This is a genomic window from Pseudomonas sp. NPDC099000, from assembly GCF_044759925.1.
Classification (GTDB): Bacteria; Pseudomonadota; Gammaproteobacteria; order Pseudomonadales; family Pseudomonadaceae; genus Aquipseudomonas.
Genome location: NZ_JBIWAF010000001.1, coordinates 1 through 57671, shown reverse-complemented (window position 1 = coordinate 57671; position 57671 = coordinate 1). Strand labels below are relative to the sequence as shown.

The following is a 57671-nucleotide window of genomic DNA, read 5'->3' as shown; positions in this document are numbered from 1 at the left end:
CCTTTTCAAGCGCCCTTCCCCAGCGTCGATTTACCGCCAATCGTCAATGCCTGCGAGGTGATTCAAGGCGGCCGTCATCCCACCATCAGCCTCGACAACCGCGCGGCCGCCAAGGCCATGACCGAACATTTGATCGAACTGGGCCACCGCCGGATCGGCCTGATCAAAGGCCCGAAAAGCAGCCCGCTGACCCGCGATCGCGTGGCCGGTTATCAGGACGCCTTGCATCAGGCCGGTATCGCGTCGGATCCCGCGCTGATCTGCCATGGCGATTTCAGTCTGAAAGCCGGTCATGACGGCGCCGCCGTAATGCTGGAATTACCCGACTGCCCCACGGCGCTGTTTTGCGAAAACGATGAAATGGCCATCGGCGCGTTGAAACGCATCAAGCAACAAGGCTTGCGCGTCCCCGAGGACATTTCATTGGTGGGTTTCGACGACATCCCCTTTGCGGCGTACTGCGACCCGCCCCTGACGACCATCTCGCAACCGGCCGAAACCTTCGGCCAGAAAGCCGTCGAGATGTTGATTGCGCTGATCGAGAAGAAACCGCTCGAACAGCGGCATGTGGTGTTGCCGTTTGAATTGACGTTGCGTAATAGCACGGCGGTTGTCATGGAGCTCTGACGGATTACCCAAGTGACCGCGCCCCGATTGCAGCGTTAAAATCCGACGGGTTTGGTCCACCTGTTTGAGGAACCCCCGTTATGTCCAGTCTCGACACCTCCCTGCAAGACACCGCCGCGCCTGAAGGCGTTTGTTATGGCTGCGGCAGCAGCAATCCGCACGGGCTTCACATCAAGAGTTTCTGGGATGAAGACGGCGTGCATGTCATGGCCGAACACATGCCTGATCCCATGTATTGCGGCTGGCCGGATCTGGTGTACGGCGGATTGATCGCGATGCTGGTGGACTGTCATTCAAACTGGACGGCGATGGCCTGGCACTACCGGACGGAAAACCGCGAAGTCGCCAGCCTCCCCCGCATCAATTGCGTCACCGGCAACCTTGGCATCAAGTTCATCAAACCGACACCCATGGGTGTACCGCTGACCCTGCGTGCCCGAGTGGAAGGTGATGTCGGGCGCAAAACACGCGTCATCTGCGAGGTCTACGCCGGGGACGTGCTTACGGCGGTTGGAGACTCCGTTTTTGTTCGCGTGGATACCGAACAATTGGCGGCGGTTGCCCATAGTCGGTAAGTTGTTTCCATGCTCCAGAGACAGTCTGTTTGGGCGCAGGTCTTTTATTCCCTCAGGGCTAAAATCGACTCATAACGGTCAGTCATGACTAATTGCAATCGGACAATAGCGCTCATTGGTGTCTTGGAAATTAGCAGCGATTCAAGTAAATCGTAATATCCTTAAATACCGAAGTTAAAGGCTATGGATATTCGCGGCCTCCTCCCTTCAAAACGTCGCACTGAATGCATTAGCCACGACGGAAACATGATGAATGTTCCACTTCTGGCGGCACAAGTACTACTAAAGCCGGCAGTAAGGCAATCTTCGACTCTCATGCGCAGAGCAGGATTGTATGTCGATGCAACCATACCGCGCGGGTCTATAAACTCCAGATCACCTCCAACGGCTGGATCGTCCTCTCGGCCGCCGGCGTCGACCCAGTAAACCCCTGACCAAAACGCGCCAGGGTGCCCATGAAGTGAATTGCTGTGGCCTGCCTCATTCACATTCGCCCACGCGTTGAGTTTCCATTCGAAATTGGGCTCAGTTAATCCATATTGCTCGCTATGAACCGCAGTCAGTTGAACAGCAAATTCTGTGGCAAACCTCACCAAAGCATCGCAGGCTTCCCCTCCCCACTTAGGGAAATCGTTCGCGGACTGCCAGCCGCCGTCATTGCTATGACACGTGCCATTGCGATCTAGCGCCATACGACGTGTGACGATAGTTTTCAGCTCGGCATTTAGTCTTTCTGCGTCGGGGTACTGGATACTGGCGAGGGGGGTTGCGAACAGCCGTCGAATCTTTATCAGTTCAGGATTTATTAGAGTGTTGCTCGACTGCATTGCGTTTTTCCAAGTTACGCGAGTTGCAAAAAACTATACCGATTGAAATAGAGGACTGATGTAAACCTTTGTTAAAAACCTTGTAGTTATGCGTCGCCGTAAAGCCGAGCGTTCTCGTGCGTGACCATTAGAAATTGGCCAGAAGTCGTCAATCAAAGCCACGAAACTTTGTTGCTGCAAGGGCGTTCCTGAACATGCTCCATGACGGATCCACGCCCCTCCAATAAGTCCCGTCTCGTACCCACCGTCTGACTTCAGACTGTATGGCATAAGCCGGTGCCTCCACCGCATTGAAATCTTGTGTATACCGCAGGGCAAACCCTTCTACCCCCCATTCCTGATACTGCTGCACATGCTTGAGTTCGTGAGCCCACAGCGCGTTGTTCTCTTCAGCAGTTTGAGCATCCCGTCCTGGGCTGGCACGTCAAGGGTCAGGCACAGAACAAACAGCGCCACCAGACGCGTGGTGATGGGCGGCATTGGGCGCTCCAGGGACGGACGCTGCTCGGCATAGTTTCAGCGTAGTCCCGAGCAGCCCCTCCGTGTTGCGGCACGCCTTATCGCAGCTTAAAAGCACCATTGGCCCGCGGCGTTGAACTCACACATCATTCGCATCGTCTAGCGCTTAGGGAGGGCCAATGCGTCGCCCCTCACACCCGGTTCGTTTCAAGGACATTGCCATGACTGCTACGCCCGCACATTTGAATTACTTGCATGACACCCTGCTGGGCCCTATCGCAAAAAGCGTTGATTGCGACATTGTCATCACGCCTATCACCCCTGGAGCTTTTCAGGTGCGGGTGTTAGCGCCCGTGCCAGATGACCTGCACAAGGCACATTCCGTAAGCATTACCCTCTCCCCACAGCGGCAGATGACAGGCACGGTGTTACACGCGCGCACATTAGATAACGGGGATCTGGAATTGCAGATCGATGTCTGAAATCCATTGGCATAGCCAGGCCTCGGAGAGCGTTTATGAACAACACGCAAGCTGTGACAGGTGCCGTGCAAACCCTGATGTTTGAACGCAACGAATGGGTCCCCAACAACCCGCGCCTGCCGGTACTCATTTACCCCAACGCGATTGCACTTCAAGGCGATGACCCGGCTGCGCTGTTCGAGCAAACCTTCAGTGCCAATGGCTGGCCACCTCAATGGCGATACGGAGTTTATAGCTACCACCACTACCATACCGAAGGTCATGAAGTGCTTGGCATCGCCAGCGGTCGCGCCCGGTTGATGCTGGGCGGCCCGGAGGGTCATGTACTTGAAGTCAGTCCAGGCGACGTGTTGCTACTTCCGGCGGGGACCGGCCACTGTAATCTGGACTCCAGCGAAGACTTTCTGGTCGTCGGTGCTTATCCGCCGGGTCAACATGCCGATATCTGCCGCGAGGCTCCTACCAAGGCTCAACTGGCGAGCATCGACACGCTGCCGTTTCCCGACCAGGACCCGGTGCAAGGTTTAAAGGGCGCCGTACACCAGTTTTGGATTGGCCAGCGTTGAACGGCTGCGATCAATCACGAACGGCACGCACCTTTCCGCTGAAGACTTTGAAGCCGTAGGTGTTGTAGATGAGCGTGACCGGGATCAGCACGGCGAAACCGACCAGCATGAACATCTGACTGTTGGGACTTGAGGCGGCCGCTTGCAAGGTCAGGTGCGGCGGGACAATCAATGGATAGAGCGCTGCAATCATCAATGCGAACGCCAGGATGAAGATTCCCAAAGCGGCGAACAGCGGCTGGTAATGCCGGCGGGTGCGAAAACCCAAGGTGAAACCGATCAGCAGAACGCCGAGCAGTATGGCGGCTGGCAGCCAGACAAGACGATCAGAAAGTCGATGGGCATATTGGACGTCGAGTGTCGCTGTCCAGACCACCAACACGGCCAACAGCACCAAGGTCACGACGGCCAGCCCCCTCGCCTGTCGACCTGATCGCCGTTGCAGGTCTTCGACAGTGCGCCAATACAGCCAACAGGCGCCCAACCACGTGTAGCCCACGACAAGCACCGCGCCGCAAAACAGCGGAAACAGACCTGACCACTCCCAGCCGTCCCCGCTGTACTGCCCGTCCTGATTCGGCACGCCTTGTACCAGCGTGCCTAACACAATCCCCTGAGTGGCCCCGGCCAGCAGCGAACCGACCAGCAGCAGACCATCGACCCCGCGCTTGATGCGATTGCCGGGCGAGTAGTCTCGAAACTCCAGCGCTACCGCGCGAAGAATCAAGGCCAGGAACATGGTGATAAACGGCAGATATAACGCAGGCAGCAGGATCGCGTATGCCAGCGGAAACAAGGCCAGCAGACCACCGCCTCCCAGCACGAGCCAGGTTTCATTAGCGTCCCAGATCGGCAGGATGGTCACGGCCATGGTACGGCGGTGCTGACTGCTTCGGGTAAGGCCGAGCAGTACGCCCACCCCCAGATCAGTGCCGTCCAGCAGCACGTAGTTCAACACCGAGAAGGCCAGGGCCGCAGCGGACAGCAGGGTTATCCAGTCATTGTCCAACATGGATGCAGGCCCTCAGGGTTTACCCGTTTCGTCAGCCAACGTAGGTTGCGGCCCGGGCTCGTCCTCGTGAGGTGGCTCACGCAGCAGTCGCAGCAGCACCCATAGACCCACGCCGAAGATCGCCACATAAAACACCAGGATCGTCCACGTCGCTCCGACCACCTGCTGTCGAGACACCGATGACAGACTGTCAGCCGTGCGCAACAAACCATAGACGGTGAAGGGTTGGCGTCCGACTTCGGTCACCACCCAGCCACTCAGCATCGCCAGAAATCCGGCCGGGGCCATCAGCACACACCCTCGAAGCATCCAGCGCGCGGCGTATAACCGTTGTCGCCAGCGCAATACCAGGCTGGCCAGGCCCTGCCCCAACATCAACAGGCCCAGGCCGACCATGAATCGAAAAGCAAAGAAGACTGCTGGCACCGGCGGAATGTCCTGAGGCGGGAACTCGTCCAGTGCGGCGATGGTGCCACTCAGGTCGTGCCGCAGGTAGAGCGACCCTATGCGCGGAATCGCCACCTCCCAATGGTTGCGTCGCTCAGTCATGTCTGGAAGGGCGAACAAGCGTAAGGGTTCGCCCGCCCCCTCAGGCGGTCGAGTCCAGGAACCTTCGATGGCGGCGACCTTCTGTGGCTGAACGACGAGGCTGTGTTGGCCATGAAGATCTCCGACCACGATCTGCACCGGCATGAGCAAGGCAATCGTCCACAGCGCCATGGAATAGGCAAGCCGTGCCCGCGGATTCTCAGGTGCACGCAACAACTGCCAGGCGCTAACGCCGGCCACCAGCGTGGCGCTGCCGAGGAACGCAGCCAAGGTCATGTGCGCAAGCCGATAAGGAAACGAGGGATTGAAAATAATCGCCCACCAATCCTCGGCAATAAAACGACCCTCGGCGCCAATCGAGTAACCGCTGGGTGTCTGCATCCAGGAATTGGCTGACAGGATCCAGAACGCGCTCATCAGCGAGCCGACGGCTACCGCGCAGGTGGCGAAGAAATGAATTCGTGGCCCGACCTTCTTCATTCCGAAGAGCATGATGCCGAGAAAACCCGCCTCCAGGAAAAAGGCGGCCAGCACCTCGTAAAACATCAAGGGGCCGAGGATGTCCCCCGCCTGTGTCGAAAGCCGCGACCAATTGAGTCCGAATTGATACTCCAGAATCAGGCCAGAGGCGGTACCCACTGCCACCGTGAGGGCAAAGACCTTTAGCCAGTAACGATAGACGTCCAGGTAGATCTGTCGCCCACGCCACAGCCACTGTGCTTCGAGCACCATCAAAAAGTTGGACAAGCCGATGGTGAGTGCAGCCAGCACAATGTGAAAACTGATGGTGATCGCAAACTGGGCACGCGCCGCCATCAGCGCCGAATCAATCGCGTCCATGCCGTCCACTCACCGCTCGCCACGTCGTACAAAATTGCGCTGTCGGCTGCAACAATCGAGGGTTACCAGAACGCAGTTGGCGAGAGTCAGCATGGCACCTGTCCAATGCAGCACAAGCGAAAATCAAGGGGCAGCGAATGGCCAAAAGTGTCCACCTCGCCAGCCGCCTCAGGGACGAGCTGGTTGGGCGGCAACTGGCGAGGCGAACACATAGACAATAGCTGCCCCTGCTGAACCTGCCTCACTCCGTTCATCAAATATCCCTGCTCGACCGCGTCGTTTATACGCTGGCTCTACTACGGTTATTCCACGACCGCTTTCCAACCGAGGAGCGCAGTGCATGTCCAGAATCTTCTCTCTGATGTTCGCCGTCCTGATCCTCTGCTCCAGCCACGCAATGGCGGACACCCTCAAGATCGGCGTGATCGGGGCCGGCAAGGTCGGCGGTACGCTTGGCACGCTATGGGTAAAGGCCGGGCATTCGGTGATGTTTTCATCACGCCACCCCGAAGAGCTGGCGGACCTGGTCAAGACGGCTGGCCCCAACGCTCGGGCCGGCACGGTCGGCGATGCCGCGACATGGGGCGATGTGATCGTGTTGAGTGTTCCCTACGGCGCAATGCCGGTGCTGTCCGAGCAGTTGAAGGGCAAGCTGGACGGCAAAGTGCTGTTCAGCACCAGCAACCCCTTCAGTGGCCGCGACGGAGACGTCGGGCGCAAGGCGCTGGATCTGGGTGTCGCCTCGGCGGACCGGCAATATCTGCCCGGAGTGCACCTGGCGCGGGCGTTCAACGCCATTGGCTTCGCCTCAATGAAAGACCTGTCGGGCAAAGACAAGGCGATTCCTGTTTTCGCCGACGATGCCCAGGCCCGGGATGTCGGTGCGCGGCTGGTCCGCGACGCCGGATTTGTACCGGTGCTGTTCCCGCTGTCGCGAGCCAATGAAGGTTTGCCGGGCGGCCCGCTCAGCGGCGTGTGGAGTGAGGCCGAACTCAAGCAAAAGCTGGGGAATTAACGTTATGAAACTCGCTGCATTTTGAAACCGATACAAGCCCAGGCCCAACACCGTCTAATCTGAATAGAGCACGACCGCAATCACGCCTGCAGCCTCTTGATACAGGGGAAATGGGATGACCGTTGAAACAGCGCGCCAATACTCGTCATGGGTCATACCCTCCCTGCTCGCCATCAGCCTGGCGCTGACCCCGGGATGTTCTGGCAAAGCTTCCACCGCTCGCTATGCAACCTCAAGCGCAGGCTCGGCCTGCTATGCCAAAGCGCTCCCCACCGCCGGCGAGGGTGGTCTGGCCTGGGGCACCACCTTGAGCATGGCGCGCAAAAAATCCCTGGATAATTGCATCCGCTATGCCGGCCGGTCCGGTGGCACGCCGAACACCTGCCAGGTGGTGTTGGCGGAGTGCAGGCATTGAAACCTATGCAAAGCCGAGGAACGACAGGATAACCACGACGACCACCACAAAACCGACGATGTAGATGATGTTGTTCATAAAACCTACCTCTCAACCAGAACAGGACTGCGGCACGAAGGCTTACAACTACACGTTAGTGCAGCTTTGCCCGCAATGCCATTCAACAAGAGGCGATTGGGCCAGACAGTTTCCCTTGCTCACCGACTAAAGCCGATGGGCCAGGCTGCGGCGAACGTCAGCAGGATGTCGCGGATCACATGGGCGGCGTATTCGTCGGGGACACCGAGGGTAATGTGTCCCGCCAAATGGGTGCCATGCAGGTCGGTGTCCGGGGTCGGAATCTGGATGGTGGTTCGGTCGGAGGCCCGGCAAGCCAATCAATTCGTAGTGGAGATGCTCTGAGTCAGGCCGATTAGTACCGATAGGTTGCCTGCACTGAAACTCCATTCGCACTATTGTCGTAATTGGCGCTGTATTCCGGTTGAACACCGGAGTTGTTCGACTGCTTTACTGAGACTTTGGAATCCCAGAGGTAACCGTAAGCAAAGTCTATCGTCAGATCGGAATTCGGCGAATACGCACCACCCAGGGTCACGGCTTGGCGATTCCCGACCGGAATGCGCACGCTGCGATCGGCATTCCTGATTGGCGAAGGATCATAGGCGTAGCCTGCGCGCAGCAGCCATTGTTGATTCAATTGATAAGAAGCGCCCACTGCAGTACTCCAAGTGTCGCGCCAGTTCATTTCTTCGATCACATGTCCCATACCAGCTGCCTGGCCCACGGGGGAAAGACCACTGTTGACTGCCTCGACCTTCTGGATCCGGCTCCAACGTTTCCAGGTGGTCCCCAGGTAGCCCGTCCAGCGACTATTGAAATGATGGGTGATAGACGTGTCCACGGATTCGGGCATCGTAAGGTCTATCTTGTTGTCATACTTTCCGTCCAGCGGAATAACGCTCGGGGAGCCGGAAACCTCAGTATGCCCTTCGAGTTCGTAGTCCACCTTCGAGTGATAGTTAATCCCCCAACTGGTAGCCTCAGTAAAGTCAACCAAGATGCCGACGTTGTAGCCAAGTGCAGTGTCATCGCCTTTGATGGTGACCAGTGTGTCCTCGCCGTTGTTCAGGGCGCCAGTGGCCAGGTAATTTTGAAGCTTTGCATTAAAACGGTTTATGGTCGGTCCGCCACCAATGGACACGTAATCATTGATCCGCCAGGCAATGGTGGGCTGAAGGGTTATTTCCTTGGTCGTGCTATAGGAGCCATGGTAGCGACCCTGAAAAGAGCTCTCGTAATCATTGATCAGACCACTCGGCGCATAGAGGCCAAGACCAATCGAAAAACGATCATCAAGTGGCGTCGACATATAAGCGAAGGGCACGACTCCCAAAGGTACCGAGTCCCCTTTATTAGTGCCTGCGACACTGCTCTGCGCATCACTGATGTCGTCGCTCACCGAGACGACCGCGGCCCCGCCGGAAATCTCAGTACGTTTCAGTTTGGTCAAGCCTGCGGGATTTCCAAAGATAGTGCTGGCGTCCAGTGCAGAAGACGACCTCCCCGCATAAGCAGTACCCGCACTACTCGCACTTTGCTCGTTCAAGGCAATGCCATTGGCGCCCGCGTTTGTTGAAACGCTAAGTATTGCCGCGACACCTGTGAATTTAATCCAGGAAGACATTTCTCGCACAGCTGAGAGACACGGGGTTGCACGGTTGCTCAGTTTCATTTCCCACCTCGTATTGTTTTTATTGATTGGTGCGCAGGCAAAGCTTCGCCTTCCGGTGCACTTGGCAGTGCCGGTTGAAGTTGATCGAAGTTGTGAAAGGCCCTGGCTGACGACTACCAGGGCTGAGCTGCCAAACTTACGAAACCAGGATCATTTGAGCCACTCCACCTGAAAGCTATAGAGACCAAGAAGGAGGGCCAGGGACTCTTGATCTCTACCGGCCCGGATGCACGCGACTAATCCACGTTGTTCATGCTGTATAACCTCGACCTCGATACCCTTCAGACACATACGTTCCACTTCCTGCCAAACTGCTCGGGTCACCTCGCGCTGCTGCAAGGCGGGCTTGAAGATTTTGCCAACCGCCGTCAATGGCAGTGCTTCGAGGATTTCGATCCGCTTGGGAATAGCCGCCCGCTCACTGATGTGTCGCTGAGCAAACTGCTCAAGTTCTTCGACAGTACAGTCGTGGCCTGGTCGCAGTTGTACGTAGGCGACCGGCACTTCACCCGAATAGGCGTCCGGGCTGCCGATGGCAGCCGCCAACGCCACCGCTGGGTGGGCCTGAAAAGCCTCCTCGATTTGTTTGGGATCGATATTGTGGCCGCCGCGGATGATCAGCTCCTTTTTGCGCCCGGTCAGCCAGAAGTAGCCATTTTCATCCCGGCGACCCAGATCGCCCGTATTCAGCCAGCGCTGACCATCGATCTCGATCCACAGGCCCCGGTTATGGCTTTCCTCAACGTAGCCCTCGAACAGGTTAGGACCCGTGATGGTGATCAGGCCAATTTCGTCGATGTCGGCTTCGCGCAAATACTCTCCAGCGTCATCGAGCATGACTGCGCGCATGTCCTGGTAGGCAATCCGTATACCGATGGAGCCGATGTAGCGCTCGCCATGGGGTGGATTAACCGAGGAGACGCACGCGCCTTCCGTGAGTCCATAGCCTTCGAGGATCTTTACCCCGGTCCGGCCTTCAAACTCCCGGAAAAGCTCGACCGGCATCGGCGCGGCACCACACATGGCATAACGAAGGCTGGACAGGTCGCGGCCTTCCAGCTCGTTTTGCAACAGTGCGGAATAGACGGTTGGAACGCCGGAGAAGAAGTTGATGCCGAAGTGCTCAACCATCTCCCAGAAGCGAGGGATCACACCCTCACCGCGATAACCGTGCGGCGTGCCGAGGATGACATGATCACCTTGGGTCCAAGGCATCAGGCCTGTCACCAGCTGTGCATTTACGTGGAACAGCGGTAATCCACAAAAAATGACCTGGCGACTCCCCTGTGGTTGCATGTGCGTAGCCATGGCCCATGCATTGAAGACCTCCGCCCCATGGGTACGCATCGCAATCTTGGGCAGCCCGGTGGTACCGCCGGTGCAGAAGTAAGAAGAACGATCCTCAGGGCGGAATTGCCGGTCGCTTTTCAGGTGCGTGCCTGGCTGAGCGTCCATCAGCGCTCGTAATTCGTGGATTGTGGCACCTCTGTGCAACTCACGTTCTTGCTTTGCGAGGGACTGGAGGGATTCACGCTGAACTACATCAACATAGGGGCCCATGCCGACCCAAACGACGTGCTTGATCTCGGAAAGTTGATCCAACTGCGAGGCCAACTTAGGCCACAGATCACTGCCTGGCGTCGGTGCGAGCGTTACCACCACGCTGGCCTTGGCGGCCCGTAGCAATGCCGCCATTTGTTTGGCCTCTTGCAGCGGATTGATCGCCATGACGACACCGGCCGCTTCCCCACCCCAGATGGTGAAGTGGGTTTCCGGCAGGTTGGGCAGGATGAAGGCCAGCACTTCACCCGGGGTAATGCCCAGGTCGTGGAAGGCATTCGCCGTGCGAGTGATATCTTCGACGAGTTCGGCATAGCTCCAGTGGTGGGTGTTCCTGAAGCTGGTAGCGTCGGCGAAGAAACTCAGTGCAGGCGCGTTGGGGCTAAGCTCAGCTGTGCGTGTCAGGGCTTCATAGGTGCTTGAAGCCAAGCCACGCTCCGCCAAAGGGACCTGCTCGATACTTTCAATGTCGTTCAGAGTTCGCACTATCATCGTCAGGCTTCCTCTACGACTCGGTTACGTTGCACGCCCAGGTCGATCACACCATCCGCGCTGCGAATACGCGCCTCGACCACGTCACCGGCCTTGAGGTACTGCGTCCGGCCCTCTTGTGCCTTGAGGAAAAGCTTCCACTTGGTGGCTTCGGGCAGCAGGGCTGCAATGCGCATTTTGCCGGGCGAAGGGATCGTTAGTGCGCAGCCGGCAGGCGTACCAGTGGCGATCAAGTCTCCAACAGCGAGATCTTGCAAGGCGGAGAGTTCGGTCAGGGTTTCAGCGGGGCCGTAAACCAGATTGGCCGTGCTGTCGTTTTGTCGCACCTGATCGTTCACCGTCAGGCGCAGCTGCAGTTCTTTCAGGTAATGAATGTTCGAGGCATCCAGAAGGCAGAGGTACGGGCCGACCGGGCCGAAAGTGCGATAGCTCTTGCCCTTGTAGAACTGCATCTGGGGAATTTGAATGTCACGAGCCGAGTAGTCGTTGACGATGACGACGCCGGCGATGAACTCATGCAGATTGGCATCGGTGACAGCAACAGCGCCGGTGATCGAGCGCTTCATCACAAGGCCCAGTTCGATCTCGTAGTCAAGGAAGCGCACGTGGCGCGGCTTGATGAGGTCGCTGTCAGCCGCCACCAGGCAACTCGTCGCCTTGGTGAAGATCATGTTGAATTTCTTCGCATCCGGGTCCATGCCCGACTCGATCATGTGCTGACGGTAATTGGCACCCTGGCAGACGAACTGCTGGTTACGGGTTACCGGCGACAGCAGTTTTACCTCGCCCACTTCCAACTCCGAACCTTTCAGTTGAGCGAGGTCATCGAGACTGTTCTGGCTAATGAAGTCACCGGTAGTTTCAAAAACACCGGGGACAACCGTGATACGGCCCTGGCGAAGCACGCCCCAGTGGATACCGTTCTCAAATTCAAAGCGGACTACGTGTACAGCAGACATTGAAGGTACTCCTGGAGCGGCGTTTGTCCCGCGTTCGGTGGCGAGGGAACTGTGGTGTTGTTCTGAAACGGGGCTGGCAACGGTGAAGACCCACGCACCGCCAGCGATCAAAGCGCCGGCTTTAAGCACGTCCCGCCGGCCAAACCGGGTTGAGTTGTTCGACATGGCGGCAGCTCTAGCCAAACATCCGCATCAGCGTGATCAACTTGCGAATCGTTAAATCCGGGCTGCGTCGCAGGTTGCGGATCAGCAGAAGCACATTGGTCAGGTTCATCTTGGGTTTGGTAAAACTCTTGGGCATGCGCTGCCCCCACTGCGCCATTGCCTCGGGGCTGACCGGATGAATGCCCGTAGGCCGAGTGGCCGTGAAAAGATCCCCGTCGCAGTAATGCTCGTGCTTGTCGCCCCAAGGGTCTTGCCAGTAATCGAAGATCTGACTGCCCAGAATGTGCCGGCCGATGCCCCATGAGTGCGCCCAGCCCCGCTCCCGCAGGACGCGCTGCCCCATACCCACGGCGTCTGCATCGACGACTTCATAGGCGCTATGGCTGTAGGTGGCCATGAACCCTTGCGCAATCGCGAGCGTATGGTGATCCGCGGGAATATCACCGAGATCAAGGCGCATGAAAGTGACAATAGGCGTGCCGTCGGGGAGTACCTGAACATCGCTGGGAATAAACCCGAAATGCTGCGTGTACCAGGCACAGGTCGCTTGGTAGTCGGCCACTTCAATGACGATGTGACCCAGTTTGAGTACTTCAGGGGGAGCAATCGGCGGGCGCTGCGTGGCGTTGATTCGCGGTTGTTCCTGCGCCAGATTCCAGTTGAGAGGAGCTCTATGGGCCAGCGTCTTGCATGGCGTCTGGTCGCAGACAGCTTCCACAATGAAACCGGAAGGATCCGTCAGCCTGACGTAATACCCTTTACCGGGATGTTCCGATTTCTCGACCGATGACGCACCCGGGATTCGAGTGAGCTTTTCCAGTTCGTCCAGGGACTGCACTGCAAGTCCGAACCCTACAAAACGGGCATTTTCGGCGCGTTGGACACGGTAACAATAGGCCGTGGCGTCGGTGGCCCGCATATAGAGCGTATCGGCCTCTTGCCGACTTACCGTCAGGCCGAAGTCAGTCAGGAAACGCGCCGCCTCATTCAAGTCCGGCCGCTGGAAGATCAGGTACGTCAGATCCTGGGCCTTTACCGTCGGCTGCGGATGCCGGGCGGGCTGTTGCGTCGCCAACCGGTGCAATTCAATTTTGTTGTTCATTGTTGTTTTCCGGTTTTTTTGGGCAAAGCTGTCCCGAACCCCTGAAAACCCAGGGGTTTTGCCAATTAATTCAGTTACGAAATCAGTCGAGAGATGGAAGTGCCGGCAACTCTTTGGTCGCCAACGCACGAGCCTCCTCTGACGACACCCCCAATGCCCGCAGTACCAGCTCCGCGGTATCAGAGCCCGACTCGCGCCACGTTCGGTGACCTTCCAGTACCAGGAAAATAGAGCCAAGAACGCTGCTCGATATCAGCGTCAGTACCGAGAGCAATTGCTCCTGCGCAAACGTGTAGCGCCCAGTGGTAAGCCCGCTCAGAAGATCCCGGGTCGCTTGGCTGCTGAACATTTCGCGCAACGCCGAATTGCTCATGGCGAATTTATGGATGAACGCGCCCCACTGGGAGTCTTCGTGCGCTCGGCGAATGAAGAATCGAATGCCATTTGCAAGGCGATGAGCGGGATCCGAGAGGGAGTCGAAGCTCTTGTTGACGCGCTCATGCATCTCCCTCGCGAGATGGCTGGCGACCGCCTCGAACAGGCTTTCCATGCTGTCTATGTTGCTATAAACCGTTCCGCGCGCGACGCCTGCCTCTTGCGCGAGGTCAAGGATGTTCACTTGTGAGGTGCCTCTCTCGGCGAACAGGCGAAAGGCAGCTTGATGTATACGGCGCTGTGTCGGATTCAGGGATTCCACGGTTCTCTCTCCAGGATTACCTTATGGATCGATTGAACACTCGTGTTCATTTTACGTCAACCATATTTTTTAGAATGCTGGTTTTTTGTCTGACAATCGGCGAGCAACCTAATAATTTGGAGGCCATGATTGATGTCGCCGGATCATCAACAGCCCTGCACATTGACATAATTGAACACTCGTGTTCAATTATGTCAATGTGCAGGTTCGTCTTCTCGGCAAGCGCTCTGCCCATCGATGAAAACCAGGACATAACATGACCGGCTCAAATCTCTTCAAACCACTTCGATTACCTGACGGCACGGTGATTCCGAACCGAATCGCCAAGGCTGCCATGGAGGAGAACCTCGCCAATGAGGAACACGCTCCAGGCGAAGCGCGAAATAGCGCGCATGCCGCTGATGGTCACCGGCGGCGTACGTAGAAAGGAGGTCGCGGAGCGAGTGGTGAGCGGCTCGGTGTCGATGGTCGGACTTGCCACTGCTTTAGCAATCGAGCCTGCTCTGCCGAAACAGTGGATGGCAGGTCGGGACATCAAAGTGGAGCCCATCGTCGCCCGTTGGAAGAACAAAGCGCTGGCGTCGCTTGCAGTGGCATCGGTGGTCAAGAAGCAGCTCGGGTTGTTGAGCCAAGGAAAAAGGACAAACCCCGGGACGTCGCCACTCATGGCATTGATCTGCAATCAGTTGAAGGTTCGTCGCCAGGCGAAGAGCTATCGGCAATGGATCGATCAAGCCTGACAAATCAAGGATGACATCAGTTCAGGCCGGTAGCGGCTTGCCAGCGATTTTCCTGGCTCTGGCAGGCGTTACGCCCAGAGCCTGGAGAATCATTTCGGCGACCCGCACATCGTGCTCCACCACTGCACGCCCCTCGACAACTGAGCGCATCGCTCCGGTTGTGCACGACAAGACCAAATCCAGGGCGACCCCCTCGTCCTCATAAGCCAAAGTTCCTGCACGCAGCCCCTCACGCAGATCACCCATTACATGAGTCGCCAATCGTGAGCGCATGGCCTGGTCGAAATGGATGATGCGCAATAGCGCATTCGCCCATTGGTGGTCAGCCGCAGCACGACACACAAACATGCGTACGCCAATCGAAAGCCGCTGTGCTCCGCACTGCACGTCCGCGTTCAGGACAGAAATGGCGTCAGAAAACTCCGCGGCCATGGCGATGCCCACCGCTTCGAGTACTTCGTCACGCGTTCGGAAATAGTTGTAGATGGTGCCGTTGGATACCGCCGCCTCGGCGGCGACTTCGAACAATCCGATATCCCCCACTTCCTTACGTGCAACAAGTCGCAATGCCGCGTCGACCAGACCGCGACGGGTGCGCTCACGCTTCTTGTGCCCCCTGGTGAGAGGTTCTGGCACAGCAGCTTCTAAAGGAGGTGTGGGGGAATCCATGATCAAGCTCTTAATCTAATCGGCTCGTTGATAGTAATGGAAACGCCGTCAGGAGTGGCGTCATCACTCATTAGCAGACCCCGGCATTCTCGAAGGAGTTTGCTGGCCTCTGTGCCAGGGGCGTGGTGCATGATGATCCGGTCAGGACGAACGGCAACGAGCGTTCCTTTGGCAGCCAGTGGCAAGATCTCATGGTTCATGTCTTCGATGAAGTCACAGCTGCCACCGGAGCGTTGGCCGCGGGGTCTGACCTCCAGGAAGTGACCGCCCATTTTTTCCCAGGCAACGATCTGATCAGTGGTGAGCAAGGACAACGGGTCAACACCAAATCCAACCAGGGTCAGGTTGTCTCCCAGCGCATCGTCGCTCAGCTTGATCTGCTTTTGCAGGGTACGAACCCATGCTTGGGGAAACAGGCTGCCGCGTACCAGCTTGTCACCCCGCCGATGCTGCACGAACAGGCCGTGCATGAAAGTGTTCTTCGGTTTGATGTCCAACTGTTCAAAGTACCTTCTGGTCGCTGGAGTCAACGCCAGCATGCGCATCAGGCCGTGGATGAAGAAAGCCGCGACCTTGTTCTTGGGCATCACCAGGCGGCCCATGAGTTTTGCCAGATTGATCATCGCCTGAGCATGCGGGCGGCGCTCTACGTCATAGGAATCGAGTATCGTCGGCGCGGCGTGGCCGCGAAGGACCCAAGCCAGTTTCCAGGCAAGATTGGCGCTATCACGAAGGCCCGCTACGAGACCTTGCCCGACAAAGGGCGGGGTGATGTGTGCCGCGTCGCCGACGAGGAAAGTACGTCCCTTGCTGAATCGGTTGCAGCAACGCGCGTGGAATCGATACACCGCCTTGCGTTCGATTTCCAACTCCAACGGATTGACCCATGGCGCAATGAGCCGGGCGATGCTTTCCGGGCTTTCCAGCTCCTCCCGGGATTCGCCGGGCTGTAACATGAACTCCCAGCGCTCCCTTCCACCGGGGGCGGGCATGTGCGGCGTGGGCCGCCGCGGATCACAGATAAACTCAATGTGATCAATGGCTGTCTGATGCCGGTTTTTGGCATCGACAATCAGCCAATCCTCTGCATAGGTTTGTCCTTCGAACTCCTGGCCGATCAGCGCTCTGACCTTGGAGCTGGCGCCGTCCGCACCGATCAGGTACTGGGCGCGAACAGGATGCAAGTGTCCATTTTGATCCCTTACGGTGGCGACCACGCACTCCGCTTCCTCGACCAGACTCTCCAGCTCGAAACCACCCAGGCTGGTCACTGATTTCAGTCGGGAAACCTGGCCACGCATCGCTCGTTCGAGGTCGGGTTGATAGAACGTCACAAGCTTGGGATGGCCGTCGATACATCCCTCGGTATTGGCTCGCCCGAATTGTCCGAGGACCGGAGAGTGCATCTTCACTTCAGGGATAACGATCTTCTCGAAAGCGTCCTCCGACAATCCGGCGAGTTGCAGGATGCGCAGGGCTTCGTTGTCCAGAGCAATGGCACGAGGCATCAGTACGATTTCATGGAGTTTGTCCAGCACCAGGGTCGTAACCCCGTAGCGGCCGAGCAGCGCCGCTATTGTCGCACCTACCGGACCGTTACCGACGACCAGCACGTCGACGGCGGAGGGAGGCAATTCGGAATCTTTCTTGTTGTTGTTCATCTCGAGCCCTTGTTGTGATTGAAGTCGTGAGGCGCACAGGTCTCATCGTTAGGCACAATCAAGGTATGCAATATTGAGAGATATTTCAATATTGATGTTTTTGTCATTAATATTTGAGATCATTGAAAAGCCGTGATGAGGCCGAACGGGCGAGTTGAGATGCCAGGCCGTAACTGGCCACGTTAAGGCGAAGAAGGCTCGTGGCATGAAGTTGCGTATGTGCCAGTTTCCGACCGACGACGCTTGGCTTCAGAGCTGATCGGCGTTGTCATGGGAGCAACAGCCCAGGACTGAAGTGCGTGACTGCTGGGAGCCCGAGCCTGGACTGGAGAACAGTCGGTGCAGGAAGTCAGGTCCACAGGACTAGGAAGTCAGGCGCATCGTTTTCTAGCATCGAACCCCGTGCGAATCTTCAGCGCACCACCATGTTTTTAGTCTTTAGGAATCAACCGTGGCGCGCCCGCAGCCCCATCCGACCCCCACACTGCTTGACTTTGGCGAGTTCGAACTCGACGAGGCCAACGCTTGCTTGTTGCGTGATGGAAAAGCTGTGGCGTTGGCGCCGACCCCTTTTCTGTTGTTGTGTGTGCTCGCACGCCAGCCGGGTTCATTGGTATCCAAAGACGCCTTGCTGGATTCCGTGTGGGGGCATCGGTTTGTCAGCGATTCGGTCCTGAAGACGGCCATCAGCGATCTGCGCAAGGTATTGGGCGATGACTCTAAGCACCCTCGCTTTATCGAGACGGTGTCGCGGCGCGGCTATCGCTTCATCGCCGTCTCGCCCCCTGCTGCTTCGATGCCGCCTACACCCATGGCGGTTACGGCGACCGACACCCCCCTGTTGCCGTCATTCATCGGTCGCACTGACGAGGTCTCCAGGCTGCAACGGGCGTGGGAGCGGGCCGGTAGCGGTCAGCGGGCCGTTGTCTGGCTTGCTGGAGAACCGGGGATCGGCAAGACCACGTTGATCGAACATTTCCTCGCCAGCCTTGGCGGCATCGCTTGCGCACGGGGCCATTGCATGGAGCACTTCGGCACCGGCGAACCGTACCTGCCGGTGCTGGAGGCGTTGGCCGATCTTTGCCGCAGCGACCCGGCCCTGCCGGCGTTGTTGCGCGATGTGGCACCAACCTGGCTGCTGCAATTGCCGTGGTTGAGTAGCACAGAGGAGCGTGACGCATTGCGGCGCGAGCTGGCCGGCATCGGTCCGGAACGCATGCTGAGGGAGTTCGGTGAGTTGTTGGACCGCTACACAGAGACGCGCCCGCTGTTGCTGGTGACCGAAGACCTGCACTGGAGTGATCGGGCGACAGTCCAGCTCATCAACTACATGGCCCGCCGACGTAGCCCCGCACGGTGCATGTGGCTGTCAAGCTTCCGCCTTGCCGAAGTGGTGGCGCTCGACCATCCGCTCAGCTCATTGCGCCACGAACTGCGTCTGCAACGCTTGTGCGAGGAAGTGGTGCTCGACCCGTTTTCCGAAACCGAGGTCGCCGACTATGTGGCGCTGCGTTCAGCCTCGCTTGCACGCGATGAAGCCTTCGTGCGCGCCCTGCACGAACGGACCGACGGTGTGCCGTTGTTCGTTTCCTCAATCATCAGTGAAGTGATGGATGCAAAAGAAGACGAAACCACCATCGAAGCTCGACTGGCGAATCTGGCGGTTCCCGACAACCTTGCGGCCATCATCGATCACTACATCGCCAAGCTTGATCCGGAGCAACGAACACTCCTCTGCGCGGCTGCGGTGTGCGGGTCCGACTTCCGGATTGAGACGGTTTCGCTGGCCCTCGAGCGCAATCTCTCTTCGGTGATCGCCGCCTGCGAGGAACTGATACGTGAGCAGGTATGGCTCAATCAATCGCGGGCTCCCGATGTTGACGAGGCGGTAGAGCCTCCTTACTCGTTCCGACACGCCCTTTTTCGCCAAGTGCTTTATGAGCGCACACCGCGTTCGTTGCGCATCGATCTCCATGGCCAAGTTGGCACTGCCCTCGAACGCGAGCGCTCGGCCGGTGTGCCGGTTGCTGCCTCGGAACTGGCAATGCACTTCGACCGTGCTCGGCTGCCGATGATCGCGCTGCGCTACTACGCCGAGGCCGCAGAAGCCGCGCTACAGCACTTCAGCCCGGACTTGTGCATCAGCCTCACTGAGCGCGCCCTACTCCTGCTTATGCAGGTACCCGAGGGGACGGAGCGCGATACGCTCGAAATTACCTTGGCCACGTTGCAGGGGGTTTCGGCCTTCCACATGTTCGGTGTCGGCAGCGAAGCCAAGGGCGCATTCGAACGGGCGTACACGCTGCTCGCGGATGTACCCGAACACCCTATGCGTGGTCGCCTTCTGCACGGGTTCGGCTATCTGCTCGGTCTGCGCGGCGACTATTCGCAAGCTTTGGAAGTGGCAGAACGCGCTGAAGCTCTCTCCCTAACCGCGAACGATCAAGAGCTCATGCTGGCGGCGTGCATCGTTCAGGGCGAGGTGCATCACCTCCAGGGTCGCACGAAAACGACTCGCGGCTGGTTAGAGCGCGCTCTTGCGATCGCCGAGCCGCTGGACATCGGGACAAGCGAGATCTTTGCGGCTGATCCCCAGGTGATGCTGCACGGTATGCTGGCCATTGAGCTGGTGCGTTCTGGCCTTATCAAGCAGGGTCGGACCCATATGCAGCAAGCACGAACCCGCGCGCATACGCTTCGACAACCTATGACATGGCTGGTCGCTACCTGGCAGGAGGTGTTGATCGAAGTACGGCTGGGGAGCCCTATGCGGGTGGCTGCGCTGGCTGACGACATGCAGAAGCTCGTCGATGAGTATTCGCTCGCACTCGGGCGCACGGCTTGCCGCTGGTGGCGCGGCTGGGCCGACGCCCGCAACGGTGCACCCCGCGACGGCTACCGTCGCATACGCGAAGCCTACGAAGAACACACCCGACTCGGCATGCGCTCCGGTGCCAGCGAAGTACTCGGATACGCCGCCGAGGCGCTACTACTGGCAGGTGATTACGACGCAGCGCAAATCGAACTGCAGGAAGCACTCCGGGTGGGGGAAGAACTGGGCGAACGCGTGTATCTGCCGCAGCTCTTGCTGCTGGAGGCCGCGATCGTTCGAGCTCAGGGTCGGCCTGGCGCCGGCAGCGTTGCGGTGCGTCGCGCCGTTGAGGAGGCACGGGCCCAGGAAGCACCGTGGCTGGAACTGCTAGCGCTGGTGGAGTTGTATGAGCACCACAAGGCTACGGCCGAGGACCATCAGGCATTGTCGACTCTGATTGATCAATTGCCCGAAACTGACGGAACCGAACTGGTGAAACGTGCGCACTCACTGCTTCAGGCTGCTAAGTCGACTTGAAGCGACGGCTTACCCTTCATTGCCTGGTGAACTGATATCGCGCTCACTCAGCGAGGGCTAAAACCGCGTGGCCGCCAGCGTTCTGGTGATCGCCGTCTCTGTTTTGCGAGCGCCGTCCCGACCAAACTCTGACCTTTCGCTTACGACTCGACCCAGGGGGCGGCCTACCCTGTCGTCGAACTTTCTTGATCCCCTGGTCCGTGATGAGCCTGAACCCTGAATCCAAGTACCCGAGCCGCCGCGCATACGTTGTCAAGTTACGTAGTGATGCCGCGCCGGGAGCCCTAGCTGGCCGTCTCGAAAACCTGGTCACCGGTCGTCAACGCGAGTTCTCGTCTGCCGAAGAGTTGCTGGAGTCGATTGGCTCGGATCTAGCGTCGGCCGTCAGTGAACAGGCGGTAGACACTGACCGCGAGTGACTCCTTCCAACATAAACATAAATGAGCGCATGGCGACCGAACGGCGACGGTTCGCTGACGACTTCGCGCGCACCCGAACCTACGCTGATGCAACCTCGCATTTACACGAGTTCACTCTGATGTCGCGATTTTCCACTTTCCATCCGCTGTCCCATCAATCCGGTCGAACCACCTTAAAGCGCACCGAGCGCACGACTGGCTTCGTTATTGCGGCAGCCCTTGGCACTGCGATCTCCTTCGGCCTATCCGGTTGTTCCACACCAGTCGTCAAGCCATCAATCGACCTGCCGAACAACTTTGCCGCGAGCACAGCCTCCGAGATGGAGCCCGAGGCGGCCTGGTGGGAGGTCTACCACGACCCGTTGCTGACGGATCTGGTGCGGCGAGCCGCGCGTGAGAACCGCGACGTCAAGATTGCCGCCGAGCGCCTGCGTGCCGCGCGTGCCGGAGAGACGGTCAGCCAATCCTGGCTGTTCCCGAGTGTCGGCGCATCCGCCTCCGGCAGTGATCGCAGCAGCGGCTACAGCTCGGCCACGAAACAGGGTTATCCGGATACCAAGACCACCAGTGTGGGTCTGGACGTCTCGTGGGAACTCGACCTGAGCGGCCGTCTGCGAGCCGGCGCAGCGGCGGCCGACGCCGATGCGCTAGCCGCGGAACACAGCATGCGGGGAGTACGCCTGCTGGTAATGAGCGATGTCGTCAGCAACTATTTCACACTTGTCGGAGCACAGCGCCAGGTCGCAACGCTGCGCGCAATCTCGGCGATGCAGGATGAGACGCTGCGTCTGGTCGCCGCGCGTCAACAGGTGGGGCTGGCATCCGCCTTCGACGTCGAACGCGCGCAGACCGATGCCTTGTCGGCGCGGGCGCAGATTCCGCCGCTGGAAACTCAAGTGGCGGTGGCACGTCACCGTATCGCGGTGCTGATCGCCGACCAGTCTTTCAACACCACGAACATCCAGCCTTCAACAGGTGATTTGACCGACGTGCCCGAGGCCAAGCCCGGCCAACCCGCCGAGTTGCTGCAACGCCGACCTGACGTACTGGCGCTGATGGCACAGCTCGACGCCGCCAATGCGCGACGCCAGCAAGCGAAAGCTGAATGGTTCCCGCAACTCTTCCTCGGTGCGTCCTTTGGCCGTCAGGGCCTTAGCCTGAACGGTGCCGATCTAGGTGCTGCGCGCTTCACCAACGTAGCGGGCCTGCTGGCGATGCCGCTCTTCAACGCCGGGCGCACGCAAGCGATCAACGAAGCGGCCGAAAGTGCTCAACAAGAGGCGCTGCTACGCGCCGAGGACGGCATCGTACGGGCGCTCGAGGATGTGGAAAACGCCCTTGTCACGCTTGCGCAGGAACGCCGCCGCTCCGGGTCGCTGCAATTGGCCGCCGCGTCCGCGGAGGCTGCACAGAACCGCGCCCAGTCGCTCTATAACCGCGGGCAAATCGACCTGTTGCCATTGCTGGATTCGCAGCGGGCGCGCCTGGCGGCACGCCTGAATTCCAACGAAAGCAACACCCGCCTGCTGCTCGATAGCGTGCAGCTCTACAAGGCACTGGGCGGGGGCTGGCAAGTGTTCGAACAACCCGTCAACCCAACCGCATCCGCCAAAGCCGACCGGCCACCACTTTCCTAAGTATCTGTCGTTTTCCAAAGAGGAACCGCCTTGAAGAATTCCCTTACTGCGGCCGGCGCCTTGGCCGTCGCCGTCATGCTGTCCGCGTGTAGCCCCGACCAGCCCACCGTGCAGGCGCCACGACCGGTGCACACCGCTGCAATCAGCTACGACAATGCCAGCGACATCAGTCGCTATGTGGGCACCGTACAGTCGCGACATGAAGTCGACCAGGCCTTCCGCGTGGGCGGCAAGGTAGCCCAGCGCAAGGTCGATGTAGGCCAGTTTGTGCGTGAAGGCGACATCTTGGCTGTGCTGGATGACAGTGACTACCGTCTCGCTGAGGAAGCATCGCGACAACAGTGGTCGGTTGCCGTCGAGCAGACGCGCCAAGCCGACTCGGACCGCCAGCGCCTGACCGCGCTGAAGGCTGACGGCTCGGTCAGCGCGGCCGACGCCGAGCGCGCGCAGACCAATGCCCAAACCGCGCATGCGACCGCCGAGGCCGAGGCGCGAAAGCTCGAACTCGCGCGCAACCGGCTCAAGTACACCGTGCTGCGCGCCTCGCGCAGCGGCGTCGTCACGGCTGTCCGCTTTGAGGCCGGACAGGTCGTACCGGAGGGGCAACCGGTTGTCTTGATCGCGAATCCGGGCGAATCCGAGATCGTCATCGATGTGCCCGAGGATCAACTGGCCGTATTCAAGGACGCGCGTTTCAAGGCCTCGCTGGCCAGTGCGCCGAACGAGATCTTCGAGGTCACGTTGCGTGAGCTGTCGCCACAGGCTGCAGCACAGACGCGCACCTATCGCGCGCGACTCAAGCCGTTGCAGGCGTTGCCGCTGGGCGCCACCGCCACGGTGATTGCCGAGCGAGTCATGACAAGTGTCTCTGTGGCGGCAGTGCCAGCCACGGCATTGACGCAGATCGGCGGTCAGCCGGCGCTGTGGGTGGTCACGCCCACGGGCAAGGATCCGGTTGGCATCGTCGATCTGGAGCGTGTGGCAGTTTGGGGTTACCGCAATGACTCGGTACTCGTCTCCGGGCCCCAGGCAGGCGTATTGGTCATCACCGCCGGCGTACAGAAGATGACGTCCGGACTGAAGGTCGCGCTCCCCGATGTTGCGATCGTTGACGCGAATACCACGCAGCAGGCCGCCCGATGAACAACTTCAACCTCACCGACTGGGCGTTGCGCCATCGCGCCATCGTCCTCTTCATGCTCCTCATTGTCGCAGCGGCCGGCGCCTTCAGCTTCACCAAGCTCGGCCAACTCGAGGATCCGAACTTTTCTGTTCCGTCCATGACCGCCATGGTCATCTGGCCGGGTGCCACTGCCCAGCAGTTGCAGGACCAGGTCCTCAACCGCATGGAGAAGAAATTCGAGCAGATCGACAACTTCGAGAAGGTGGTCACCTACGCGCGCCAAGGCTATGCAGGGATGACGCTCACCGTGCGCGGCGGCACTTCCAAGGCTGACCAGCGAGAAGCCTGGTACCAGGCGCGCAAGAAACTCAACGACCTGAGCCTCGAGATGCCTGACGGCGTAATCGGCCCGATCTTGAACGACGAGTACGGCGACGTGTATGGCCTGATGTACGCCATCAAGGGCGACGGTGTCGGCCACGCCGACCTGTCGGACGCGGCCGAGGACATCAAGCGCCAGATGCTGAAGGTGCCGATGGTCAAGAAGATCGATCTCATCGGCAAGCAGGCCAAGCGTGTCTACGTCGAGTTCTCGCACGAGCGCCTGGCAGCGCTGGGCATTACACCGCTGACCATCGCCGAAAGCCTCAAGAGCCAGAACGCGATGTTGCCCGCAGGCCAGATTGACACCCGCGGCGACCGCGTCATGGTGCGCGTGAGTGGCCAATTCGCCAGCGAAGAGGCCATCCGCAACGTGCCCATCTCCGCGGGCGGCCGGCTGATCAAGCTCGGCGACATCGCAACCGTTACACGTGGCTTCGAGGATCCGCCGACCTACACGGTACGTCACAACGGCCAGCCAGTGCTGATGCTCGGCATCACAATGACCAGCGACGGCAACATCGTGGACCTCGGCAAGGCAATGGACACGGCAGTCGCCAAGATTCAGTCAGAACTTCCGCACGGCGTGGAGCTGGAGCTGGTGGCTGACCAGCCAACCACGGTAAAGGATGCAATCCTGGACTTCGGGCGCGCGCTGGCCGAGGCGCTGATTATCGTGATCGCGGTGAGCCTGGCCAGCCTGGGCTGGCGCGCAGGCCTCGTGGTCGCGGCCACGGTGCCGCTGGTGTTGGGCGGCGTGGCGCTGGTGATGTTGGCGATGGGCTGGAACCTCGAGCGCATCTCGCTCGGCTCACTGATTATCGCCTTGGGGCTTTTGGTGGATGACGCCATCATCGCCATCGAAATGATGGTGGCGAAGATGGAAACCGGCATGGACCGCGTCAAAGCGGCCGCCTTCTCCTATCAGTCCACCGCCATGCCGCGCCTGACCGGCGCACTCATCACCGTCGTGGGCTTCCTGCCGATCGGCCTCTCAAAATCCACCACCGGCGAGTACGCGGGCGGCATTTTCTGGATCGTCGGTGCCGCGGTGCTGTTCTCGTGGATCTGTTCCGGCATCTTCACACCGTACCTGGCGGTCAAGATGCTGCCCAACGACTTGGGCAAGCATCAGCACGCTGATCCGCACGACACCAAGTTCTACCGCAGCCTGCGCCGCCTGATCGACGCCGCCATCGAGCGCCGCTGGGTGGTCATCGGCGCGACGGTTGGCGCTCTGGTGCTTGCTCTGGCCTGTATCAAGCTGGTGCCGCAGCAATTCTTCCCCAACAGTTCGCGTCCGGAACTGGTCATAGACCTGCGCGTCAAGGAAGGCTCTTCGTTTGCCGCGACGACCGAGCAGGTCAAGCACATGGAGGAGATCCTGGCGAAGGACGAGGACGTGCGTTTCTATACCGCCTACACCGGCGCCGGGGCACCGCGTTTCTATCTCTCGCTCAACCCCGAGCTGCCCAATCCGGGTTTTGCCCAGTTCGTTGTGATGACCAAAGATCTGGATGCACGCGAGCGGGTACGTGCGCGGCTGGTGGCCTCGGCTGATCAACAATTCCCACAGGCATGGGTACGCGTGACCCGGCTCGAGTTGGGGCCTCCTGTCGGCTACCCGGTACAGTTCCGCATCGTAGGGCCTGATACCCAGAAGGTGCGCCAGATCGCCCGAGACGTGGAGAAGGTGGTTGCGTCCAACCCGAAGGTGCGCGACCTCCAGCTCGACTGGAACGACCCGGTGCGTACGCTGAAAGTGGAGCTTGATCAGGACAAGGCGAGCGCGCTTGGCCTCACGCCAGCCGAGGTGTCATTGGCGACCCAGACCGTGATGAACGGCGCAACCCTGTCGCAGCTGCGTGAGCGCGAGGACCTGATCGACATCGTTGCCCGTGCCGTGCCAGAGGAACGCTTGAATCTCGACACACTGAAAAACATCAACCTTTACACACGCCAGGGCACTGTGGTGCCGCTGTCGCAGGTCGCACAGGTGCGCTCAGAACTGGAAGAGCCGGTACTGTGGCGCCGCAACCGAGACATGGCGATCACTGTGCGTGCCGACGTGAAGGATGGTGAGCAGGGTGTATCGGTGACGCAGGAAATCCTGCCGTTGCTTAAGGACATCGAAGTCAAGCTGCCGACCGGTTACCGCATCGATGTGGGCGGAGCGGTTGAGGAAAGTGACAAGGCCAACAAGGCGTTACTCGCGGTGGCTCCGCTGATGTTAATCACCATCCTGCTGTTACTCATGCTGCAACTGCAGAACTTCTCCCGCATGTGGATGGTGATGCTGACTGCACCGCTGGGTTTGATCGGTGTGGTGCCGGCGCTGCTGGTGTTTCAGTCGCCGCTGGGCTTCGTCGCGATCCTGGGCATCATCGCTCTGGGTGGCATGATCATGCGGAACGCGGTGATCCTGATCGATCAAGTGCAAATCGAGATCGCCGAGGGGCGCGACCCGTGGAATGCTGTGCTGGATGCTGCCATTCACCGAGCGCGTCCGGTGATGCTGACGGCCCTGGCCACCGTACTCGCCATGGTCCCGCTCACCCGTAGTGTGTTTTGGGGGCCGATGGCGATCGCGATCATGGGCGGCCTCACTGTGGCGACATTGCTGACGATTTTCTTTGTCCCTGCGTTGTACGCCGCATGGTTCAAGGTGGGTCGCCAGACGGCCGCTGATACCCAACAGGTAAAGGGGAGGGTCGCGCTTGCTTCTGAGTGAGCAGTCCATGGCGCCGGGCCCCCGATACCACCGAATTAGAGAAGTTGTTCAGCGCCGTTTCTGAAAACAACCAAGATCAGCCGTGAGGGCCCTGCAAACGTTACTTTCTTTTGCCCCCTCGCGGCTCACAGGAAAGGCTGATGGCCCGAGCTACTGACAACAGACAGCAATCGGCCAACAGTATCCGGTCGTCAAACCGGTCTTATCGCTGCTGAAAAGCTACATTAACCCCGAGCGCAACTAACAAGGTTCCTATTGTTTTCCCTTCCCACCGACGTAGCCTTGAAAGGCCCCAAAAACAACAAGCCAAGTACCGCGCATTGACTCAAGGATGAGCCTGATTCCGGGTGACCCAAAGCCGAGGTTCGCTTTCGCTGCGAGGTTCAGATGTCAGAAGGTCCTGGTTCAATCATTGAATCGCGCCCTGCCCTTCTTCCATCGAAAGTCGCTAGCTTTGACCAGCGTGGCGAGATTATGGCCGACCCCGGTTTGCTTGCGGCACAGGGTGCAATGGCAGCGATAAAAAAATCGCGGTTCAACCCCCAGGGAAAAGCGTACAGCCCCACAAAGACATTGTCCTGATGCCATGGGTATGGGACCGGCCAGCACGGCTATATTCCACTTTGTGCATCACTTGCAGCATCGCTCACCCACCCGGCAAAAACACGATGCCGTAATCTCCACATCAGCCCGCTCCATGGCCAGGTCAAGCCGAATCTTCGCCGCCGCGGCTTCAGCGTCCCGTCCCAGGCGTTTCAGGCATTCCACGTATCCGTGGAGGCTCCACACATTGTCCAGATGCCAGGACGCGCGGCTGAGGGTGTTGTCCAGTCCGAGATCGGCCCGATAGGCCTGCAAGGCTTCTTCTACCCTGCCCTGTTCCAGAAGCAGCGCGCCCAGGGCATGCCTGACCGGTTGCATCCAGCCCCATGGCTCGTCATAAGGCAGGTTGTCGTCCAATGCCAGTGCCTCGCGCAGGTAGGCAAACGCGTTGTCGTAGTTACCTTTGCGGTACTCGATTTCGCCGCGCAGCATGGCGCTGGCCACTGCCAGGATGTCGAGGCAGGTGTTGTTGAAGATGTAACGTGTTGGCGGCACTCGGGTCAGGGCATTGATGAAGAGCTGCTGTTCGGTTTCCGCGGCGGCGACATGCCCGCAGGCCGCGTGCGCCACGCCTCTGGCGTAATGCAGCATCGCCGTGGTCACGCAGTACAGTGCCTGGTCGTTCGGCAGCGGCGTGGCGAGTAGGTCCTGCCATTTGCCAAAGCGGATCTGCACGTGGACCTTCATCGACACAAAGCCTTCCAGCCAGTCGGCCATGGGTGGCTGCTCCACGCGCAGCAGTTCTTCCTTGATGGTCGCGATCAATTGATCGGCGGCCTCCAGGGCCGGTTGGTACTGCCCGAGGAGCATCGCCGAATAGAGTTTGAAGTGGTAGTTGTGGCTTCGATACAGGGTGTAGAAGTTAAGCGGCCCTTCCTGTTGCAGGTATTGGCTGTCGGCCTGGATCGCCCGACTGTTGGTGATCATGGCCCCACGGTAATCACCGCAGAGCACATCGATGTGCGACGGCATATGACGCAAATGCCCGGCATCCGGCACCAGGTCACGCAGGACGTCACCGGCGCGCAACGCCCGCTCCGGGTAAGGCGACATTTCCATCGTGTGGACGTACATGTGCAGCACGCCCGGGTGCGGCGCATCGCCGTGCTGCTCCATCCGCCGCAGCGTTTTCTCCAGCACGGCCACCGCCTCCAGGGTGTCGGCGCCCGGTGCCGGCGCACCGGTTTTCAGGTCCCATAATTGCCAGGGCGTGCGGTCGATCAACGCTTCGGCAAACAGCGCAACGACGTCGGGATCGTCAGGGAAGGCTTTGTAGACATCGCGCATCGACGCCGCGTAGTCGTCGTTCCAGCCGAAGAGTTGCTCAAGGCTGATCGCTTCATCAGCCTGGTAGCGCTTGTCCAACGCCCGAATCAGCGCCTGCTCGACCGGTTTTGCGCCGTCTAGATGCGCCAGCGCGGTGTGCGTCGCCAGTCGGGCACGGGCCACGGCTTCTTTCAATTCTTGTTCGATGAACGCATCCCAGCGCTTGTTGTAATTGGGGCCCGAGGCGTAGGCGATGCCCCAGTAGGCCATCGCGCACTCGCTGTCGTGTTCGGCTGCCTTGTGGAAACAGCGAATGGATTCGTCGTGGTTGTAGCCGTAACACCAGATCAGACCTCGATCGAACCAGAGTTGGGTCTGGGGTGAGCTCGTCGTCACCAGGCGACTGTAGGTGCCTAAATCGTAATAGTCGTGCATCGGTTTATCCTCTCGACCAGAGCATGAAACCTCGCAGGAAATGCTTGTAGACGGGGACGGATGAAGCGGTCTGATTTCCTGGAGACCGTTGATAGCTGAGGAGGTAAAGCATACCCCGGTGATCGTGGGTTATCGGTGTAGCCGACGACAGGTTTGCGACAGCTGATATTCCGGGTTTGTGGAGTAAATGAAAACGGGCGCCAAGGGGGCGCCCGTTTTTTGTTGGTGTGTTGGGTCTTACCAACTGCCGTAAGGGATGCCGTACTTCTGCACGTAGCGCTTGGAATTCTCGGATTGCGGGTAATAGTTACCGTCAGCCTTACCAAGATGCGGCCCCAACGGCTCAATCTCCGCTTGGGCGCGAGCAACTTTGACTGCCTTCATGCATTTGTCCGAGACCCACACCTGCGCAATTCCGCCGGGAGCAAGGCCAACGTAGACCAGCGCTATAGTGCCAGCTGGTTCTTCAGGCTCTGCCGGACACGGATCATTCACCGTCGCACGCATGATCTCCCGAGCCTCTTCGGGTATATCGATCCAGACCCGGTAGGTTTTTGATTCGACAACGGACTGCCAACGAACGTAGATACGTTTTGGCAAGTCGGCGCCAACGACTTCCCGAATGTTCCCGGTGATTTGGCCCCATCCCCGAGCGGACTCGGTGCCGTCTTCAGGCTCGTTCCCCGCTGCCGTGCCGCCGCCGGTACGGCGGATTAATTTGCCGGTGATATCTTCGACTTGGCTGTCTTCGACCCAAACCTTCATGTAATTCGGTTGGTTGAAGCTGAGGCTCCACCATTTTCTAGTGAGTTCGCTATTTAAAGGGGCACCTGAAGCCTGACACCCTGTCACAAACCACACGCCAATCAATAAAATCAACGCACGCATCAAAACACTCTCCAGCTAGAGTCCGCCAAATGAGGATGGCGCACACGCACACCACTTTCAGTTGGCGCGTTGGTGTAGCGTATGTTCACCCCTCGCTCTCGACTCCCACCTACTGGATTACTCCAGTTTGCAGACATGTGGATGTATTTAAGCCTCAACATCTTTTCTTCTTCAGTCGTTGGCTCGTAGTTTCCGGCGAGAACCCTATCGCAAAAAGGCTGTAGCTCAGTTGGAACGCTGTAAGCGGGGTCGCTTTCGTCGATCACATAAAACTGCACACCTTTCTCCTTCGCCAATTTATGCATCAAATGCAGATACACCACTGACAGCTTGCCACTGACCGAACGCTTTAACTGCAAACCTGCGTACGCCCGGACCTGCTTGAACCCGGTGGTCTGCTCTGCCTTCGGCAAGCGGCTCGGTTCCGGGGTCACAATTTCCAGCATTGTCTTCGGCCAGCCGTTGGCGATCCACTTGGCTTTTTGCTGCTGGGCGTCACGATAAATTGAAGTGGTTTGAATATCTGCGCCCTCTCGTATCGTAAGGGCCTGCATAGGGCTGACCAGTACGCACTCCTCCACTTCCTCCCGATAACCTCCACCGACATCCGAGTGCACACCGGGAACAGATATTTCTGTGTGTGCGGGGATGACCGTGCTTAACGCGAAGTTGGCTCGAATTTCATCTCGCGCGGTCAACTGAACAACATCGGTAAAGTACTTTCGATCAAGGTAAAGCTTGATCCCCGGCGCTACCGGGCTCTGGATGTTACCAATGTTTGTGACCCCCGCGACCGAAGGAACGGTATCGAACAGACCGATAAACCCCATGATGATTTCGCTGTGGTACTGACCACCAAAACTTGAGCTGAAGCCCTTCGGGTTGCTACGCAGCACTTCGCCCAAAGGACCTTGTTTGCAACGTAAGATTTCATTGGCGAAATGTCGGGCAGCGGCAGCACCTCGACTGAACCCAAAGGTGTCGAAGGTGAGCGATGTGATATCGCTACCAGGGTTACGATCTGCCACTTCCTTGATCAGTGTTTTCATGGCGACAAACGCTTTTTGTACCTTCCCCGCGACACCGGCATCACCTCGTCCAGTGGCCGCAGCCCCCATGCTGTCTTCAGCGCCTGCATCCGTACCGATTCCATCGACATACAAACTGCGATGTACGAGCTTGGCTGAACCACCGCTGCCGGCTAATTCCGATGTTGGATAAAGCTCATAGAGCTTGAAGACATTACTGACATCGTTGCCATAACTGCCTTCAGGGTCCGTCATATACGGCTTACAACTCGCATCAACATCCGCTGGCCGGATCGGATGATGCGCGCCGCAAAGCAGCCCCGAGGCCGAGTTGCCCGCATTGTTCAGCGTCCCGTCAAAGAACACCCCAATGCGCAGCGCGACCCTGACTTTTTCTTTCGCTGGCGCCGGTGCCTTGCCGTGTTTCTCGTATTCCGCCCAGCGCTGGGCATGGATGTCGACGGGCTTGGCTTGGTCGTATCGGTAGTTTTTCGGGGGGTTGGGGACGTATCCACTCATTCCTTGATCACCTGGCTCCTTGGTACAGCGGGCGCTGAGGGTGCCACTGTGGATCCAATCAAGCAATGCGTAGCCAGAGGCCATCACCCAATGGAAATTGAACGTCGTCCATCCATTGCCGACGTCGATAGTCACCATCAATTCAATGAAGTTCTCATAAAAAATCCGCGGCGTAAGATCGGCTCCATACCAAACAACTACACCCCGGAGCACACCATCATGAAACGCCAAATCCTTCTCAGCATCGCTTTCTCGGTTTTTGCAGTTAACGCTTTCGCCGCTTCCTCTGCGCACCCGGTTGTCGCTGAAGGCGGCTCGGATCGTCTGATTGAAAGTCGTGTGGCTGAGGGTGGTTCGGATCGTTTGATCGAGAACCGCGTTGCCGAAGGTGGTTCCGACCGTCTGATCGAAAACCGCGTTGCCGAAGGTGGGTCCGACCGTCTGATCGAAAGCCGCGCTGCATAAATGCATGGTTTCATCGCAATACTTAACGAAAAGCCCGGCCTCATCAGCCGGGCTTTTTCGTTCACAACGCCAACCCAACTATCCATGCACATGGATAGTCATGGCAGTTTTAACGGCTATTGATCCTCCATTCCGTCTATTAGCATCGGCAACAGGTAGAAGCCTCTGCCGACAATCGAACTGAACAGAGAAACACAATGAACAAGCCCGAGTTTTTTGTTACCCCCGGCTATGGGGAAACGCTCCTCAATGCGTTGCACTACTCGCAAGCCGTAAAAATTGGCGATCGCGTGGAGACTTCTGGTCAGGGCGGTTGAAACGACGAACTGCAGATTCCCGAATCGATCGAGGACGAGATTGCTCAGGCGTTTCAAAACCTGGAGCGAACCCTGGCGACGGCGGGTGCCAGTTGGGAGCATGTGGTCCACATCAACTCTTATCATGTGGGAGGTTTCCCCCCGATAGTCAACGAGACGATGGCCAGGTTGTATCGCCACTACATGCCCAACCACGCTCCCATCTGGACGCAACTCGGAGTCGCGGTGCTTGGTCTTCCGACGATGCGCATTGAAATCCGCGTTACCGCCATTGTTCCTTGAGTTTCAATGAGCGGACGGCTCTTCTCTGAATGTCTGAATCACCCAATCGATAAAAACCTTTAGCCGGGCATTTTGATGTCGATTGGGTGGATAGAGGATATGAAACTGCATGGCGGGTCGAGACCAGTCTTCCAAAACGGCAACTAACTCGCCAGCGTCCAGACAGGGCTGAACAATGCGCCTGAAGTGCTGCCCGATACCGAGGCCCGCGAGCATCATTTCTTTAAGGCCATTGCCGTCATTTGTCGAAAATTCGCAGTCACCGACTTCATATCGATGAGTGCCGTTCTCGAAAATCAAGGGTTCCGGTTTACCCGTCGCGGCAAAGAAGTAGCCTGCCTGAACATGGTTAGTCTGGAGATCATTGGGGGAAGAAGGCATTCCCACGCGTTCGAGGTAAGCGGGGGCCGCGCAGGTCACGTAGTGAAGGTCGACAAGCTTGCGGCCGATCATCGTCATGTCATCCAGTTCACCGGCACGAATCACACAATCCACGCCCTCGCCAACGATACTCACTGGCCGGTCGCTGATGCCTAAGGCAATGGTGATATCGGGATACTCGCGATGAAACGCAGGCAACGCGGGAATCAGCAGGCAATTGGCGAATGAGGCTGGCGCATCGATCCGCAGGTGTCCGCCAGGCTTGAGCTTTTTACCACGCGCGGCGGTGTCCACAGAGTCCAGCTCGGCAATCAGACGCGTCACATGACTGTAGTATTCCAACCCGTCCGATGTGGCGGCGACCGCACGGGTGGTTCGGTGCATCAGCTGGATGCCAAGATGCTTTTCGAGGTCGGTTATCAACTTGCTGACCGTCGAACGCGGAAGCGCCAGCTGGTCTGCAGCCCGGCTGAAAGAGCCTGTTTCCACAACACGTACAAAAGCACGCATTGCTAAAAGTTGGTTCACTGTGGTCTACCCGCTTCATGATGAACATGCAGCCGTACTGTCCATGAATCTGCACAGTGATGACTGAAATCAGTAGGTTTGTTGTAAGTTTCAGTCTAACTCAGCGGGCGCTCCAGGCGATGTATGCTTGGCGCCCCTATGTGATACACAACACCTGATTGTGTGAGTCCTGACGAGGTTTTGCTTATGCCCCGCTCCCCACGCATCCCGCAACTGCTGACCTGCGCCCTCATCGTTTTATTCGCTGGCAGCGCTCAGGCGAGCACACCCTCCCCGGTGCCCGAGAGTTTACAACCGCTGCTGGTGACGATGAACGAGCGCCTGAGCATTGGGGATCTGGTGGCGCTGACCAAGTGGGACAGTGGCAAACCGATCCAGGACAGTGCCCGTGAAGCGCAAGTCATCGCCAACGCCAGGAAGATGGCCGTTAAACGAAAACTGGACCCGGAACAGGTCGCCGAGTTGATCGCCGCACAGATTGAAGCCAACAAGCTCGTGCAGTACGGGCTTATCGCTAATTGGCGGGCGGCCGGCAAGGCGCCTGACACACCGCGGCCGGACCTCGCCAGGCAGATCAGGCCCCAACTGGATGAGCTGCAAAGCCGTCTGTTGCAGCAATACGCTGAGTTCGCGCCCTACCGCAAAGACCCGAACTGCCCGGACTGGCTGGGCGAGGCGCGCGCCGGCCTGATCAAGGACCAACTGCATGGTCAGGCATTGATACGCGCAACCGGGGAGCTGTGTGTCGCCGATCAGTGACAGGCCGACGGCGGTCTCGGTCAGCCATTGACTGCATCAATAGTCACCATTAACTCAATGAAGTTCTCTTAAAAACTCCGGGGCGTAACATCTCCTCCATACCAAACAACTACACCTCGGAGCACACCATCATGAAACGCCAAATCATTCTCAGCATCGCTTTCTCGGTTTTTGCAGTTAACGCTTTCGCCGCGACCTCTGCTCACCCGGTTGTCGCTGAAGGCGGCTCGGATCGTCTGATTGAAAGTCGTGTGGCTGAGGGTGGTTCCGATCGTCTGATCGAAAACCGCGTTGCTGAAGGTGGCTCCGACCGTCTGATCGAAAACCGCGTTGCTGAAGGCGGTTCCGACCGTCTGATCGAAAACCGCGTTGCCTGAATGAATGGCTTCACAGCGGTACCCAACCAAAAGCCCGGCCTAACCCGCCGGGCTTTTTTCTTAAGCTACTTTTAGTACATTCGCATAGCCACCAGTTGATCCTGGCGGCACTATTCAAGTCTTGCGGCAAGCCATCGGGCGACACTGCATGTGCAACACTGAAGCGTTTTACAGAACAACAAAAATACAGGAGTTGAAAATGTCTGAACTGAACCTGCACCCCAACGCCGCACACGCCCTGAAGCTATGGCACGACATGATCCGCAAGGGTGACTTGAGCGCCCTGCCCGAGTTGTTGGACCCGCAAGCAGTATTCCGCTCGCCGATGGCCCACACGCCCTACCCGGGAGCGGCCGTGGTATCGATGATTCTGAACACGGTCGTCAAAGTATTTGAGGATTTTGTCTATCACCGGGAACTGTCGACAGCCGACGGCTTGAGCGTCGTCCTGGAGTTCAGCGCCAAAGTCAGCGGCAAAGAGTTAAAGGGTATCGACATGATCCGATTCAATGAGCAGGGAAAAATCGTTGAGTTCGAGGTGATGGTCCGCCCATTCAGTGCCTTGCAAGCCTTGGGCGAGCAAATGGGACAACGCCTTGGCGCTTATCTGGCGGCCAGCAAAGCCTGATAGCGTTGCATCGTTTGGGGCGAGGTGCTGCGACTTAGCGCCTCGCTTGCGGGGGCAGATCGCGATCAAGGCGCACTGGCAACCCGGAAGAACTGATTGTCGGGCCACACCCTTGGTTCCGGGATCCCGGACTATCCTTTCATGCGGTCGCCGCGTTTGCCTTCTTCCGCGGCGACACCAGAGCAGCCAAATCCGCGTGTCTCCTGATCTGGAGGTATCCCATGAGCGATAGCACCGAAGTCACGTCCTTCACCGGCTGGGCCGCAATGGCGGCCGGCGCGCCACTGGAGCGTTACAGCTACGACCCCGGTCCATTGGGGGATGAGGAGGTGGAAGTCGCCGTGGAATATTGCGGCGTCTGCCACTCCGACCAGTCGCTGATCGATAACGAATGGGGCGTCAGCCACTACCCTTTTATCCCTGGCCACGAGGTGGTCGGCAGCATTGTGCGAGTGGGTGCGCAGGTCCGCGGCCTCCAAGTAGGTCAACGGGTGGGCATTGGTTGGTACAAGGGCAGTTGCATGCATTGCTCCTCGTGCATCGGCGGCGCCCACCATCTGTGCGGCACCGCCAAACCCACCATCATCGGTAGCAACGGAGGCTTCGCTGACCGGCTGCGTTCGCACTGGGCCTGGGCGCTGGCGATACCGGGCGAGCTCGACCCGTCGATGGCCGGGCCGCTGTTTTGCGCCGGTTCGACGGTGTTCAACCCGCTGGTGGAGTTCGGTATCAAACCCACTGACCGGGTCGGCGTGGTGGGCATCGGCGGCCTCGGTCATCTGGCACTGCGCTTCCTCAACGCGTGGGGCTGCGAGGTCACGGCGTTTACCTCGTCGTTGAACAAGACGGACGAAGCCCGGCGCCTGGGCGCGCACAACGTCGTCGCCTCGACCGATACTGACGCGTTGAACGCCATTGCCGGCACCCTGGATTTCCTGCTGGTGACCGCCAACGCCAACCTCGACTGGACGGCCATGCTCGCCACCCTGCGCGGCAAGGGTCGCCTGCACTTTGTCGGTATCGTGCCCGACGCTATTCCCGTGCATGTGTTCAACCTGATTCCTCAACAAAAGACCTTGTCCGCCTCGCCGGTCGGCTCGCCGAGTACCACGGCGACCATGCTGGAATTTTGCGCACGCCATCAGATCCTGCCGCAAGTCGAGCTCTTTCCCATGAGCCGGGTCAACGAAGCGATCGATCACCTGCGCAGCGGCAAGGCGCGTTACCGCGTTGTGCTGGATGCGAGCAAATGACGGACCAACGCCGATATGGAAAACCAGACACCCGAGCCTCAATCCGTCGATAGCCTCATCACCAGCAGCGCGATTTTTATCGTGGCGACATTGGCGCCCGGTGCCGACGCTGCCGATGAAGTGCGCGCCTGGTGTGCAGACATCGCGGGGCTCGTGCGCTCGGTCGGCAAGCGGGTTCCCGGCGGCAATCTGTCATGCGTCTGCGGCTTTGGTGCCACCGTGTGATAACGGGACAGATTCATTTGCTTTGACGCTGTCGGCTGCGCCTCGGCCCCTGCGGCAACGCACAATTTTTACTCGAAACGGCTTATTCCCTGTCTTTCGTATTACGGATGAGGTTGTCCCGTAATTTCACAATGGCTTTCTGCATTTGCACGAAGTCGTCGGGATCAAGATCGGTTTGCGGGAAGCCTTCTTCCGTGAGGCCTTCACGCAGTTTTCGCCCCTCGTTTGTAAGGCTGATGCGTACCTGGCGTTCGTCTTCCGGGTCGCGCTGGCGCAGCAGATAACCCATCGCTTCCAGTTTCTTCAGGATCGGCGTGAGGGTGTTGGATTCGAGAAACAGCTTTTCGCCAAGGCTGCCAACGGTCTGGTTGTCTTCCTCCCACAGCACAACGAGGGTGATGTATTGCGTATAGGTGAGTCCGAGCCGTTCGAGCATTGGCTTGTAAGCCTTGCCGAACGCGAGGTTAGAGGAATAGACCGCAAAACACAGGAAGTCGGAAAGCTTCAAGTCGAGGGCAGCTGTCTTTTTGGTGGATTTCATGAGCATTCTCTGTGGCCAAAGACGGATGGACTGCAAAGCCAGACTATACATCGCATGCGATGGTATCGGAAGTGCTCGTTGTGTTGGCCGTAGTCAACACGGTGATGGCCGACGACTGGTTCACCGGGAATGCTCCTTGAGTTGCACGGTTCGGATCACTTTCACGCACGACGATCAACAATCCGAACCGAGCCATCCTGATCATTACAAGATCAGTACTTCGATGCCTGTGGGCCTGTCACTTACCTCATCAACTTGAACCCTGCCCGGACTTCCTTTGAGAAAAGCTCCGGCTGCTCCCATGCAGCAAAGTGCCCGCCTTTGGGGAGCTCGTTGTAATGCACCAGTTTGGGATAGGCCTTCTGCGACCAACTTTTCGGCGCCGCATACAGTTCATCAGGAAACACACTAACCGCAACCGGGATGTTGACGCCCTTGACGGCGAAGAATGTTGATTTGTTCTCCCAATAGAGCCGCCCTGAGGAAACGGCCGTTTTGGTCAGCCAGAACAACGTGATGTTGTCGAGGACGTCGTCGGGAGTAAGGCCTTCCGGTTGCCCGTCAATGGAACGCGCAATCATCTCGTAGCTTTTAGGATCGTGATCAAGCATGAAGGCCGCCAAACCAACGGGTGAATCATTGAGACCGGTCAGCGACTGAGGCCGATCACCCATCATGATTGCGTAACCGATGTGCTTGTAAGTAGTGGCGAGTTGATCGGCCGCTCGCTTCTCTTCCTCAGAAGACCACTGGGTACCGGGTCGCCGCGAAACAACGCCGCATCAAGTTCAGGTGGAATTACGCCGGGCATGTTCGGGGCATCCCCTGGCGGGAGCTCGCTCAGTGCGCGACCTGGCCGAGAGCGAGTGGGTCAGCGTCCGGCCGGCGGGAGTCGTCGGTAGCGCGGAGAACCATCTGATAGAACTGTTCAAAGCCCAAGGCTTACCCCCTCCGAAGATCGCGATCACGACCTAATCGCTGCTGGAAATCCTGCACATCATTTCCGAGACCGATTACCTGACCATAGAACCCAGCATGCTTCCCGAGATGAAGCTATTTTCCTCGTCGCTCATCAGCATTTCGATTCGGGAGCGTATGCGCTAACACAACCTCCAGGGGATGGCGCAATTGCACGTTGGCCAAGCGCTTTACCTGACTGCGACAGGAGTATCCCGTTGCCAGCGCCTCGCTCTTTTCGTTCAGCTTGCCGGCCCAGGACTGCTCGAAAATGGTCCGCGAGGTGTCCTGGTTTCGAGCTTCGTGGCCATAGGTTCCGGACATGCCGCAACAGCCGGTCGCCTCGGTTTTCAGCTTGAGCCCGAGCCGGGCAAAAACGGCTTCCCATTGCGAAGTGCTGGCAGGGACATTGGTTTTCTCAGTGCAGTGCGCCAACAAACGAAATGTCCCGGTCGCGGGATGCGGCTGTTCAGGCAGCACATCGAAGAGCCACTCCTGAGGCAGCAAGACCGTCGGGCACTCGTTGAGCCCCGGCACTTTCTGATATTCCTGGCGATAGACCAGCGTCATCGCCGGGTCCAGCCCCACCAGCGGGACACCGCAGTCGGCGAGCGCCTTGAGTTGATTGCCGTTGCGGATGGCCGCCTTGGCGAAGGCACCGAGAAAACCCTGCACGTGCAAAGGCTTGCCGTTGGCGCTATAGGGCGCCAGGAACACCCGATAGCCCAGCTGATGCGCCAACTGGATAAAGCTCGCCAGCAGCGGCGTTTCGAAGTAACGGGTAAAGGCGTCCTGCACCAACACCACGCTGCGCTCACGTTGCGCGACAGTGAGCTCGCGCAAGACTGACACACTGGCGACAGCGACCTTGCAGCGGGTCAGCGTGGCCTGCAAGTCATGGCGGTGGATCAACGGACTGTCGAGCATGCCGACCTGTCTCTCAAGCAGGCGGCTCACCCATTTCGAGCCCATTATCGCGTTGTATAAACCTGGCACGTAGGCCATGTAGGGAATGGTGAACTCCAGCGAGCCAATCAGATAGTCGCGCAGCGGGCGTTGATAACGACCGTGGTACAGCTCCAGAAATCGCGAACGGAACTCCGGCACGTTGACCTTGACCGGGCATTGTCCCGCGCAGGATTTACAGGCCAGACACCCCGCCATTGCATCGTAGACTTCATGGGAGAAATCCGCCTCGCCACGTGAGCGCGCCAGGTTATTGCGCAGTCGCGCTGGCAAGCCGCTCAGCCACGCCAACTTGCCTCGGGCCGCTTGCAACACATCGATATTGGCCGCGCCTTGAAGACGCAACCACTCGCGAATCAATGACGCCCTGCCCTTCGGCGAATGCTGGCGTTCACTGGTGGCTTTCCACGACGGACACATCGCATCGTTGGGGTCGTAGTTGTAGCAAGCGCCGTTACCGTTGCAGTGCATGGCGGTGCCGAAACTTTGCCAGACGCGCTCGTCGATTTGCCGGTCCAGATCACCGCGCAGCGTCACTTCGTTGACCTTGAGCAAGCCTTGCGCGGCATCCGGCGGCGTGCAGATCTTGCCGGGGTTGAGCTGATTGTGCGGGTCGAACACCCCCTTGAGTGATTGCAGCGCCGGGTACAGTTCGCCAAAAAACGCGGGGACATATTCCGAGCGCAACCCCTTGCCGTGCTCGCCCCACAGCAGGCCGCCGTATCGCCGGGTCAGCTCGGCCACGGCATCGGAAATCGGCTTGACCAGCGCGGCCTGGGCCGGGTCTTTCATGTCCAGCGCCGGACGTACATGCAACACACCGGCATCGACGTGACCGAACATGCCATAGGCCAGGCCATGGCTGTCCAGCAAGGCGCGGAACTCAGCGATGTAGTCAGCCAGTTTCTCCGGCGGCACAGCGGTGTCTTCGACGAAAGGCTGTGGGCGAATCTCGCCGTCGACGTTGCCCAGCAACCCCACCGAGCGCTTGCGCATGGTGTAGACACGGCTCACGGCCTCGGCACCTTCGGCCAGCGTGTGGCCCAGGCGCTCGATCGTCGTGTCGGTCTGCAGATGCTCGACGAAGGACACCACGCGAGCGTTCACCTCCAGCGCGTCGTCGCCGCTGAATTCAACCAGGTTGATGCCCAGCGTCGGACGCCTGGCGTCGCTCGGAAAATACTCGGCAACGCTGTGCCAGACGATGTCTTTCATCGCCAGCAGCAGCACCTTGGAATCCACGGTTTCGATGGACAACGGCTTGTGCGCCAATAACGCATTGGCGTCGCGCAGTGCGTCCATGAAGCTGCCGTAGCGCACGTTCACCAACACTGAGTATTTGGGAATCGGCAGCACGTTGAGCTTGGCTTCGACGACGTAGCCCAACGAACCTTCCGCGCCGCACAAGACGCTGTTGAGGTTGAAACGGCCCTGCTCGTCGCGCAGGTGCGCCAGGTCGTAACCGGTCAGGCAGCGGTTGAGTTTGGGGAACACCGACTCGATCAGGTCAGCCTGGGTTTCCTGAATGTGCCGCGCAGTCCGGTACACCTCGCCGATGCGCCCGGGTTGCGTGCAGGCCACTTCCAGCTCCGCGTCGGACAGAGGCTGGCTGTGCAGACGCTCGCCACCGAGCAGCACACTGTGCAGTTCCAGGACGTGATCGCGGGTCTTGCCATAGGTGCAACTGCCCTGGCCGCTCGCGTCGGTGTTGATCATGCCGCCGACGGTGGCGCGGTTGGACGTCGACAGCTCCGGGGCGAAGAACAGCCCGTGGGGTTTTAGCGCGGCATTGAGCTGGTCCTTGACCACGCCCGCCTGCACCCGCACCCACCGCTCGGCGACGTTGATTTCGAGGATAGTGTTCATGTGTCGCGACAAGTCGACCACGATGCCATCAGTCAATGACTGGCCGTTGGTGCCGGTGCCACCGCCGCGCGGGGTCAGCTTGATCTGGCGAAAGCGTGGTTCGGCCATCAGGGTCGCGATTCGTGCAATGTCGTCTGCGTCCAGGGGAAACACCGCCGCTTGAGGCAGCCGCTGATAGATGGAGTTGTCGGTCGCCAGCACGGTGCGGGTGGCGTAGTCGGCGCTGAGCTGACCGCGGAAGCCGCTGGCACGCAGGGCTTGTAGAAATTCCGGGTACTGTGCCGCGAGTGCAACGGTGGGCAACTGAGCGATCATCGCAGGCTGTTCTCTTGTCGGTCTAATCACGGGAAAAATCAAAACACTTGTCGCCCGAGCATTAATGGGTCAGCCTCAGGTCGTTGGCTGCGCCAATGATCCTGCAGGTTCTGGCGCCGGACAAACGGATAATCCTGCCGCTATCGATGACTTTTACGAATGAATTACCGTCACCTCACCCCTTCGATGTCGTTGCTGCTGGCCTTTGAAGCCGCTGCCCGCCATGAAAGCTATACCCGCGCCGCGATGGAACTGTCACTGACCCAAAGCGCCGTGAGCCGGCAAGTTCAGGCGCTGGAACAGCAACTGGGCCTGACGCTGTTCCGCCGTGAAGGCCGGCAAGTGCAGCTGACCGATGTCGGTCGTCTTTATCAGCGGGAAATGAGCGAAGCGCTCGGACGCATCCGCAGCGCCACGCTGCAGGCCATGGCCTATCAATCGGGCAGCGGCACCTTGCGCCTGGCCACGTTGCCGACCTTCGGCTCGAAGTGGTTATTGCCGCGCCTTCATGACTTCTACAAAACCCATCCCGGCATGCTGGTGCACATCAATTCGCGGATCGACGCCATCGACTTCGAAACCAGCGGCATCGATGCCGCGATCGTCGTCGGCAGTGCCGATTTGCCCGGCCTGATCAGCCATCGCCTGCACACCGAAGAACTGATGGTGATCATTTCTCCACAAGCGGCCGAACGTCATGTCACCTGGACGCCGGAGCGCATTGGCGAACAGACGCTGCTTAACGTCGCGAGCAATGCCAACGTCTGGGGCGAGTGGTTCGGTCACCACGGCCTGCCCCATCGAAAGATGCGGCTGGGGCCGAGTTTCGAACTCACCTCACACTTGATCCAGGCCGTCAGGGCCGGCATCGGCATCGGTCTGGTGCCGCGTATTCTGGTGGCCGATGAGCTGGCCAGCGCCGAGCTGATCAGCCTCGACCAGCCCTTCGCCAGCCAGCGCAGTTACTACCTGACTTACCCGCCGCGCAATGAGGCGCTGCCATCACTCGTCGCGTTTCGCACCTGGTTGCTGGAACAGATCTGACAGGATCAGCGCCCGAGAAACGCGTAGCCATAACCCACAACCTTAGCGTCTTCGCCGTAGCCACCGAGGAACGAAACACCGACCGGCAGGTTGCCCTTGATGGTGCCTGCCGGAACGGTGATCTCGGGAAATCCTGTCGCGGAGGCAATGTACGACGATGCGTAGGTATCACCGGTTTTGCACACGTAACTGTCATCGGACACGCCGTGAACCACCGACGCCGGGCAATTGATGGTCGCGAAGAACAGGCTGTCCACGTTGTTCTTCTTCATGATGCCCATCAGCTCCGCGCGCAACTGCGGAATCTTCCGGGAGAGGATGGAGATGTACTGCGGCGAATCGGTGCTGCCGGCATTCGCTACCGTTTCCAGTCCGGCCAAGCGTGCCGGGTTCATGCCATGCGACCCGTTTTCCGCCTGATTTTTCCTGGCCAGGTCGAGAAACTGTGCAAGAGTTCGCGGTTGGCTCGGGTTGAGGGTGGCAAGGTAACGTTCGAATTGCGGTTTGAATTCACTCTCGCCAACGGGGCCGAGCACATCGTTCCATAGGGTTTCAAAGGCTTTTGGCAGTTCGATGGAGACGACATTCGCCCCCCGCTTGCCGAGGGTTTCCTGCGCCGACTTGAACACCGCGTCCACCTCCGGATTGGCGCCTTTGAAGTTGGTGATCACCCCGATAGTCTTGCCTTGCAGAGAGGAACGGCTCAGCGCTGGCTCGAACTGTATTTTGTCTGCGACCAGATTCAGGGTCGCCGGATCAGTTTTGTCCTGGCCCTTGATCGCGTCCAGCACGATGGCCTGATCCAGCACGTTGTTGGTAATGACGCCACCGGTATCAAACGCGAGCGACAGCGGAATGATGCCGCTGCGACTGATCAACCCCAGCGAAGGTCGGAAACCCACTGTGCCTGTGACGCTGGCCGGGGCGCGGATCGAGCCGCTGGTGTCCGACCCTAGCGCAAAGGGTGCAAACGCTGCGGCCACAGCGGCGGCAGAACCGCTGCTGGAGCCAGAGGCATCACGCTTGGTATTTTTCGGATTCAGCGTCTGGCCACCAAACGAGCTGTAGCCAAACCAGCCAAAGGACGCGGCCAATTCCGACAGGTTGGCTTTGCCGAGCAGAATCGCTTGCCCGTCGATCAGCTTCTTGACGGTGAAGGCATCCTGGCTCGGCACGGACGAACGCAGGACAAAGGAGCCACCGGAGGTGACCATACCGGCGGTGTCGAAGTTATCCTTTACCACGAATGGAATGCCGGCCAGCGCTGCATAGTTGGCCTTTGGGTTTTTCGCCCGTTCGGCATCCCACTTCCGGGCTTGATCGATCGCCTGTTCATTGACCGTCACCAGCGCATTGATGTGTTGGCCTTGGTGATTGTTCGCTCGGATGTTATCCAGATAATGCTGGACCAGTTCCTCGGAACTGAGGGTCCCGTCATCCAGTGCATGACGCATATCCGCCAGGGTCATACGGTCGATACCGTCATCCGCCTGAGCACTTGCCGCCAGTAGCAAAAACGAGCACACCACCAACTTTTTATTCAACTGCATGGGTCAGTCTCCTAGTGAATGACAGGCGAACGAAATGAGCTCACGGCCCCAGCGATTGGGATGAGCGTTACAAATAAGCAGGATAAAAAGAGGCCAGCGATGTTCAGCTGGCCCTGACCGTCATGATGAAGCCGAGTGGCTTCAACACCACCAAGGAATACCTAGAGCAACTGGTTCTTTTGCAGAAATTCCTTGGACACGCTTTCGATCGATTCACGGCCGACGTCGACACGGGAATTGAGGCCGGCAATGGTGTCGTCGTCCAGCTTGGAAGACAGCGCGTTCAGCAACTCTCCGATCTTCGGATTCTCCTTAAAGACTTCAGTCCGGATGACAGGGGTCAACGCATAGCTGGGGAAGAAGCCTTTGTCGTCTTTGAGCACCACAAAGCCAAAAGCCGGTATCCGCCCATCGGTGGACAGGACCAATGCCAGATCGACCTGACCGTCCCGGAGCGCCTGATAGGTCAGCCCGCCGTCCATGCGAACGATGTTCTTGCGCTCGAATTCAAACTTGTACGTCTCTTGAAGTGGGCGCAGGCCATCGGGCCGTGAAAAGAATTCAGCATTCGATGCGAATTTATAGGATTTGCCTGCTTCGATATTCTTCGCAAGATCACTGATGGAGACGACGCCATCCTTCTCGGCCTCTGCCTTGCGCATGGCAAATGCGTAGGTGTTGTTGGCCTTGGAAGGGTTCAACCAAGTGATGCCCTTTTGCGCATCAAGCTCGCTGATCTTCTTGTAGGTTTCGTCAGCGCTAAGTTTGTCGGTGACTTTGTTGTAAGTGATCAGCGAAGTGCCGGTGTATTCCCAATACACATCCACCTGACCATTCTCTTGCGCCGCGCGCAGTACCGATGACCCCAGGTCCGGGCGTTTATCGACACTGTAGCCATTGGCACGCAGTAATTGAGCGGTCATCTCGGCAACCAGTTGCTGCTCGGTAAACTTCTTGCCACCGACCACAATCGTGCTGTTGGCAGAAGCGCTGCCTACACCACCTGAAACAAGACTCAGGGTAACGACCAGACTGGCCAGCATTCGATAAATCATCATGCACCTCGTATTATTGGTTTAGGTCTTTGGTCTTCAGATTCATTCGCGCCCGGCCAACCTCAGGCCCCGTGACACTGCAAAGTTTTGAATCAAGCCGCAGCCCAGATCGACTGCAATCGCCAACAGCGCGGTCGATACGGCACCGGCCAACATCATGCCGAAGTCATTCAGGTCGATCCCGGTAAAGATCAACTCGCCCAGCCCACCGCCCCCGACCAGGAAGGCCAGCGGCGCAGTCCCGACGTTAATCGCCAGCGCCGTGCGGATGCCTGCGAAAATCACATTCATCGCATTCGGAATTTCGACTTTCCACAGCGTTTCCCGTGGCGTCATGCCCATGGCCTCGGCAGCTTCGACCAAGTGCTGCGGCACCGCGCGCAAGCCTTCATAGGTGTTGACGGCCACGGGCAACAACGTGGCGACAAACAATCCGATGATGGCCGCCCCGCTGCCCACGCCAATAAAACTCATGGCCAAGGCCAACAGCGCGAGCTTGGGGATCGCTTGCCCGACATTGAGGAACTGCATGGTGGCCATGGCGTAACGCTGGTTCGCCGGACGGCTCATCCAGACGCCCAACGGCAGCGCGATGGCCAGGGCCAGCGCCCCGCTGACCGCCACGATCTGCAGATGCTGGACCGTCAGGTAGCTGATGTCGCCCCAGTAAAACTGCAGCCCTTGCCACAATTTGATGAGAAAGTCAGGCATCGTCAGTGCACCGCCGGAGTAATGTTTTCAACAAGCCGCGCCAGGATGTCGGCCTGGTGGACATAGCCGATGAAGCGTCCGTCGCTGTCATTGCAGGCGGCCCAGTCCTGGCCGCGCCCCAGCAGTTGCGAAAGCACTTGGCGCAGATCATCTCCAGGCTTGACGATCAGGTGTGAGTGCGATGCGATGCCGCTGGTGCCACCCACGATCTGCATGTGTTCGCGCGGCGCGATCTTGCTCACGACGTCAGCCGCGCGCAGCAGGCGCAAGCGTTTCATGATCCGGTCGCCGCCCATGAAGTTCGCCACGAACTCGCTGTTCGGCCGGGCCAGCAGATCATCCGAGCTGCCGAATTGCTGGATTTTGCCGTTGTGAAACAACGCGACGCAGTCCGCCATCTTCACCGCTTCATCGATGTCGTGACTGACAAACAGCACGGTCTTGTTGACGAGGCGCTGGATACGCATGAATTCGTCCTGGATCACTTCCCGGTTGATCGGGTCGATCGCGCCAAACGGCTCATCCATCAACATCACAGGCGGATCCGCTGCCAAGGCCCGGGCTACCCCTACCCGCTGCTGCTGGCCGCCCGAAAGTTCACACGGGTAGCGCTTGAGGAATTTGGACGGTTCCAGCGCGACCACTTCCAGCAACTCCGCGGCTCGCTTGCGGCTTTTGCTCTTGTCCCATCCCAACAGATTAGGCACGACGCATATGTTTTCCTCGACGGTCATGTTCGGGAACAGACCGACTTGCTGAATCACGTAGCCGATGGAGCGCTTGAGGGTGACACTGTCCAGTTCGCAGGTGTCGCGACCACCGATGCGGATCGTGCCTGAGGTGGGCGTGATCAGTCGGTTGATCATTTTCAACGTCGTGGTTTTACCGCAGCCCGACGGCCCAAGCAGTACGCAGATCTGCCCCTCTTCAACATTGAATGAGACATCTTCTACTGCAGTGATTGAGCCGAATTTCTTGTTTAAATTTTCGATCTGGATCACGTCGTAGCTTCCTTCATTCGGCCATTGGCCACTTTGTTCTTGTTCAGGCCTTTTGGCGTCAGGAGGCGCTGTAAGCCGTAGAGCGCGTAATCGGCTGCAATGGCAATTACGCTGATGACGATCGCACCGGCCAACAGCTGTCGGGTATCCGATTGAGCGATGCCACGAATGATGAGACTGCCCAGGCCACCCGCGCCGATGTAAGCCGCGATGGCCGCGATGCCGATGTTGATGACGGTCGCCATCCTGACGCCCGCCATGATCAGCGGGACCGCAATCGGCAGCTCAACTTTGCGCAGCCGTTGCCAGGTCGACATCCCCATGCCGATCGCCGCTTCGCGCAACGCGGGGTCGATGTTGGAGATCGCGGTGGTGGTGTTGCGGATGATGGGCAGCTGGGAATAGAGAAACAGCGCAATGACCGCCGGCACGACGCCGATTCCATAACCAATCAGGGACAGAGCCGGAATCATCAGCCCGAACAGCGCGGCAGAAGGAATGGTCATCAGGACAGCGGCGAAAGCCAGGACCCAACGGCGCGTTCTGGGGTGCTGGGATATTGCGATCCCGACAGGCACGCCGGTCAGAATCGCCAGCCCCACCGCTACCGCCACGATGAGAAGGTGCTGCCCGAGTAGCAGACTGATCAGCCCGCCGTTTTCCAGAATGAAACTCAAGGTTTCCATGGTTGATATGCCTTCTGTACGTCATTGTTATTTTTGTCGGCCGTGCATCTGGAAGTGAACGCCGGATCTTGTAGCAAACATTACCGCGCTACCGTAGGCAGCTTGAGCTTTGAGTTCGACGATTTCTATCAAAAAACCGACGTCACGAGGCACGTCAACGAGCAATGCAAGGTGAAGGGTTGATTGAAGAAGAAATTATGCAGGATCACCAAATTTCCAAGGCTAGTCGGAGCGCACCGCCTGTCGGGGCGAGTCATTAGCTTGCTATGCGGTTTTGCGGGGAGGATCGGCTCAGCCGTTTTTCGGGGGGAATAGCGGTTATTGAGCGACGCGCTCAGTGACCGCAATCAGGAATGAGCATCATCAAATTTCCGCCGCTCTTCTCCAGGTGTGCAGCCCCACACCCGACGGTAAGCCGCGCCCAGATGTGATGCCGAGACGAACCCACAGCTGTAGGCAATGGACGCAATGGGCTGGGTACTCTCACGCAGCAATCGGCGTGCTTCGTTAAGCCTGAGTTCCAGATAGAATTTTTTCGGTGTCATTCCGAAGTGCTGATGCCACAACCGCTCCAATTGACGGTGCGACAGATTGCACCGGTCGGCGATTTCTTCGATGCCGACAATGTTCTCCAGATTGTCTTCCATGAAGGCGATGGCGGCCGTCAGCCTGCGATCGTGAATCCCGAACCGCCACTGAATCGACATCCGCTGATGTTCTTCCGGGGCTCTTATCCTGGCGTGCAGAAATTGCTCGGCGATGCTTGCGGCCAGCTGATTGCCGAAATCAAGCGCGATTTGCGCTAGCATGAGGTCGATGGCCGCCGTCCCCCCGGCACACGTCCAGCGGTTGCCATGGTTGACGTACAGCTCTTTGGTCACTTCGATCGAGGGGAATTCCTCCGAAAATTGACCGATGGACTCCCAGTGCAACGTGCAGCGCTTTCCTTCGAGTAGCCCGGCCCGTGCGAGGATGAACGTACCGGTGCTCAGTGCGCCGACAGTTATCCCGCGAGACGCTGCGCGTTGTAGGAAACGCAGCATTCTCGGCGGCTTCTGATGTTCGATGTCGAGGCTTGCCAGGACAAAAACGCGATCCAGCTCCGGAGCCTGATCAACCGGCATGGTCTGGATTTCGATGCCGCTGCTGGAGCTGACCGGCCCACCGGATTCCGTGAGCAGGGCCCACTCATAAAGTGTTTTTCCGGACAACCGATTCGCCGCGCGCAAAGGCTCGCTGGCTCCTGCCAGGGCCATCATGGAGAACTGAGGGAGAATGAGCAGCCCGATTCGCTTGGTTGTGTAGCTATTCACAGACGTCGCTGATTCGCTGGGGGCTGCCATCGCCAGATCCTTTCATGGGTAGTTCCAGCCGTTCAAGTGAACAGCTTAGGCCAGCCCGAGAGAGTGGCTTTGGACACGCCATGTTAGGGGTTGAGCACGCATTCAGCCAGACTCAATCGTTGCGACAGCGAACGAGCCAAGCCGAAGCGTTACGACAGATCGCAATGACGGGGAAATGCAGCGCGACGACTTGAAAGCCGCTGTGAGACCTCGTCGCCCGAGGTCTCACATGATAATGGCGAGCGGATCAGCCGCGCGCTCGGATGGCCTCATCGATGCTCTGGATCATCGACTTGAACACAGGGCTGTCGACCTGATTCTGCTGGCCATGTTGCATGTGCGAAATAATCAGCGCGCTGGGGCCTGCATCACCCGGGTAGTTCTGGTGCAGACGCACCGACTCCGAGGGCATGTGCAACGTGTTGTCGGCGCCGTGGATGATCAGTGCAGGCGGGAAGCCTTTTGCACCTTCGATGGACTGCTCCGGGTCATACGCCACATAAGACTTGTAGGACTTCGCCGTCACGTGGGTGCAGCCAGGCCAACGGTCCGCGCCACCGGCTTCGGTGTAGCCGCCCAACTGCTGATCAACGTAAGCCTGAGTTTCAGGATCCAGTGGGTAGTAACCGAGACGGGTCGCCTCCGTTCCGGTGTCGAACGGAGGGATCGGCGCGTCATCCGCGAGTTGGTGAATGGCGGCATCGGCCGCGCCTTTGTCTGCACGCAAGGCTTGCAGCTTACGGATGTTGGTGTAGCTCATCGGCACCCAGAAACGGATCTGCTCACCTCCTGCGGCGGCCAGTTCAGCCACTGCACCGAGGCTCGCCACCGAACCCATCGCCCAGGACGCCACAACCGGCATCTCACCGAAATTCTCGCGAGCCCATTCAATGGCACCGAGGACTTCATCTTTCTGGTCTTCGAGGATGACATTGGTGATCTCAATGTCACCGGCCTTGATCGTGTTGCGGATGTGTTTGTTAGAGAAGAAACCCGCCACGTCGTAGGTCATGACGCGATAACCACGAGCTGCCAGAGCGCGGCCGAACAGTTGGCCGTACATCGTGACCCCGCCAGTGAAGCCGGAGTTGAAGATGACAGGCGGAATCGACGCGTCGATCTGTTCTGGCTGAAACACCGTGCCTTTGAGGTTCAGGGTTCCATCACCGTACTTGACGGCAAAGTTGATTTCTTTTGTTGTAATGTTCGTCATCACTGGATATCTCGAAGTTAAGGCGTGGGCGTAGATCAACTAACCAACTGGCCAGAAGCTCCCCGGAGAAGTTGGCCAACTGGAATGTGGGTTTCTTTCGAAACATGATTTGCAACGGCATCGACAAAGTTAAAAGCTTTGTTCAAGTCAAACAGAGCGGAGTACGGCGCAACCAGGTTGTCAGTCCCGACATGCGGTGCATCCGTTGCTTCCAGAAGAATCTTGTCCGCACCGACGGCACAAACAATTTGCGTCACGAAACGAGCTGTTTCCTCGGGATAGACGGAAGTGCGATAGCCAGGGCCTTTGAACCACACGTTGCCTCGTTCTCGCGCTTCAGTGAGCAGCGCGACGAAAGCCGGCTCAGTGATGTCACGCTCACTGTGACAAGTGCCCAGGTGATCGATAATGACCCGCACACCACGAGGGATCTGGTGCAATACGCGCAGATTCGTCTCGGCTTCTTTCGCGTAAATGTGCAGATGCTGATGCGGTAGCAGCCGGTCATAAAACGCCGACCATTGGCCATCGCTAAACCGTGCATCAGACACCGTTTCAGGCTTGGCATCGTGCAAAACGATTCGAGCGCCCACCACCTGCGGATGAGAGAGACGCTCTTGCGTGGCGTAAGCAGGATCTGCCTTGATCGTCCCCACCAATTTGACACCCCCATAACGCTGCGGGTTGGCGGCCTGGAGATTCCTGAGCTCGTCGAACGAAACAAACACGTTTTCCGAATCGGGCAAGATACTTAAATGGACGTTATTGAGCAGCGTCGGCGCAATCCCGGCATCGATCAATGCATCCAGATAAGCCGTCAGCGGATGCGGCTCCGGTAACGCATAAGGCAGCGAACCGGCCACTCGGTGGAGGTCTTGCGACGTATAGAAATGAACGTGACTGTCTATTCTTTTTATCAGCGGCAGCATGATTTTTGTTTCCTGCTTTTGTGCGAAAACAATAATCGTCGTCAGCGCCTCGTCGCTCCCGCCAACTCGACGTGTAGTATCAAAATTTCGCCATGCGTGAATTTTGTGAGTCTGGGGGCGGTAGAAATCAGTGGAGAATTTTTAAGGCGGAAGTAGCGCCTGGGGGCTTTGTTGCACGGGTGACGGGTTTTGGAGTCGTAAAAATGAAGGTCGGGGCGGTTGATGGGTGAGAGGTCCGTCAGGGCGATGGCGAAAAATTGATGGGGTTTAGACTGCCTGCTTTCTGGATTCAAGCTCCGACGACGATTGAGCTAAAGCTAATGATGAAAGTTATGCGAGCCGGTCCGATGTGGGCTTTAATGTCCGTGCTTATATGCAGCCTCACTAGCTTCGACTCCCTACGAAGGGATGCGCCTGACGGAGAGTTCAGGTTGCTATGCACTTGTCTAATCAAGGAAGAAACGACATTGAAAAAAGCTTTCGGCGCCCTGCTGTTGACCTGTCTGACTACTATCGCACTCGCTGATGAGAATCCTGTCGGCTTCCAATCTTTCACACTGCCGGACTCGCACAGTGACCGCTCACTGGAGATGGTCGTTTGGTACCCCAGTACAACTATCGCAGCCACACAATTGATCGGCGATGATGCGGTGTTTGTCGGTGCTTCTGCCGTTCGTAATGCGCCGCCAGCTGCTGGCAAGCATCCATTGCTGGTGCTCTCCCACGGATACAGGGGGAACTGGAGCAACCAGATCTGGCTTGCCAGTGCTCTGGCGCATAGGGGTTACATCGTCGCCGCAATCAATCACCCTGGCACCACCACTCATGACCGTAGCCCTCAAGCAGCAGCGCAGTTATGGCAGCGGCCCGTTGATTTGACGCGAGCCATTGATAGCGTCACGACTCAACCTGAAAAATTCGGCTTGGTTGCCAATGGCCGAATTGCAGTAGTGGGCCATTCACTCGGCGGCTGGACCGCCCTGGAGATCGCCGGTGCTCGTTTCGATCCAGACCGCTTCGCCCATGACTGCAAAGCCCACCCACAGTTAGCAAGTTGCACCGTCTATGGAAAGATGAACCCCGCAAGCACCTCAGAATCAAAGGCCGCGTTGGCCGCCGATTGGCGCGATAAGCGCGTCACTGCGGTGGTTACATTGGACCTGGGGCTTTCACGGGGTATGACCGATGAAAGCCTGGCCTCGCTGCCGGTACCAACGCTGGTGATCGCTGCCGGCGTACCGTCGCGCGAGCTTCCCGCTGAGTTGGAGTCTGCCAACCTGGCCAAACGCCTGCCTGCGGCGTCAAGCCGTTACGTCGAAATCAGCGACGCAAGCCATTTCAGCTTTTTGTCGGTGTGCAAACCTGGCGCGGAGGTAATGCTCGAAGAAGAAGTTCCAGGCGATGGCATGATTTGCCGGGATGGCGACGGCGCTCGCCCGCGCAGGGTGATTCAACAGCAGATTACATCGCAGATAGCAGAGTTTCTTCAGTCATCTATCTACACAGAAGGCAGTTTGTAAAATCGTGGTACGAGCACTGCCGCAGCTCAACCAAAAAACCGTTGGAGCAGTTTCAACCCCCGCGCAATCTGTCTGAACGGTTGGCCAGGGATGAGCGCTCTGGGTCGAAAGCAGCCGGTCGCGATGGGCAGAAAACGGCCAGAAGCGACCAGTCGGCACCGCAAAAAACTATACAGATACATTCGTACCTCTAAAGTCCCGGAATACGCTCCACCCAAAAACATGCCTTTGATCTACGCCGATATTTCCATGCACCGGACTCCGGTGTCGTTTACAGCACGCGAAGAGGGGTTAGAGCAGCCCTTAGACGAGTGTCTACGGTCGTGACTCTTCCCTCTCGCCCCACTGCCCTTCACATCCCTCCCTGCTGCGTACCCTACACCCTCACGCCGGATCCAAAGACTCGACCACTCCCTTATCCTCACCCAGGAACCCGCCGCTTTGATGCTGCCAAAGCCGCGCATAGACGCCGTTCTTCCCAAGCAATTCGGTGTGGGTGCCCTGTTCGATGATGCGTCCGTCATCCATGACGATGAGCCGGTCCATGGCCGCGATCGTGGACAGCCGATGGGCTATCGCGATCACGGTCTTGCCCTGCATCATCTCATCAAGGCTTTCCTGAATGGCGACTTCGACTTCCGAGTCCAGCGCGCTGGTGGCCTCGTCAAGCAGCAGGATCGGGGCGTTCTTGAGCATCACACGGGCAATCGCGACGCGTTGGCGCTGGCCGCCCGACAGCTTGATGCCGCGCTCACCCACAAGGGTGTCGTAGCCGGTATGGCCTTGCCGGTCGCTCAGTTGGCTGATGAACTCATCGGCCTGAGCATTGGCCGCGGCACTGCGAATTTGCGCGTCGGTCGCATCTGGACGGCCGTAGGCGATGTTGTCGCGAATGGAACGGTGCAGCAGGGAGGTATCCTGCGTGACCATGCCAATGGAGCCGCGCAAGCTTTCTTGCGTCACGTGTGCGATGTTTTGGCCGTCGATGCGAATCACCCCGCTGTCGACGTCATAGAAGCGCAGCAACAGGTTGATCAGCGTGGATTTGCCGGCGCCAGAGCGGCCAACCAGGCCAATTTTCTCGCCCGGGCGAATGCTCAGGCTCAGGCCATCGAGCACCTGGCGTTCGCCATTGTAGTTGAAGCTCACATTATCGAAGGTTACCGCGCCGCCGGAAGTCACTAGCACGCCCGCACCCGGCGCATCCTGCACCTTGGCGCCTTGGGTCAGCGTCGCCATGCCATCCTGTACGGTGCCGATGCTCTCGAACAGCGAGGTCATTTGCCACATGATCCAGTGCGACATGCCATTGATCCGCAACGCCATGGCGGTGATTGCCGCCACGGCACCTGCGCCGACCTCACCCTGGTGCCATAGCCACAGGGCATAACCCCCTGCTGCCATGATCAACACCACCACCAATGCCTGGTTGACGATCTCGAACTGGCTGACCAGGCGCATCTGGCGAAAGCCGGTTTGCTTGAAATCCTCCATCGCTGCACGCGCGAAATGCGCTTCACGATTGGAGTGGGAGAACAGCTTCACCGTAGTGATGTTCGTGTAGGCGTCCGAGATACGCCCGGTCATCATCGACCGCGCATTGGCCTGTTCTTGCCCGACTTTCCCCAGGCGGGGCACGAAGTACAGCATGGCCAGCCCGAACAACACGACCCAGGCAACGAAAGGCAGCATCAGTTTCAGAGCGAAGCCGCCGGCCAGTGCGATGATCGCAATGAAATACACCCCGATCCCGGGTGCGATCTCGATAAGGGTGAATAGCACGTCGCGCACCGCTAGCGCAGTCTGCATCACCTTGGTAGTGACTCGGCCGGAAAACTCATCGGAAAAAAATGAAAGGCTTTGCCGCAGCATCAGGCGATGGAAGTCCCAGCGCAGCCGCAACGGCAAGTTAATCGCCAATATCTGGTGCTGCACCATGGTGCGCAACGCTACCAGCCCGACACTGGTCACCATGACGATGCCTATGCCCCACAACACGCGACTTTCCTGCGCAGCCGCTTCACCGCCTGCCTGCCAGATCGAGAGCAGATCCACGACCTGCCCGAGGAAGGAAAACAGCCAGGCTTCGTAAATCGAGACACCGGCACTGAGCAGCGCAAGCGCAAGGATGTAACCGCGGGCGCCCCGCGTACAGGCCCACAGGAAGCGAGCCAGGCCGTCGGGTGGCGGTGGTACCTCGTCAGGAGGAAAGGGGTCGAGTCTTCGTTCAAACGCACGAAGCATGGTGTTCTCCAAAACAAACAAGTTGAGGAGAGTCTGCCATTGAACGGTTGCTTTGAGGGTTTTGTGACGTTGAGATCGCTCGTGAACCGCAGAAGGCCCTTTTATCGATTACAACGCAATGCGTCGGAACGGCTAAGCTTTTTCGAATGAACCTCGTCTTTCAAGGGAGATTCCATGAGCAGCGCCCCCCTGTCTGAACTTGATGCCGCGCTACCCGGTTTGGCTCGCAAGATCCGCGTGCTGGATGCCCTGTCCTGGCCGGATGGAGTCGAGGAAATTTTCCTGGCGCATTGGCGCGACGGAAAAGCAGAATTGCCGAGAGTCGAATTGCACCCCCGCGAGCACAGCGCCGACATCGTTGCTCTGGAAGCTTTTATTGGGCGTTGCGATCAGGGGCATCCAGCCGGTAACTATCTCGCCATGACAGCGCGTAGCTATGCCACGGCTGGACGCATGCTCGGTGCGATTGGCACGCCCGCCTTTACTCAATATTCATCCGCCTTGTACCGGCGCCCGGATTTCTATTATCCGAACCAGAAACTCAGCATGCTGGACGCGGCCCAGTTCTTTCTCACGACCACCAACGCCCTACTGGGTGGTGCCCGGATTCCACCGACTCAGGCAGAGATACCGGCCGAGGCCTTCGCCGCCTGGATGCAGCCGGAATTGGACCGTTTCTTCGGCAAGGGCCGGGTCACGGTCGTGCTCGACCCGACCCTTGCTGCCAAGGCGATCGCCGGGGCAAGCCGCATTCGCCTGCGTACCGGTGCACTGTTCTCTGAACTGGACAAGAATCAGTTATTGCAGCATGAGGCCTTCGTGCATGTCGCGACCGCACAAAATGGCGCGCTCCAGCCCAACCTCAAAAGTCTGGGTTTGGGAGCGCCACGCACGACTCAAACCCAGGAAGGCATTGCCACCCTGGCAGAACTGTTCACTGGCAGTATGGACATCAGTCGATTGCGCCGCCTGGCCCTGCGCGTGCTTGCGGTCCAGCAAGCGTTGGACGGCGCCGATTTCATACAGGTATTCGAGGGTTTTCTTGCCGCCGGCCAGTCGCAAGAGGAGTCCTTCCGCTCAACCCAGCGGGTCTTCCGTGGCGCCAACCTGCGTGGTGGTTCGGCGTTTACCAAGGATGCCGCCTACCTGACGGGCTTGCTGGGTGTCCATACCCTACTGCGCATCGCGATCCGCGACAATCGACCGGAACTGGTGGGTCATTTGTTTGCGGGACGCCTCAGTCTGGCTGATACCGTACGCTTGGCTCCTCTATTCGAGTCCGGCTGGCTCCGGGGGCCAACCCATCTACCGGCCTGGGCCAGCGATCTACGTTTACTCGCCGCCAACCTGGCCTTCTCCGCTTTTATCGCCCAGATAAAATTGGATGTGCTCGATCTAGAGGTGCTCATGGCATTTTCAGATGAACACGAAAACGATGCCAGCGCCATGTGATCACGGTACCTGCCAATTGAACGTTATCTGAAAGAGGAACGAACACACCTAGCATCCGGTGGCGCACGCATAGGTAACGACGCAAGGCGTTGTAGTCGTTAGGACGTAACACCGGGAGTCTTTAAACGCGCCCCTTCAAACATGTTTAAGGCAGTGCGTTCCGATCACTGCGCCAGTCGCATGCTTCTAACAACCGGACTGACTCAACAACGGCAAAAATAGCTCCGATTCATGATCACTTCGAGCGGTAGGTACGGGTCGTACCATGGCCCCGGTCGCAGGAATTTGAAATGCACGGCGTTGCTCGACAGAATGGCGCCCCGATTCGGCCAAAGTGCCGGACGTCCGTGGTGAATAGGGGTTGCGGTTGAACGAACAGACATTGTCCATGCGCCTGGAACGCGTGGCGGCGCATGTGCCAGCCGGTGCGCGCCTGGCCGATATCGGCTCGGATCACGGCTACCTGCCGGTGGCGTTGATGCGTCGTGGCGCCATCGCATCGGCGGTGGCCGGCGAGGTGGCATTGACGCCGTTCCGCTCGGCCGAACGCACCGTGCGCGAGAGCGGCCAAGGCCTGCGAATCACCGTGCGCCTGGCCAATGGCCTCGCGGCAATCGAGACGGGAGACGGGATCACGGCGATCAGCATCTGCGGCATGGGCGGCGAGACGATCCGCGACATCCTCGACAGCGGCAAGGCGCACCTGAGCGGCCAGGAACGCCTGATCCTGCAGCCCAACGGCGGCGAGCAGCCATTGCGCCAATGGCTGATGGACAACGGCTACCGCATCCTCTGCGAGGAACTGCTGCGGGAAAATCGGTTCGACTACGAAATCATCGTCGCCGAGCGCGCCGCTCCGGTGACGTACAGCGCCGAGGAGCTGTACTTCGGCCCGCTGCAGATGCAGGCACGCAGCCCGGCGTTCCTGCTCAAGTGGCAGCGCATACTGCGCCACAAGCAACAGACCCTGACCCACTTCGCCCGGGCGCGGCAGGCCGTGCCCGAGGAGAAGGTGCAAGACATCGCCCGGCAGGCCCGATGGATCACCGAGCTGCTGGCTTGAGCCGGTGATAGCCATGCCCCGAGCCGTTGCATAGAAACCCCGAGAGCCAGATTTTTCTGGCGGACAAAACAAAACCCCAACTGCTTTCGCAATTGGGGTTTCGGAATTTAATCTTGACGATGACCTACTCTCACATGGGGAAACCCCACACTACCATCGGCGATGCATCGTTTCACTGCTGAGTTCGGGATGGGATCAGGTGGTTCCAATGCTCTATGGTCGTCAAGAAATTCGGTAGCCAGGTCGTTTTCTCTTGCGAGACCACGCTCCAGCGAATGGGTATGTGATAGATCTGGTGTTTTGTGAGTATCTCGAACTTTCGGTTCGTTTCGTCTTCACACACCGCAATCTGGTGCTCTTTCGCTTTTCAGCTCGAAGCAAGCAAATTGCTTGGGTGTTATATGGTCAAGCCTCACGGGCAATTAGTATTGGTTAGCTCAACGCCTCACAGCGCTTACACACCCAACCTATCAACGT

45 protein-coding genes, 2 rRNA genes and 7 pseudogenes (1 of these 54 running past the window's edge) are annotated in these 57671 nt (G+C 58.5%); 23 read left to right on the top strand and 31 right to left on the bottom strand.

Features of this window, described 5'->3' with window-relative positions; all coding sequences use genetic code 11:
* Positions 1-627 carry the 3' portion of a LacI family DNA-binding transcriptional regulator gene (locus ACIQV9_RS00270; protein ID WP_403097608.1) on the top strand. 378 nt of this gene lie to the left of the window's left edge, so the window shows 627 of its 1005 coding nt (coding positions 379-1005); its start codon lies beyond the left edge, outside the window; the stop codon is at positions 625-627.
* 80 nt (positions 628-707) lie between these two features.
* Complete coding sequence (locus ACIQV9_RS00265; RefSeq protein WP_403096646.1) at positions 708-1202, top strand: PaaI family thioesterase; 495 nt, start codon at positions 708-710, stop codon at positions 1200-1202.
* A 161-nt stretch (positions 1203-1363) separates the two neighbouring features.
* Here ACIQV9_RS00265 and ACIQV9_RS00260 read toward each other — a convergent pair whose 3' ends face one another.
* Positions 1364-2029 (bottom strand): TIGR02466 family protein, encoded by a 666-nt coding sequence (locus ACIQV9_RS00260; RefSeq protein WP_403096644.1) that lies wholly within the window; start codon positions 2027-2029, stop codon positions 1364-1366.
* Positions 2030-2177: 148 nt separating this feature from the next.
* A pseudogene (locus tag ACIQV9_RS00255) lies at positions 2178-2438 on the bottom strand (DUF4157 domain-containing protein); the annotation flags it as partial.
* A 271-nt stretch (positions 2439-2709) separates the two neighbouring features.
* On the opposite strand from ACIQV9_RS00255, the gene ACIQV9_RS00250 reads away from it, so the two are divergent.
* Positions 2710-2970, top strand: a complete 261-nt coding sequence (locus ACIQV9_RS00250) for a hypothetical protein (protein ID WP_403096641.1) — start codon at positions 2710-2712, stop codon at positions 2968-2970.
* Between the two features lie 35 nt (positions 2971-3005).
* Entirely contained in the window at positions 3006-3536 is a 531-nt protein-coding gene (locus ACIQV9_RS00245) for a cupin (RefSeq protein WP_403096638.1), read from the top strand.
* Between the two features lie 10 nt (positions 3537-3546).
* On the opposite strand, the gene cydB is transcribed toward ACIQV9_RS00245, so the two are convergent.
* Together cydB and ACIQV9_RS00235 are read right to left on the bottom strand one after the other, a co-directional pair.
* Complete coding sequence (gene cydB / locus ACIQV9_RS00240; protein WP_403096636.1) at positions 3547-4548, bottom strand: cytochrome d ubiquinol oxidase subunit II; 1002 nt, start codon at positions 4546-4548, stop codon at positions 3547-3549.
* Positions 4549-4560: 12 nt separating this feature from the next.
* The gene (locus ACIQV9_RS00235; RefSeq protein ID WP_403097605.1) at positions 4561-5937 is read right to left on the bottom strand and encodes a cytochrome ubiquinol oxidase subunit I; all 1377 of its coding nucleotides are present in this window, start codon (positions 5935-5937) and stop codon (positions 4561-4563) included.
* A 340-nt stretch (positions 5938-6277) separates the two neighbouring features.
* Between ACIQV9_RS00235 and ACIQV9_RS00230 the strand changes: the two genes are divergently transcribed.
* Both ACIQV9_RS00230 and ACIQV9_RS00225 read left to right on the top strand, forming a co-directional pair.
* Positions 6278-6952 (top strand): NADPH-dependent F420 reductase, encoded by a 675-nt coding sequence (locus ACIQV9_RS00230; protein ID WP_403096634.1) that lies wholly within the window; start codon positions 6278-6280, stop codon positions 6950-6952.
* A gap of 115 nt (positions 6953-7067) precedes the next feature.
* Complete coding sequence (locus ACIQV9_RS00225) at positions 7068-7367, top strand: hypothetical protein (RefSeq protein WP_403096632.1); 300 nt, start codon at positions 7068-7070, stop codon at positions 7365-7367.
* Positions 7368-7582: 215 nt separating this feature from the next.
* On the opposite strand, the pseudogene ACIQV9_RS00220 reads toward ACIQV9_RS00225, so the two are convergent.
* The 6 genes and pseudogenes from ACIQV9_RS00220 to ACIQV9_RS00195 form a co-directional block, all read right to left on the bottom strand.
* A pseudogene (locus ACIQV9_RS00220) lies at positions 7583-7690 on the bottom strand (LysR family transcriptional regulator); the annotation flags it as partial.
* Positions 7691-7779: 89 nt separating this feature from the next.
* Entirely contained in the window at positions 7780-9099 is a 1320-nt protein-coding gene (locus tag ACIQV9_RS00215) for an outer membrane protein transport protein (RefSeq protein ID WP_403096629.1), read from the bottom strand.
* A gap of 150 nt (positions 9100-9249) precedes the next feature.
* Complete coding sequence (locus tag ACIQV9_RS00210) at positions 9250-11151, bottom strand: acyl-CoA synthetase (RefSeq protein ID WP_403096626.1); 1902 nt, start codon at positions 11149-11151, stop codon at positions 9250-9252.
* A 2-nt stretch (positions 11152-11153) separates the two neighbouring features.
* On the bottom strand, positions 11154-12110 hold the full coding sequence (locus ACIQV9_RS00205) for a fumarylacetoacetate hydrolase family protein (protein WP_403097603.1): 957 nt from the start codon (positions 12108-12110) through the stop codon (positions 11154-11156).
* A gap of 175 nt (positions 12111-12285) precedes the next feature.
* Positions 12286-13377 (bottom strand): VOC family protein, encoded by a 1092-nt coding sequence (locus ACIQV9_RS00200; RefSeq protein WP_403096623.1) that lies wholly within the window; start codon positions 13375-13377, stop codon positions 12286-12288.
* An 82-nt stretch (positions 13378-13459) separates the two neighbouring features.
* Positions 13460-14074, bottom strand: coding sequence for a TetR/AcrR family transcriptional regulator (locus ACIQV9_RS00195; protein ID WP_403096620.1), 615 nt, complete (start codon positions 14072-14074; stop codon positions 13460-13462).
* Positions 14075-14427: 353 nt separating this feature from the next.
* Between ACIQV9_RS00195 and ACIQV9_RS00190 the strand changes: the two genes are divergently transcribed.
* Complete coding sequence (locus ACIQV9_RS00190; protein ID WP_403096617.1) at positions 14428-14814, top strand: hypothetical protein; 387 nt, start codon at positions 14428-14430, stop codon at positions 14812-14814.
* 21 nt (positions 14815-14835) lie between these two features.
* Here ACIQV9_RS00190 and ACIQV9_RS00185 read toward each other — a convergent pair whose 3' ends face one another.
* Entirely contained in the window at positions 14836-15483 is a 648-nt protein-coding gene (locus tag ACIQV9_RS00185; protein ID WP_403096613.1) for a TetR/AcrR family transcriptional regulator, read from the bottom strand.
* A gap of 2 nt (positions 15484-15485) precedes the next feature.
* Positions 15486-17144, bottom strand: a complete 1659-nt coding sequence (locus tag ACIQV9_RS00180; protein WP_403096610.1) for a bifunctional 3-(3-hydroxy-phenyl)propionate/3-hydroxycinnamic acid hydroxylase — start codon at positions 17142-17144, stop codon at positions 15486-15488.
* Positions 17145-17595: 451 nt separating this feature from the next.
* Between ACIQV9_RS00180 and ACIQV9_RS00175 the strand changes: the two genes are divergently transcribed.
* The 5 genes from ACIQV9_RS00175 (at position 17596) to ACIQV9_RS00155 (ending at position 26784) form a co-directional block, all read left to right on the top strand.
* Positions 17596-20493 (top strand): AAA family ATPase, encoded by a 2898-nt coding sequence (locus ACIQV9_RS00175; RefSeq protein ID WP_403096607.1) that lies wholly within the window; start codon positions 17596-17598, stop codon positions 20491-20493.
* Between the two features lie 203 nt (positions 20494-20696).
* A complete protein-coding gene (locus tag ACIQV9_RS00170) occupies positions 20697-20912 on the top strand; it encodes a hypothetical protein (protein WP_403096604.1) in 216 nt (71 codons plus the stop codon).
* Positions 20913-21031: 119 nt separating this feature from the next.
* Complete coding sequence (locus ACIQV9_RS00165; protein WP_403096601.1) at positions 21032-22549, top strand: efflux transporter outer membrane subunit; 1518 nt, start codon at positions 21032-21034, stop codon at positions 22547-22549.
* A 30-nt stretch (positions 22550-22579) separates the two neighbouring features.
* Positions 22580-23692 carry an efflux RND transporter periplasmic adaptor subunit gene (locus ACIQV9_RS00160; RefSeq protein WP_403096598.1) on the top strand — a complete coding sequence of 371 codons (1113 nt, stop codon included), beginning with the start codon at positions 22580-22582 and terminating at the stop codon, positions 23690-23692.
* On the top strand, positions 23689-26784 hold the full coding sequence (locus tag ACIQV9_RS00155; protein ID WP_403096596.1) for an efflux RND transporter permease subunit: 3096 nt from the start codon (positions 23689-23691) through the stop codon (positions 26782-26784). The genes ACIQV9_RS00160 and ACIQV9_RS00155 overlap by 4 nt, the downstream gene beginning before the upstream one ends.
* A 423-nt stretch (positions 26785-27207) precedes the next feature.
* On the opposite strand, the pseudogene ACIQV9_RS00150 reads toward ACIQV9_RS00155, so the two are convergent.
* From ACIQV9_RS00150 to ACIQV9_RS00135, 4 genes and pseudogenes are all read right to left on the bottom strand, one after another.
* Positions 27208-27372: pseudogene (locus ACIQV9_RS00150) on the bottom strand (GFA family protein); the annotation flags it as partial.
* 42 nt (positions 27373-27414) lie between these two features.
* The gene (locus ACIQV9_RS00145) at positions 27415-29088 is read right to left on the bottom strand and encodes a hypothetical protein (protein ID WP_403096593.1); all 1674 of its coding nucleotides are present in this window, start codon (positions 29086-29088) and stop codon (positions 27415-27417) included.
* 237 nt (positions 29089-29325) lie between these two features.
* On the bottom strand, positions 29326-29976 hold the full coding sequence (locus ACIQV9_RS00140; protein WP_403096590.1) for a DUF2931 family protein: 651 nt from the start codon (positions 29974-29976) through the stop codon (positions 29326-29328).
* The gene (locus tag ACIQV9_RS00135) at positions 29976-31523 is read right to left on the bottom strand and encodes a DUF2235 domain-containing protein (RefSeq protein ID WP_403096588.1); all 1548 of its coding nucleotides are present in this window, start codon (positions 31521-31523) and stop codon (positions 29976-29978) included. Before ACIQV9_RS00135 ends, ACIQV9_RS00140 begins: the two co-directional genes overlap by 1 nt.
* A 219-nt stretch (positions 31524-31742) precedes the next feature.
* Between ACIQV9_RS00135 and ACIQV9_RS00130 the strand changes: the two are divergent.
* Both ACIQV9_RS00130 and ACIQV9_RS00125 read left to right on the top strand, forming a co-directional pair.
* Positions 31743-31985, top strand: a pseudogene (locus ACIQV9_RS00130) (phage infection protein); the annotation flags it as partial.
* Between the two features lie 200 nt (positions 31986-32185).
* Positions 32186-32587 (top strand): annotated as a pseudogene (locus ACIQV9_RS00125) (RidA family protein).
* A gap of 3 nt (positions 32588-32590) precedes the next feature.
* On the opposite strand, the gene ACIQV9_RS00120 reads toward ACIQV9_RS00125, so the two are convergent.
* Positions 32591-33496: a LysR substrate-binding domain-containing protein gene (locus ACIQV9_RS00120; protein WP_403096586.1), complete on the bottom strand. Its 906-nt coding sequence runs from the start codon at positions 33494-33496 to the stop codon at positions 32591-32593.
* 186 nt (positions 33497-33682) lie between these two features.
* Here ACIQV9_RS00120 and ACIQV9_RS00115 point away from each other — a divergent pair, with 186 nt between their 5' ends.
* From ACIQV9_RS00115 to ACIQV9_RS00095, 5 genes and pseudogenes are all read left to right on the top strand, one after another.
* The gene (locus ACIQV9_RS00115; RefSeq protein WP_403096581.1) at positions 33683-34255 is read left to right on the top strand and encodes a chorismate mutase; all 573 of its coding nucleotides are present in this window, start codon (positions 33683-33685) and stop codon (positions 34253-34255) included.
* Between the two features lie 131 nt (positions 34256-34386).
* Positions 34387-34629 (top strand): annotated as a pseudogene (locus ACIQV9_RS00110) (phage infection protein); the annotation flags it as partial.
* A gap of 202 nt (positions 34630-34831) precedes the next feature.
* Complete coding sequence (locus tag ACIQV9_RS00105; RefSeq protein WP_403096578.1) at positions 34832-35260, top strand: nuclear transport factor 2 family protein; 429 nt, start codon at positions 34832-34834, stop codon at positions 35258-35260.
* A 221-nt stretch (positions 35261-35481) separates the two neighbouring features.
* The gene (locus ACIQV9_RS00100; RefSeq protein WP_403096576.1) at positions 35482-36513 is read left to right on the top strand and encodes an NAD(P)-dependent alcohol dehydrogenase; all 1032 of its coding nucleotides are present in this window, start codon (positions 35482-35484) and stop codon (positions 36511-36513) included.
* A 15-nt stretch (positions 36514-36528) separates the two neighbouring features.
* Positions 36529-36729: pseudogene (locus ACIQV9_RS00095) on the top strand (peroxidase); the annotation flags it as partial.
* Between the two features lie 91 nt (positions 36730-36820).
* Here ACIQV9_RS00095 and ACIQV9_RS00090 read toward each other — a convergent pair.
* The 3 genes from ACIQV9_RS00090 to ACIQV9_RS00080 all read right to left on the bottom strand — a co-directional run bounded on the left by ACIQV9_RS00090 (position 36821) and on the right by ACIQV9_RS00080 (position 41383).
* On the bottom strand, positions 36821-37279 hold the full coding sequence (locus tag ACIQV9_RS00090) for a MarR family winged helix-turn-helix transcriptional regulator (RefSeq protein WP_403096573.1): 459 nt from the start codon (positions 37277-37279) through the stop codon (positions 36821-36823).
* 242 nt (positions 37280-37521) lie between these two features.
* Entirely contained in the window at positions 37522-37956 is a 435-nt protein-coding gene (locus tag ACIQV9_RS00085; protein WP_403096570.1) for a hypothetical protein, read from the bottom strand.
* Between the two features lie 376 nt (positions 37957-38332).
* Entirely contained in the window at positions 38333-41383 is a 3051-nt protein-coding gene (locus ACIQV9_RS00080; protein WP_403096568.1) for an FAD-binding and (Fe-S)-binding domain-containing protein, read from the bottom strand.
* Positions 41384-41542: 159 nt separating this feature from the next.
* Between ACIQV9_RS00080 and ACIQV9_RS00075 the strand changes: the two genes are divergently transcribed.
* A complete protein-coding gene (locus ACIQV9_RS00075; protein ID WP_403096565.1) occupies positions 41543-42427 on the top strand; it encodes a LysR substrate-binding domain-containing protein in 885 nt (294 codons plus the stop codon).
* A gap of 5 nt (positions 42428-42432) precedes the next feature.
* Here the strand turns inward: ACIQV9_RS00075 and ACIQV9_RS00070 are convergent, their stop codons facing one another.
* The 8 genes from ACIQV9_RS00070 to ACIQV9_RS00035 form a co-directional block, all read right to left on the bottom strand.
* The gene (locus ACIQV9_RS00070; protein ID WP_403096562.1) at positions 42433-43977 is read right to left on the bottom strand and encodes an amidase family protein; all 1545 of its coding nucleotides are present in this window, start codon (positions 43975-43977) and stop codon (positions 42433-42435) included.
* Between the two features lie 161 nt (positions 43978-44138).
* Positions 44139-45032, bottom strand: coding sequence for a glycine betaine ABC transporter substrate-binding protein (locus ACIQV9_RS00065; RefSeq protein WP_403096560.1), 894 nt, complete (start codon positions 45030-45032; stop codon positions 44139-44141).
* Between the two features lie 42 nt (positions 45033-45074).
* Positions 45075-45743 carry an ABC transporter permease gene (locus ACIQV9_RS00060; protein ID WP_403096558.1) on the bottom strand — a complete coding sequence of 223 codons (669 nt, stop codon included), beginning with the start codon at positions 45741-45743 and terminating at the stop codon, positions 45075-45077.
* A 2-nt stretch (positions 45744-45745) separates the two neighbouring features.
* Positions 45746-46744, bottom strand: coding sequence for an ABC transporter ATP-binding protein (locus ACIQV9_RS00055; protein WP_403096555.1), 999 nt, complete (start codon positions 46742-46744; stop codon positions 45746-45748).
* A complete protein-coding gene (locus tag ACIQV9_RS00050) occupies positions 46741-47430 on the bottom strand; it encodes an ABC transporter permease (protein ID WP_403096553.1) in 690 nt (229 codons plus the stop codon). Before ACIQV9_RS00050 ends, ACIQV9_RS00055 begins: the two co-directional genes overlap by 4 nt.
* Before the next feature lie 347 nt (positions 47431-47777).
* Positions 47778-48773 carry a GlxA family transcriptional regulator gene (locus ACIQV9_RS00045; RefSeq protein ID WP_403096550.1) on the bottom strand — a complete coding sequence of 332 codons (996 nt, stop codon included), beginning with the start codon at positions 48771-48773 and terminating at the stop codon, positions 47778-47780.
* A 247-nt stretch (positions 48774-49020) separates the two neighbouring features.
* Entirely contained in the window at positions 49021-49986 is a 966-nt protein-coding gene (locus ACIQV9_RS00040; RefSeq protein WP_403096547.1) for an alpha/beta hydrolase, read from the bottom strand.
* A gap of 35 nt (positions 49987-50021) precedes the next feature.
* Positions 50022-50915, bottom strand: coding sequence for an amidohydrolase family protein (locus ACIQV9_RS00035; RefSeq protein WP_403096545.1), 894 nt, complete (start codon positions 50913-50915; stop codon positions 50022-50024).
* Between the two features lie 467 nt (positions 50916-51382).
* Here ACIQV9_RS00035 and ACIQV9_RS00030 point away from each other — a divergent pair, with 467 nt between their 5' ends.
* On the top strand, positions 51383-52435 hold the full coding sequence (locus tag ACIQV9_RS00030; RefSeq protein ID WP_403096542.1) for an alpha/beta hydrolase family protein: 1053 nt from the start codon (positions 51383-51385) through the stop codon (positions 52433-52435).
* A 384-nt stretch (positions 52436-52819) separates the two neighbouring features.
* Here the strand turns inward: ACIQV9_RS00030 and ACIQV9_RS00025 are convergent, their stop codons facing one another.
* Positions 52820-54679 carry an ABC transporter ATP-binding protein gene (locus ACIQV9_RS00025; RefSeq protein WP_403096540.1) on the bottom strand — a complete coding sequence of 620 codons (1860 nt, stop codon included), beginning with the start codon at positions 54677-54679 and terminating at the stop codon, positions 52820-52822.
* A gap of 174 nt (positions 54680-54853) precedes the next feature.
* Between ACIQV9_RS00025 and ACIQV9_RS00020 the strand changes: the two genes are divergently transcribed.
* Both ACIQV9_RS00020 and ACIQV9_RS00015 read left to right on the top strand, forming a co-directional pair.
* Positions 54854-56131 (top strand): flavohemoglobin expression-modulating QEGLA motif protein, encoded by a 1278-nt coding sequence (locus tag ACIQV9_RS00020; RefSeq protein WP_403096537.1) that lies wholly within the window; start codon positions 54854-54856, stop codon positions 56129-56131.
* A gap of 367 nt (positions 56132-56498) precedes the next feature.
* Complete coding sequence (locus ACIQV9_RS00015) at positions 56499-57194, top strand: tRNA (adenine(22)-N(1))-methyltransferase (protein WP_403096533.1); 696 nt, start codon at positions 56499-56501, stop codon at positions 57192-57194.
* Positions 57195-57305: 111 nt separating this feature from the next.
* Here the strand turns inward: ACIQV9_RS00015 and rrf are convergent.
* Positions 57306-57421: ribosomal RNA gene (gene rrf, locus ACIQV9_RS00010) — 5S ribosomal RNA — on the bottom strand.
* Between the two features lie 174 nt (positions 57422-57595).
* Positions 57596-57671: ribosomal RNA gene (locus ACIQV9_RS00005) — 23S ribosomal RNA — on the bottom strand; the annotation flags it as partial.

Bases quoted from the DNA above. Each gene is read 5' to 3' on its own strand.
- ACIQV9_RS00045 (WP_403096550.1), bottom strand. From the start codon at position 48,773: ATGGCAGCCCCCAGCGAATCAGCGACGTCTGTGAATAGCTACACAACC.
- ACIQV9_RS00025 (WP_403096540.1), bottom strand. From the start codon at position 54,679: ATGCTTCGTGCGTTTGAACGAAGACTCGACCCCTTTCCTCCTGACGAG.
- ACIQV9_RS00215 (WP_403096629.1), bottom strand. From the start codon at position 9,099: ATGAAACTGAGCAACCGTGCAACCCCGTGTCTCTCAGCTGTGCGAGAA.
- ACIQV9_RS00260 (WP_403096644.1), bottom strand. From the start codon at position 2,029: ATGCAGTCGAGCAACACTCTAATAAATCCTGAACTGATAAAGATTCGA.
- ACIQV9_RS00155 (WP_403096596.1), top strand. From the start codon at position 23,689: ATGAACAACTTCAACCTCACCGACTGGGCGTTGCGCCATCGCGCCATC.
- ACIQV9_RS00165 (WP_403096601.1), top strand. From the start codon at position 21,032: ATGTCGCGATTTTCCACTTTCCATCCGCTGTCCCATCAATCCGGTCGA.
- ACIQV9_RS00085 (WP_403096570.1), bottom strand. From the start codon at position 37,956: ATGATGGGTGATCGGCCTCAGTCGCTGACCGGTCTCAATGATTCACCC.
- ACIQV9_RS00190 (WP_403096617.1), top strand. From the start codon at position 14,428: ATGAGGAACACGCTCCAGGCGAAGCGCGAAATAGCGCGCATGCCGCTG.
- ACIQV9_RS00205 (WP_403097603.1), bottom strand. From the start codon at position 12,110: ATGTCTGCTGTACACGTAGTCCGCTTTGAATTTGAGAACGGTATCCAC.
- ACIQV9_RS00135 (WP_403096588.1), bottom strand. From the start codon at position 31,523: ATGAGTGGATACGTCCCCAACCCCCCGAAAAACTACCGATACGACCAA.
- ACIQV9_RS00145 (WP_403096593.1), bottom strand. From the start codon at position 29,088: ATGCACGACTATTACGATTTAGGCACCTACAGTCGCCTGGTGACGACG.
- ACIQV9_RS00100 (WP_403096576.1), top strand. From the start codon at position 35,482: ATGAGCGATAGCACCGAAGTCACGTCCTTCACCGGCTGGGCCGCAATG.
- ACIQV9_RS00050 (WP_403096553.1), bottom strand. From the start codon at position 47,430: ATGGAAACCTTGAGTTTCATTCTGGAAAACGGCGGGCTGATCAGTCTG.
- ACIQV9_RS00090 (WP_403096573.1), bottom strand. From the start codon at position 37,279: ATGAAATCCACCAAAAAGACAGCTGCCCTCGACTTGAAGCTTTCCGAC.
- ACIQV9_RS00115 (WP_403096581.1), top strand. From the start codon at position 33,683: ATGCCCCGCTCCCCACGCATCCCGCAACTGCTGACCTGCGCCCTCATC.
- ACIQV9_RS00070 (WP_403096562.1), bottom strand. From the start codon at position 43,977: ATGCAGTTGAATAAAAAGTTGGTGGTGTGCTCGTTTTTGCTACTGGCG.
- ACIQV9_RS00185 (WP_403096613.1), bottom strand. From the start codon at position 15,483: ATGGATTCCCCCACACCTCCTTTAGAAGCTGCTGTGCCAGAACCTCTC.
- ACIQV9_RS00035 (WP_403096545.1), bottom strand. From the start codon at position 50,915: ATGCTGCCGCTGATAAAAAGAATAGACAGTCACGTTCATTTCTATACG.
- ACIQV9_RS00075 (WP_403096565.1), top strand. From the start codon at position 41,543: ATGAATTACCGTCACCTCACCCCTTCGATGTCGTTGCTGCTGGCCTTT.
- ACIQV9_RS00225 (WP_403096632.1), top strand. From the start codon at position 7,068: ATGACCGTTGAAACAGCGCGCCAATACTCGTCATGGGTCATACCCTCC.
- cydB (WP_403096636.1), bottom strand. From the start codon at position 4,548: ATGTTGGACAATGACTGGATAACCCTGCTGTCCGCTGCGGCCCTGGCC.
- ACIQV9_RS00105 (WP_403096578.1), top strand. From the start codon at position 34,832: ATGTCTGAACTGAACCTGCACCCCAACGCCGCACACGCCCTGAAGCTA.
- ACIQV9_RS00210 (WP_403096626.1), bottom strand. From the start codon at position 11,151: ATGATAGTGCGAACTCTGAACGACATTGAAAGTATCGAGCAGGTCCCT.
- ACIQV9_RS00140 (WP_403096590.1), bottom strand. From the start codon at position 29,976: ATGCGTGCGTTGATTTTATTGATTGGCGTGTGGTTTGTGACAGGGTGT.
- ACIQV9_RS00020 (WP_403096537.1), top strand. From the start codon at position 54,854: ATGAGCAGCGCCCCCCTGTCTGAACTTGATGCCGCGCTACCCGGTTTG.
- ACIQV9_RS00250 (WP_403096641.1), top strand. From the start codon at position 2,710: ATGACTGCTACGCCCGCACATTTGAATTACTTGCATGACACCCTGCTG.
- ACIQV9_RS00080 (WP_403096568.1), bottom strand. From the start codon at position 41,383: ATGATCGCTCAGTTGCCCACCGTTGCACTCGCGGCACAGTACCCGGAA.
- ACIQV9_RS00170 (WP_403096604.1), top strand. From the start codon at position 20,697: ATGAGCCTGAACCCTGAATCCAAGTACCCGAGCCGCCGCGCATACGTT.
- ACIQV9_RS00065 (WP_403096560.1), bottom strand. From the start codon at position 45,032: ATGATTTATCGAATGCTGGCCAGTCTGGTCGTTACCCTGAGTCTTGTT.
- ACIQV9_RS00265 (WP_403096646.1), top strand. From the start codon at position 708: ATGTCCAGTCTCGACACCTCCCTGCAAGACACCGCCGCGCCTGAAGGC.
- ACIQV9_RS00245 (WP_403096638.1), top strand. From the start codon at position 3,006: ATGAACAACACGCAAGCTGTGACAGGTGCCGTGCAAACCCTGATGTTT.
- ACIQV9_RS00235 (WP_403097605.1), bottom strand. From the start codon at position 5,937: ATGGACGCGATTGATTCGGCGCTGATGGCGGCGCGTGCCCAGTTTGCG.
- ACIQV9_RS00060 (WP_403096558.1), bottom strand. From the start codon at position 45,743: ATGCCTGACTTTCTCATCAAATTGTGGCAAGGGCTGCAGTTTTACTGG.
- ACIQV9_RS00180 (WP_403096610.1), bottom strand. From the start codon at position 17,144: ATGAACAACAACAAGAAAGATTCCGAATTGCCTCCCTCCGCCGTCGAC.
- ACIQV9_RS00040 (WP_403096547.1), bottom strand. From the start codon at position 49,986: ATGACGAACATTACAACAAAAGAAATCAACTTTGCCGTCAAGTACGGT.
- ACIQV9_RS00230 (WP_403096634.1), top strand. From the start codon at position 6,278: ATGTCCAGAATCTTCTCTCTGATGTTCGCCGTCCTGATCCTCTGCTCC.
- ACIQV9_RS00200 (WP_403096623.1), bottom strand. From the start codon at position 13,377: ATGAACAACAAAATTGAATTGCACCGGTTGGCGACGCAACAGCCCGCC.